This is a genomic window from Paenibacillus pasadenensis (assembly GCF_023715725.1).
Taxonomy (GTDB): domain Bacteria; phylum Bacillota; class Bacilli; order Paenibacillales; family Paenibacillaceae; genus Paenibacillus_O; species Paenibacillus_O pasadenensis_A.
This window is the reverse complement of record NZ_JAMBOT010000004.1, coordinates 1-57214: the sequence shown is the minus strand read 5'-3', so window position 1 is coordinate 57214 and position 57214 is coordinate 1. Positions and strand designations below refer to the sequence as shown.

The window sequence follows — 57214 nt, the reverse complement described above, 5'->3', positions numbered from 1 at the left end:
CGTCGCGGGCAAGACTGTGGATGACCAGTACGTCTATTACCCGGATTGTCAGCTCGCAGCTAGTCTGGACGGAAGTGTTTACGACGAACTGTATACGGATAACGCAGGACAGGCGAGAGTAAAGCGACAGTTTAATTCGCTGGATTTGACAGGGGAATTGGCTTGGGTACAGTCGGTAAGTGGAACAGGATATAAGGGAGTAACTACTTCAATTACAGGACCTGTAAATGATGCCGCTGTTGTGGCAAAGTTTGATGGGAAAATACTAGCTCGCTTTTTGAGCGGCACGAGCTTCAGTTTGGCGGATCAGCAGGTTTTATCCGGAGTATACAACAGTGTTGTATACAATACGATCAGCCTATCTGTAGCTAATGCCGACTCCGGTTGGGGCGACAATTACACTCCAACCGCCGATGAGATTAAAGCGTATTTTAATGGGTGGGTCATGTATGAAGGAGCCGGGGGAACCTACGCTCCTTACAATGGAACAGGAACAAAGTGGTGGGGATATCGTCTAATAACTTGGACTACATCCAACCGATCTGCACTTTCTGGCGGGACAAACACGCTACCCACTACCACTGCATGGTTCAACAATGCCTTTACTCCTTATCATCTCCAATATCAACTCGCCACCCCGACCGACGAGCCTATTTGTTCCGAGGGGGCGATCATGCTGACTGAGGGAATTAATACGCTGGAAGTTGGTTACGGGGCTGTCGTGCGGGAGCGGGTTATTGTATCTGATGGGTCAGGCCTTCCGAGGATAAACTATGATTTCGCATCTAAGTTGCAATTCAGGACTAATAAAGACGTTGATATTTATCGAAATGGGAAGCCTGATAAACTTTGGCGAAAATATTACAACTCAACTATAGGATATGGACTTTTTGTAGCCGATCTTGATGCTGTTTTATGGGATAATTCTGCCGTCTACGAAGTTACCTATCTTGCACTGGATACCTACCTAATTGGCATACCGCCCGCAGAGGTCAGCGCCGAGTATGCTACAAATCAGCGTTCCGTGACGGACGAGCTGACAAAGGCTGCAACATATCTAGTCGGGCGCATGACGGTGTTGGAAAATGGAGCGGCTCAGGCCAAGCAGCAACAATGGATTGCGCCGACTCTGTTGAATGGGACTCAGAATTTCTCTAGCCTATTCCATCAAGTAGCTTACATGAAGGACAGCATGGGATTTGTGCATATCAGAGGTTTTGTCACCAATCCATCGAACATGGTTATTTTCATTCTGCCTCCGGGGTATCGTCCGTCAAGGACCCTTGTCTATGCGTCTACGTCTGCGTCCACCACGAGTGGTGCGAATTGTTTACCCGCTACAATAAATATTCAAGGAAACGGTATTGTGCAGGCAGCTTTAAATGCACAAGTAGGTTTCATGACATTGGACGGGATAACATTCCAGGCTGAAATTTAAGGAGGCACTCAACTTAATGAAAGAAGCCATAATCACAGACCTTAACGGCCTGTTCGTCGATGTTGCTCTCGTGGACATCAGCGAAACGGGCTATTTGTCGTTGACTGCACCGGATGATCGATCCCAAGATGGACAGCAGCAAATTACTGGCTACCAGGTCGCACTATCAGTTCCGCCCGGCTTGTACAAACCGCGCTTTGACAGAGCGTCTTATGACGCGCATCAGGATGCAACCGACACATTCAATGCTGCACGAGCAGAATGGTTATCAAAATCTGAGGACGAGCGCGGCCAGGAGCCGGTTGCTCCAATCCCCCCTGCTTTCTGGGGCGAAGGATTAACACCAGAAGAAATTGCTGCGCTGCAGCCTGCTCCCCCGGAACCAACAGCAGAACAGCTTCGCATGGCGCAGCTCGAAACCGACAACGCCCTCCTCCTCCTCGACCTAGCAGGGACTCAAGCGCGCCAGCTGCAAGCGGAGCAGGATCACGCCGCGCTGCTATTGCAGCTCGCGGAAGGAGGTGTCCTCTAGCATGGATTGGTATGCAACGATTAAACGTTACTTCGGTCTTGGCTGTTATACGCAAGCTCAGGTGCAGCGTTTTGCCGCCCTCGGCAAAATTACGGAAAACCAGGCGAATGAAATTATCAGAGCAGGTAATGCCTCTTAACCCGACCAGCAGGGCGAAATTCCCTCTTAAAAACCAGGTGAAAATACTGCTGAACCAAAGGTCGAGCAGCAAAAAGCGCCATCGGACGGCCTTGACGCAGCAGAGAATTGTTTTACCTGGCTTTCATCGGGCTTATAAACGCATTCCGGCTCGAAAGGAGAATGGCATGAGCAGACCCGAGGTACAGCTTCAGGCGATCGCATCCCAAGTGGTTAAGCTCGAGACGCTGCAGGAAGTCAACACCAGGGCGCTCGGAGATTTGGCCGCCGGAATCACCCGTATGATCGAAAGACTGGAAAAATCCGATGAAACGGCAAGGGAAGCAGCTCAGCGGGCACGCGCCGCGCATCATCGGATCGACGAAATCAGAGCCAGCATCGACGGCATCAAACAAGGCCAACGATGGCTAATTACAACCTCATTTACACTCATTGGCCTGGCAGCTGCGCTGCTGGGCCTTATTGTTAAATTTTTTGAATAAGGAGTGGGGAATATGGACGCTTCCGTCATTCAAGGGCTTATCAAACCCGAGCTCGCGGCCGTAGTCGCCGTATGCTGGATTATCGGTTTTGGCCTCAAACATACGCCGAAGGTCGCGGATTGGATGCTAATTTATGGCGTAACAACCGTCGGCATCGTGTTCACCTGCTTTTCGCTTGGCTGGAACGTCGACAGCGTAATCCAGGGCATCCTGTGCGGAGCACTGGCTGTATACGGAAATCAGCTGTTTAAACAGACGGTTCAAGCGCTGAAAAAGGAGGATCGGGATGGTTAAAGCAGACTATACAATTGAGCGGCGTTATATCCGTATTCGCAGCAATACCAGGCCTGGCACCCGGCTTTCCGTCGGGAGCCCGGCTTTTTTTGTTGCCCATGATACAGGCAATCCGGGAGCCTCCGCTGAGGCTCATTTCCGTTATTTTGACCGCCAGCAGGAACGCAGCGCCTCGGCTCATGTATTTATCGATGACAGCGTTATTCTGGAAATTATACCAACAGGAACAGCCGAAGATCCTGCTGAAAAAGCCTACCACGTTGTGCGGAATACTCCGCTGGACAACGAGCTTTTCGGCTGTGACGCCAACGATGCCGCACTTGGAGTTGAGCTTTGTTATGGAGGGAACATCAACTTTGAGGCGGCTTATGACCGCTTTGTGTGGTATTTGACTTACAGCTGTTGGAAATGGGGGCGGCAGCCTTCGTCCAGAATTGTCAGCCACCGGCAGCTGGATCCCACGCGAAAAAGAGACTGCGAGCAATCGTTGGCTCTGGCAGGGAAAACAATGGGCAACCTAATCCGTGATGTGACGGAACGAATGGCCAACTCTCCCGAAAAAATAATTCCTGACGCCATTAAGCTTTCATCCGAAACTTGCGATCATGTCATCCGCTCGTATATCCAGCCAGCCTGGCATGAGCGAAAAACGAAAGGCGACATTGAATCAGCAGGCCATTATGCCAGGCTCGCTGACAACGTCCGCCAAGCCTCAGCCGGCAGCAAGCTTCCAAAAAGCAATGCGCAAGAAATTATCTATACGTGGCTATCTCCCGCTTGGCTGAAGGCGGAACGGGAAGGGCGGCAGTCAAGTCATTTTCACCGGATGGCAAATGAGTTGAGAGAAAGCTCCGGAATTCCAGTTGAAACTCAAGATTAGATTGAATGAATTTATTCTTCCGACCCTCCTCAATTCTATGGTAAAATTATCCTAATTATGGATAGAGGAGAATGGTATGGATAATAATTCGAACTTTTTAGGCGCAATATTACCTTTTGTTTTAATGTTCCTTGTTTTATATTTTTTTGTCATTAGGCCTCTGCTTAAAAATGCCCGCCATAAGCATAAGCAGCGCAGAGATTGGAACAGAATGCCGAATCATAACTATAATCGAAGCGCACAGCAAGGAGCAGTGAGACGGGGCGGCAGCAGCGGACATTCCAATCCCGGCGCCAATGCAGCGCACGGTATTCGCCGTATTTCGGATAATAACCAACGCGGGCGGAACGAGGTTATTCGCGACGAAGCCCAGCGCCAGGAGATGATTGCAGAAACGGTAGAGGAAATTAGCGGTTGGGCCAATCTCGGCGCACTGCCGTCAGCGCCGCTTGCGGCCACAACGGCTGCGATGGAACGTGCTCTGCCTAGCGAGTATATCGAACATGTGAAGCACAGATATTTGAAGGAGTATTCAAATGTGTCGGAGGCCCGATTTGAGCTGCGCATGTTTGAGCTCAAGCGGTATTTCATTCTCTGCTCTGTGTTCAAAAGCGTCCCGATGTTCAGCGATGCGGTTGATGGCGTATGGCATGAAATGATCATGTACACGCGGGATTACGAGCGGTTCGGACGAGATTTTCTGGGCGAAACGCTGCATCATGCTCCTGCAAGAGATTCCATTCCCGATCCTGATGGCCGGGCTTGGTTCGACCTGATTTATTCGCTGCTGTTCCGTATTCATAAAGGGACGCAATCCGAATGGGGGCGGTTTTTCCGCCATCCGCTTAGCCGCAATCGGATTAAGGAGCTGCTGTCTATATCGGATGAGGAGCTTCGCCGCAAATATTTCCGTAAGGAAGCGGATGAACAGCTGGTCAACTGGCTGTTGGAAAGCTTGAAAAAACAGTTTCGCGAAGCCTCCTCGCTGAAAGAGCGGGCAAGCCGGCGGAAGGGCGGGGACAGGCATGCCGCTGATGCGCAAGAGCTGGAGATGGAAAACTGGGAGAGCAATCATTACTCCTATGAGAACCCCAATTATGGGGCGATGCTTGCCGGATTCATGATTATGCACTCTGTATATAATCAGGATACTTATCTTCAAGAAATGGTAAATGAGCTGCCACCTGAAGAAAGGGAGGACTCCTCCCGAAGCAGCTGCATCGCTTCCGGCTGCTCTGGAGGAACGGAGTGTAGCGGAGGCGGTCAAAATGTTGATGGCGGCAGCGGCTCCTGCTCCGGCAGCAGCTGTTCTGGAGAAAGTTGCTCGGGTTCAAGTTGTTCCAGCTCCAGTTGCTCCAGCGGGGACAGCAGCTCAAGCTCCAATGATAGCGGAGGCTCCAGCGACAGCTCCGGCGGAAGCAGCTGCTCCAGCAGCAGCTGCGGTGGAGGCGGAGGAGATTAATCATAAAAAAGGCTGTTCCCCCGGCGGTGATTGCCGGAGGAACAGCCTTTTTTCGTTCGGCTCTACATATAAATCTGCGTAATCTCAAGCTCGCGGCTTTGCGAAAGATCGATAAATTCATCGCCGATTTGAACCAATGGACGGAAAAACTCGCTTGGGTGAGTCATAATGATCGTGCCGGATTGACCGTTTACCATCTCGACCCGTTTGCCGATAAAGTTCGGAATCATATGCCGGATAAACGTGTGAGTCGTTTGCGGGTCCAATTCGCGGAAGCTCATCCGGTACAGCTCGCGAAGCACATAGAGCAGATCACGCTTTTCCTGGTAGGCGCGGGTTGAGATCATAGCGCTGTATACATCCGATACGGCGACGATCCGGGCAATAGGGGAAATTTCCTCGCCGTCGATGCCGTGCGGATAACCCGTACCGTCCATGCGCTCATGATGCTGCAGAGCGGCAGTGGACAAAAATGTGTCGTCATACGTGCTTAGAATAATCTCTTCCCCGTATAGCGTATGGCGCTTTACCTCGCGGTACTCGTCAGCGGTAAGCTTTTCTGGCTTGTTCAAAATTTCGCTCGGAATGCGGCATTTGCCGATATCATGCAGAAAACCGGCTTTGCCAATCCGAGTCGCTTCTTCCTCATCGTATCCCATCCATGCGGCCAAATAATACGACAGCATGCCTACCTGCACGGAATGCTGGTACGTATAATCGTCCGTCGTATTGAGCAAAAGCAGCATCGATACAACGTCGCGCTCCATTTGGAAGCTGGTCAGCAAAGGTCCGAAGGAGCTGTCCACATCTTCCTCGGTCAATTTGCCGTCCTCAAAGGCTTTGCGAAACAGATTCTCGCAGCCTTCGATTGCGTTTTGATAGAGCGGCTGCATGGCAGGCAGCCATTTTGGAGGCAGGCCGGACTCGATTGTCCTATGCTCTGCAAGTGCAAGACTCTCCTCGGGCTGGCTCAGCTCCAGATCGACATAATCGATTCCATGCTGCACCAGCTTGGCGATTTCGTAGGATGTCAGGCGGGTTCCTTTGGCCATTACGTTCAACCCATAGTTGTTGAAAGCGTCGCTCGCCAGCTGATCGCCTTCTTTAAGAACGGAAATATGAACCCTCATGCTGCACCTCGGCAAGGTTATTCTGTTGCGTCTAAAGGACTATCTCCAATGTATCTGGATTAAACAAATATGGCAATAAAAGCATTGCCAAATGTTTCGATTACCCAAGTATATCGGCGTAAATCGCTTTTGCTTTAATAGCATCGCTAGTCCCTTGAATTAAAGCTCTCGCATCCGCAAAAAAGACCGCACTGATTCTTTCGTCCCGAATGTAGCGAAGCGAATAAGGCGTCAGGGAAAAGCTCCCTGATTCTAATGACGACAACCGGGCAGCCAGCGCTTTCAGATCAAGACTAAGGGGCCGATTTGGCCTGATCTGCACGGTATCTCTGCCGCAAAGCAGCGCTGTGTCATCGGGCGTAGGCTCCAAGAAGGGGAACTCTCCGGCAGCGCAGCAAGGACAGGCGGAACGTTTTGCACCCGCAAGATCAAGCGGCATCCAAGCATTCCGCCACAGATCAAGCTGCAGCAGTCCCGGACGAAGCTGGCTGCTGTTGCCGGTCAGCCATTTAATTGCCTCCATCGCCTGCAAGGAGCCGATTACATCAACCAGCGGGGAAAGCACGCCTGCCGTTTCGCAGGTGTCGGTCAGGCCGGCCGAAGGCGGCTCTGGAAACAAACAGCGGTAACAGGGAGTTTCGCCCGGAACGACCGTCATTGTCATTCCGCCAGCTCCTACGGCTCCGCCATAGATCCAGGGAATACCTGTCCGCACCGCATAATCGTTAAGCAAGTATCTGGTTTGAAAATTATCCGTGCCGTCCAGCACGAGATCGGCGCCTTCCAGCAGGCTAGCTGCATTGCCGGCGTGCAGATCGGCGGCGAACGCGCGAATGGCAATGCTGCTGTTGATCCGTTTAAGCTTGTTTGCCGCAGCTTCAGCCTTCGGCAGCGCCTGAACGGCGTCCTCCTCGTCGTATAACAGCTGCCGCTGCAGGTTGCTCCATTCTACAATGTCGCGGTCGATCAGCCGCAGCTCTCCGATCCCGCTGCGCGCAAGATGGGAGGCAATGACGCAGCCAAGCGCTCCTATTCCTACAACGGCAACCGTGCCTTTGCCCAAACGCTGCTGCCCCTCCTGGCCGACAGGTGCAAAACGAATCTGGCGGACGTAACGGCTGTCCGGTCCGCCGTTCACGAAACATCCGCTCCATCGGCGTCCGCTGCGGCATTAGCCGTAAGCGGACGCTCTGCCGCCGGCCAGCTTGGCTCGGCCAACGGATTCCAAGGGCCGAGCTGATGGCCCTTCCACTCTGAGCCATCCTCCCAAATCTCTTTTTTCCAGATTGGCACGATTTGCTTCAGCCGTTCAATAGCATACCGGCTTGCTTCGTAGGAGGCGGCCCGGTGTCCGCTGGAAACGGCGATGACAACGCTCGCTTCGCCAACGGCGACAACGCCGATCCGGTGATAGATGGCGCAGCGCGTTCCGGGCCAGCGCTCCTGAAGCTCTTGCCCAATCTGTTCCATCGTGCGCAGCGCCATGGGCTCGTACGCTTCATATTCAAGTCTGACTGTGCGCTGTCCGCCAGTCCACTCACGAGTCGTCCCGATGAAAACGAGCGCAGCGCCGTGGTTGTCATCCTCGACCAAAGCCGCGACCGCTGCGGCATCCAGCGGTTCATGCGCGATCCGATAGGCTGGCGGGGCGGCTGCCGCAGGTTCTCCTGCGCCGTCTCCGCCGGATACTGGCGGCAGCAGCGCTATCATGTCCCGGCAGCTAACCGTGTCCGCATCGGCTGCGTACGCCTCGTTGCGGGCTGCGAAGCAGATGCCCAGCAGCGCCGAATGCTCCGGATAAGCGGCAATTAAGGCCGCTTTAAGCTCTCCGACGGAAAGCGTCTCGTTGTCCAGCGTCAGCTCAATACGTGAAGTTCCGAGCCTTTCCGGCAGGCCGGCAAACAAAGCAATGCTCCAGTTGTAAGTCATGGCAGGTTACCTCACTTGTCCCGCTGGGATGTTTGGTTCCAGCATATCACAAGTGCGCCAAAAATGATAAACTGGTAGAAGACAAATTTAGAGGGTAAAACACAGCTAAAAAGCGTTTAAACAAGGGCCAAAGTGAAGATTGGACTTGAAATATGACATCCGTTTTCTATCACAATCGCGATACAAAAAACGATAGCTAAACGGATATTTTCAAACAAACGTATAGATGCTGCTATTAAGAGAGGAGTAAGCGCGATGTTGAGCGACCGTTTTGGCAGAATTCATGACTATCTCCGCATTTCGGTAACCGATCGCTGCAATTTGCGCTGCCTCTACTGCATGCCGGAAGAGGGAATGGAATTTGCCGATTCATCGGAGCTGCTTAGTTATGACGCAATCGTCGAGGTTGTGGAAGCGGCGGCTGAGCTCGGTTTCCGGCGGTTGCGCATTACAGGCGGCGAGCCGCTTGTTCGGCCTGATTTGGACGGTCTGATTCGCCGTCTCAAGGCGATTGAAGGCATTGAGGAGATTTCTCTAACGACCAATGGAATGCTGTTGGCCAAACAGGCTGCGGCTCTTCGGCAAGCCGGGTTAGACCGGGTGAACATAAGCCTGGATACGCTGGATGCCTCGCGCTTTCGCCTTATCGCGCGCAGAGGCGGCTTAGAACAGGTTATGGCTGGCATACGCGCGGCGGGGGAGGCGGGGCTTGGCCCAATCAAGCTCAACTGCGTGCTGCTTAAAGGCATTAATGAAGACGAGATCAAAAGCTTTCTGCGCTTATCTCTGGATCAGCCCTTACATGTAAGGTTTATTGAATATATGCCGATCGGCCACGCGGACGAGCAATGGCGGAAGACGTATTTGCCGCTGACGAGCGTCATGGAAGCTGCCCGGGAGCTTGGCTTGCCGATGAGTCCGTTGGAGCGGCTGGAGGGAAACGGTCCCTCCGAAAACTGGACGTTTGACGGAGCAGCCGGATCGTTCGGTCTGATTCATCCCGTAAGCGACCGGTTTTGCACCAGCTGCAACCGTCTCCGGCTGACGGCTGACGGCAATTTGCAGCCCTGCCTATACTGGGTGGATGAACTGAATGTAAAACCTGCGCTGGGCAGCCGCGAAGCCATTAAAGAGCTGTTTCTCCGGGCGGGGGCAATCAAGCCGGAAAATCATGAAATGGCTGCGAAGCTTCATGACGAGTCGATCAGCCACACGCCAACGGCTCGCCGCATGTCGCAAATCGGCGGCTAATAAGCCGGTACGGCTTTTTAACTTCAGGTTTACCGATAGAAAGATTGATGCGCCGAACTGGCTGTGAGGGGAGTAATTGGAACGAATGAACAACTGGGAGCCGCAGCTGGTACTGCTCCATAGCAATGATTTGCACAGCCGACTTGAGGAAGCCGCGCGGATCTCTTCCTGCGTTGCACATACTCGCCGCCAATATGGCGAAGATCATGTCCTGTACGTTGATATCGGCGATCATCTCGACCGGATGCGCCAAGAAACGGAGGGAACCGGCGGTATTGTGAACATGGCGCTTTTAAGCGATGCGGGCTGCGAGGCCGCTGTGCCCGGCAATAACGAAGGGCTGACGTTCACCAAGGACGAGCTGACCCGGCTTTACGGCAGCGAAGCCAGGTTTCCGGTGATTTGCTGCAACATGCTGGATTTGGAAACGGGAGAGCGCCCGGAATGGCTGCTGCCGAGCACGGTCATCGTCAAAAACGGCCTGCGGATCGCGCTTATCGGCGCAACCGCTTCCTATCCGGCTTTTTATGATCTGCTTGGCTGGAGCGTCCCCGATCCGGTGGAAGCGGTGCGGGAGCAGGTCGGGCTGCTGCGCGAAACAGCCGACGCCGTCGTTGTGCTTTCCCATCTCGGCCTGCCGACAGACCGCCGGCTGGCAAACGAAGTGCCAGGCATCGACATCATTTTGGGCGGGCATACGCATCATTTGCTGGAGGAGGCGGAGCTGGCGGGAAATACGCTGCTGTGCGGAGCAGGCAAGTACGGCGAGCGGCTCGGACGGGTTGAGCTTGCGCTTGAAGCGGGGACCGGCAGGCTGCTGAAAAGAGCTTTCCTGCTTCCCCTTGCCTCGTGGCCGCTTGAAGAGCGGGCGGAGGCGCTGCTTGCTGAATATGGCATGCTTGCGCGCCGCGAGCTGTCCCGGCCAGCCGCCGTGCTGGCGGAGTCGCTTCCGCTGGATGCGGCGCGGGAATCGCCGCTGGCCAATTTGCTGGCTGCCGGCGTCAGAGAATGGACGGGCGCGGACATCGGCATTGTGAACTCGGGCCAGCTGCTGGGAAGTCTGCCCGCTGGTGAGATCAGTGAAGGACTGCTGCATTCGCTTTGTCCGTCGCCTATTAATCCATGCCGGATGAAGCTGCGCGGCCGTTATATCCGCGAAGCGCTGGAGCAGTCGCTGCTGCCTGAATACACCGGCAAGGAGCTGCGGGGGTTCGGCTTCCGGGGCACGGTGCTTGGTTCGCTGGCCGTAGACGGACTATTCGTCGAATGGAACCCGGGACGCGAGCCGGGCAGCAAAATTACAGCGATCCGTCACCGCGGAACGGAGCTGGACGATGAGCGGGAGTATATCGTAGGCTCGCTGGATATGTTCACGTTTGGAGCAGGTTACTTGCCGCTGCGGGAAGGCAGCGAGGTGCAATATTATTTGCCTGAATTTATACGCCAAGTGCTGGCTGCCGAGCTGAACAAGCCGGAAGCGCTGGAGCGCTGCCGCAAATTGAGGTATCGGCTGATTGATTAATTTGTCGAATAAAGAAGAATTATAGCGAATCAAGTTAAGAATCTAACTTTTTTTCCTCGGAATGTCGATACATGATTAGATATAATTTGTACGCAGGGAGCGACTCGTCCATGATATTGATGCCCCTAAGCATGTGCCAGCCCGGAATGAAGCTGGCCAAAAAAGTCCTTTCGGGAGAGGGAATCGTTCTTCTCGGAGAAGATATAGAGCTGACGGCACGAATGATATCCCGGCTTAAGGAATGTCATATCAACTTTTTATATATTCAGGATGAGGCGACAGAGGATATAGAAGTTCGCGAGCTGATCAGCGAGGATACGATGCGGGTAGCGATGACGGAAATCCGCAGCAGCTTCAGGCAGATGATGGACAGTCCGCCGCGCAGGCGCGGTGCGGCTTATCCGTACGTGAGCTTCCAGCTGCGCGATGTGATGAGCAGGGTCATCGACGATCTGTCCGCTCACAAGGAATCCGTCGTCATGCTGATGAATATGGCTTCCGTCGACAATTACCTGTATCAGCACTCGCTTAACGTTTGCGTGTATACAACGATGCTTGGCATTAATTTCGGCTATAACCGTGACGAGCTGACCGCACTTGGCATGGGGGCTCTGCTGCATGATATCGGCAAAACCCGTATTCCCCAGGAGCTGCTTAAAAAGCCGGGGCAGCTGACTGCGGAAGAATATGAGCAGATGAAGCGGCATACGGAATACGGCTATGATATTTTGCGGCGGGAAGCGGGTGTGTCTACAACAACCGCGCTTTGCGCGCTTCAGCATCACGAACGGCTTGACGGCAGCGGTTATCCATTCGGGATAAAAGGAAACGAGATTCACGATTTCTCCAAATGGATTGGCATGGTTGATTCCTATGACGCGATGACGACTAACCGGATCTACAAGGAGCCGATGCTGCCGCATCAGGCGGTTGAAGCGCTGTATGCGGGAACGGGCACGCAGTACGAGCAGTCGATGGTGCAGCTGTTTCGGGACAAAGTGGCCATCTATCCGGTCGGCATGACCGTCCGGCTGCAGACCGGCGAGGTCGGAGTTGTTGTGGACGTGCGCTCGAACTGCCCGCACCGCCCGGTCATTCGGGTTCTTCAGGATGATGAAGGTGTGCGGCTGAGAGCTCCTTATGAGATTGATATGTCACTGCAGCTGACGAGCATGATTGCCAGCGTCAACGGCGACCAACCGGAGGAGCAGCAGGTCGAGGTTTTAATTTAATCGATTAACAGTCAGGAGCCGAGCGGCTCCTTATTTTAGTTTCAATCCGTTTCCCTGCATTCCCGTTTGATTACCGTTTAGTGGGGCAGTACAATGAGAGCAAGAGTTTTATCATCAAACAATAAGGTGCTGTATAGAATGAATTCCGAACTGACGCTTCATAAGCCGCTGCTGCCCCTCTCGCCGGATAATGATCCGTGGGACCCGCTAGGGAGCCTGCAGCGTTTTAACCGCCACGCTTTGACGAGTGTGGAATTTACCGTTACAAACCTATGCAATATGCGCTGCGAGCACTGTGCTGTCGGCGACACGCTGACGATGCGCGAAGCGGACAAGCTGCCGCTCGAGCTGCTGCTTTCCCGTCTGGACGAGGTGCAGAATCTGCAAACGATCAGCATTACCGGAGGCGAGCCGTCCTACTCCTTGAGCACCGTGAAGGAATACATCGTTCCGATTCTGCAGTACGCCCGCAGCCGAGGCATCCGCTCCCAGCTGAACTCCAACGTGACGCTGGACTACAGCCGGTATGAGCTGATTGCTCCTTATTTGGACGTCATGCACATTTCCTTCAACTATACGTCGGCGGACGACTTCCATCAGGTCGGCTTTGCCCGGTCGGGTCATTCCGTGCCCCATTCGGCTGCCGTCAAAATGTACGAGCGCATGATCGACAATGCGCGCCGTCTTAGCGAGGCCGGCGTTCTGGTGTCGGCGGAGTCTATGATTAATTTCCGCACGTTTAACCGCATGCCGGAAATTCACCGCCTGATTAAAGAAATGGGCTGTGCGCGCCACGAGGTTCATCCGATGTATCCGAGCGCGTGGGCTGGAGATTTGCCGGCAATCAGCAAGGAAGAGATGAGGCAGGCGGTGACGGAGCTTCTGGACACCCGCGATCAGGACATGTGGATGCTGTTCGGAACGCTCCCATTTTACTCCTGCAGCTCCGATGCGGAAGACCGCGAGCTGCTGGCCCGGCTGAAACGCGAGCGCAACGTGACGGTGCGCAACGATCCCGACGGCCGCAACCGGCTTAATGTGAACCTGTTTACCGGGGAAGTATTTGTGACGGACTTCAGCGATATTCCGGCGTTTGGCAACATTGAGGAGGAGCGTCTGGACGATGTGTTTGAACGCTGGCTTCAGCACCCGCTCAGCCGCAGCGTCAATTGTTACTGCCCGGCTGCCGCTTGCTGCGGTCCCAATCTGCTCGTCAAGCAGATGTACTATGAAGACGTTGACTTTATGAAACAGCAGGCGGTTCTTTAATGTGACGACGGAATTCATGCCAGGGCAGATCGCGCTGAATCTGCTGCTCGTCGTTGTGCTTGTGCTGCTGAACGGTTTTTTTGTTGCTGCTGAATTTGCGCTTGTCAAAGTGAGAACGACCCGTCTGACTCAGCTTGCCGCAGAGGGCAGCAAAAAAGCGGGTTATGCGCTTCGAATTTCACGACGCTTGGACGCCTATCTATCGGCAACACAGCTTGGCATTACGCTTGCGTCGCTCGGCCTCGGCTGGGTCGGCGAGCCGGCGATTTCCCATCTGATCGTTGAACCGCTGTTGTTCCGGATCGGAATTGCCGACGAAACCGTCGTTACGACCGCTTCCGTCGTAGTCGGCTTTTTGGCCATTACGTTTCTGCATATCGTTATCGGCGAGCTGGCTCCCAAATCGCTTGCGATTCAAAAGTCGGAGGGAGTATCACTCTGGCTGTCCGCGCCGCTGCTGTTTTTTTATACGATATTCAGCCCGGCGATACTGCTGCTGAACGGGGCGGCCAACGCGCTGCTGAAGCTGATCGGCATCCGGCCTGCCAGCGAGCATGATTCCGCTCATTCCGAGGAAGAACTGAGGCTGCTTGTGAGTCAGAGCGCAAAAAGCGGCATTATCGACGATAATGAGATGAAGCTTGTCGGCAACGTATTTGACTTTTCCGAGCTGCTGGCGCGCGAGGTGATGCTGCCGCGAACCGATATGGACTGTCTGTACACCGCACGTTCGTTTGAAGAAAATCGGGATACGATTTACCGCACGAAGCATACCCGGTATCCCGTCGCGGTGGAAGAGAAGGACCAGATTATCGGATTTGTTCACATTGCCGATCTGCTGACGTCGAACAGGGAAGGGACAGTAGGGGAAGGCGGTCAGCTCCGCAAGCTGCTTCGTCCTGTGCTAACCGTACCCGAAGCGATGGAAATCAGCCGCGTGCTGCAGCTGATGCAGGCCGAGCACAGTCAGCTGGCGATCGTAATGGACGAATACGGAGGCACGGCAGGCATGCTGACAACGGAGATGATCGTGGAGGAAATCGTGGGCAAAATCCATGATGAATTCGATGTCGCTGAGCCGGACGCTATTATCGTAGAAGACGGAGTGACAAAAGTCGGAGGACGGATGCTCATCGATGACTTGAACCGGCTGCTGCATCTGGATCTGAAGCATGACGATGTGGATACGATCGGAGGCTGGCTGTTCAGCCGGCTGGATGGAAACCCGGAACGAGGCAAGAAAATCGTCTACAGCGAATATACATTTGAAGTGGCGGAATGCCGGCGCCTTAGAGTGCTGCGCGTCCACATTTACCGTAATCCCGAAGCAGCTGCAGACCGGGACGAATCGGAAGCGGAGAGAGAATAACCGCCGCTTGGCTTGGCAGAGAGAGCCAGAGGATGGCGAGCCGGAACACCGGCCGCCGCATGGGGGATCTGCGGGGACTGCAGCCCCGGGGGAGAAATAGAAATGTCGGTTAAATCTCTTGTTTTTTTAGCAGTCGGGCTGCTGCTGCTGTACATGAGCTTTACGGTCGGAGCTCCATTTTTGCTGGCTTTGGTCGTAGCCATCTTCTTGGAGCCGCTGAATCAGCTGCTCATCAAACGGACCGGCTTGAACCGGCTCGTTGCCGCAATCATTAGCTGCACGCTGTTCACGATTGTGCTGCTGGCGCTGGCCGCCGGCATCGGCTTTAAGCTGACAGCGGAGCTGATTGCCTTTTGGAATCGGGCTCCCGCAATGGTGTCGGATGCCAATTTGTTTTTCAGCGATACGATCGATAACGCAAAAGAGCTTTATACCCATTTGCCGCCGGATGCCGCCGTTCAGCTGGAAAAGGCGCTTACGGGACTGGGCAGCTCCCTCACCGGCATGGTTACGGCATTGTCGCGGACTATCGTCGGTTTTGCTTCCGGATTGCCGGGCATGTTCATTTTCTCCATCGTGTTTATCGTAGCGGTTTATATGTTCAGCTTCAGTCTGAGCACGATGCGCGCCTCCTTTCTGTCGCTGTTTCATGAGGAGTCCAGAACTCAGGTCAGCGCCGTGCTCGACAATTTGAAACATTCAATTTTCGGCTTTTTGCGCTCGCAGCTTGTGCTTAGTCTGATTACATATGTAATCACGCTGGTCGGTCTGGTAAGCATGCGCGTCGATTATGCGATGGCAATTGCTCTGCTCGTTGTTGTGGTCGATATTTTGCCGATTCTCGGCACGGGCTCCGTACTCGTCCCTTGGGCGGCTTACATGCTTCTGACCGGCAACGCCGGAACGGCGATCGGCCTTGTGCTGCTGTTCATCGTCATCACGGTTGTAAGACGGATCATCGAGCCTAAAATTCTTGGAGACTCCGTCGGCATTGGCGCTATATCCGCGCTAATCAGCCTTTATGTAGGCTTTAAGCTTGTCGGCGTCATCGGCGTGTTTCTCGGGCCGCTTGTTGTCATCATCTACATGGCCGCGCGCAAAGCCGGTCTGTTCCAGATGAAGATTAAGTTTTAGCTGTAAGGCTCCAATTAAAAAACGCTTCCTGCTCCGCCCTCAGGGCGGCGCGGGGAGCGTTTTTTCAATTAATAGGGCTGGCGGGCGCGAATGGACGGTTTGGCGGCGCTGCTGCTGATAGCAAAAGGCAGATAGAGCGCCAGAAAAATAAGCAGAGCTGCCGCCTCCAGAGACAAAATGTACCAGGGGTAGGGCCCGAGAAAATCCAGTATGGATGCGCTGGGCGGCTTGCGGGACAGAAACATGTAATTGGCTCCCGTCATCAGATTGACCGTATAAACGATGACAGCGATGACGTTGACCGCCAGCCAGGCGGTGAATACGGAGCGCAGCGTAGGTCGGAAGCCTTCCACCCAGACCATATAGAGGGCGGAGAAAACGAGCAGTCCATGCGCCGCGAAAAACTCAAGAAACCGGAAATGAGGATAGGCATAACCGAGCACTGGAGTGGCTAGAGCCTGCAGCGCACCGCCGATTGCGGTGAAATAGACGATCTGAAATAAGAAGCGGCTGCGCAGCAGCAGCATGAACACCGACAAATACAGCGAGATGCTGCACAGCTCAAACGGCAGCGTGGAGGATGCCTTAAAAATACCGTTGCGGAAATACCAAACGTTGAGCAATATTTCACATACGGCAAGCAGTATAGCGAGCAGCAGCCGGCCAGCGGGCGGCTTACGTTTAGCAAGCGGACTTCGGAAAAAATAGAGCAGCAGAACAGCTGCTGCAATGAGTCCCAGGGTAAGAAGATGCGAAGGGCTGAATAAGACAAAACGGCTTGTTACCTCGGCTTGAAACATGCGGCCCCCTGCCTTTCTCTATATAAATTGCTGAAGGTTTACCAAGTAACTTCGCCATGCCGGATAAAAGTCCCTTTATTCGTTTATGCCAGTAACTAGGCCGTATATCCGGCAGCTTATCTCTTAAGCGGCCGGATTTTGCTTTACAGAGAGAGGAATCGTTTGATAGAATGACCGCATTCATATGTTAACTTGTTTTGTTTTGATATAGGTTAACATATTGGCGGGAGGCGGTCCTTTATGACGGCAAATTACGAAAGGCTTAGCGCCTTGAACAAAAATTATTTGTGGCATCCTTTTACGCAGATGAAAGATTACAATGCCTCCGATCCTTTTATTATTGAGCGCGGCGAAGGCGTGATGCTTTATGACGTGAACGGGCGGGCTTATTACGACGGTTTTTCCTCCGTATGGCTCAATGTGCATGGACATAATGTGCCGGAGCTGAACGAGGCGATTACGGATCAGCTTGGACGAGTGGCTCACTCTACTCTGCTCGGCATGGCTAATGTGCCGGCCATTGAGCTGGCGGAAAAGCTGGCGGAAATTTCGCCTCGCGGATTGAATAAGGTGTTTTACTCGGATTCCGGCGCGACGGGTGTGGAAATTGCGATCAAAATGGCGTTCCAGTATTGGCATAACAAAGGCATTCCCGGCAAAACGACATTTGTGACGATGAATCAAGCCTATCACGGCGATACGCTTGGCGCGGTGAGCGTTGGTGCGATTCCGCTCTATCATGATATTTTCCGGCCGATGCTGTTTCCTTCGCTTGCCGTTCCATATCCTTCTGCAAGTTTGATTGGCGAAGCTGAAGAGGCGGCTGGAGAAGCTACGCTGAATGCGCTCCGCGAGCTTTTTGAAACGCGCGGCAATGAGATCGCTGCGCTTATCGTAGAGCCGATCGTGCAGGGAGCGGGGGGCATCATCGTCATGCCGCCAGGTTGTCTGCGCCGCATGGCTGAGTTATGCAAGGAGCATGGCGTGCTGTTGATCGCAGATGAGGTGGCGACCGGGTTCGGGCGTACGGGTTCAATGTTTGCATGCGGCTTGGAGGCGGTTGAGCCGGACTTGATGGTCGTCGGAAAAGGTCTGACCGGCGGTTATTTGCCGGTAGCGGCGACGCTGGCAACTGACGAAGTTTACAGTGCGTTTTATGCCGATTATGAGGAGCAGAAAACGTTTTTCCACGGGCATTCCTTTACGGGCAATCCGCTCGGCTGTGCGGTCGCTTTGGCGAGCCTCAAGCTAATGGAGGAACGGCGTATCGTCGAGGGCGTGGACGGAAAATCACGTTTTGTCGGTGAAAAGCTTGCCGCGCTTGCAGATCGGCCGCATGTCGGTGAAATTCGCCGTCAAGGGCTAATGCTCGGCATCGAGCTCATGCGGGACAAGGCGATGGGCACAGCATACAACTGGGAGGACCGCATCGGTGTACGCACAAGCATGAGAGCGAGGGAGCTTGGCATGCTGACGAGGCCGCTTGGCAATGTTGTTGTGTTCATCCCGCCTTTAGCCAGCACGGAAGCCGAGCTGGATGCCATGACCGGGATTTTGATGCAGGCCGTCGTGGATGTAACGGAAGAGGGTTTTTAAATGAGCAGCCTTCATTCAGTGCGCGGCCTGTTCGTGACCGGAACGGATACCGGCGTTGGAAAAACGGTTGTCACAGCGGCAATTGCGGCGGCGCTGCGCTCGGAAGGAAAAAATATCGGCGTCTGGAAGCCGGTCCAGTCCGGGGCGGCGCTTGGGCAAGGAATTACGGATGCGGAGCGGCTGTTAAAAGGTTCGGGAATGTTGGAGCTGCCGGACGCGGTGAGTCCGTTTACCTTCGAAGCTCCGCTTGCGCCAATGCTTGCCGCCCGGCAGGCTGGAGTCGAGCTGACGATGGATGGGTTAATTGCGGCCGGAACTCCTCTTGCGGAGCGATACGATGCGCTGCTCGTTGAAGGTGCGGGCGGCGTTGCGGTTCCGCTAACGGAGGACGCGCTTGTGGCGGATTTTATGGCTGAGCTGGGCATGCCTGCGCTGATCGTGGCACGGGCAGGACTAGGAACAATTAATCACACGTTACTTACTGCTTCCTATCTCCGGAACCGCGGTATTCCGCTGCTCGGGGTGATTTTGAACGAGGGCGGCGCTGAGCCAGCCGTTTGCGATCTAAGTATAGAGTCCAATGCGGAGCAAATCGAGCGGTACGGCGGCATGAACGTTCTTGGCTGTTTTCCCCCTGTGAAGGACGACACGGATACGGAGACATTAATTCGCGCTGCTGCCGGGTCGTTATCGCTTGGGGCAATCCGCGAGGCTCTTTTTGGAGAGGGAAAACTGCGATGAATTGGTTCGATAATGAGCTGCGCCAGCTGCAGCAGGATTCGCGGGAAAGGACGATTCGCAGCTGCCGGACCCTGTCCGGCGCTGCAGGTTATATGGAACGAGAAGCGCGGACGCTGCTTAATCTATCCTCCAACGATTATTTGGGCCTTTCCGGTCATCCCGACATTATTGATGCGATGCGGGCGTCTCTGCTTGCCGACGGTGCGGGAGCAGGCGCATCCCGGCTCGTAACGGGCAGCCGACCCGTTTATGAGTTACTGGAGCAGGCGCTGGCGGAATGGCAGGGCTGCGAGGCGGCGCTTGTGTTTGCCAACGGGTATATGGCGAATGCAGGGACGATTGGGGCGCTGGCTGGACGCGACGGGGTTGTTTTCAGCGATAAGCTGAATCATGCCAGCATCACGGACGGCATCGTTTTTAGCCGGGCTGAGCATGCCAGGTACCGGCATAACGATATGGATCACCTGAGAACGCTGCTGACCAAATACCGCGACAAACAGCGCAAGCTTATTGTTACGGATGCGGTGTTTTCCATGGACGGCGATCAGGCGCGCCTGCATGAACTTGTTGAGCTGAAGCGGGAATTCGGAGCGATGCTCATGGTTGATGAGGCGCATAGCGGCGGAATTTACAGCTCCAAGGGCGAGGGGCTGTGCCGCCAGCTCGGCCTGCATGGCGAGGTCGATATTCATATGGGCACGTTCAGCAAAGCTTTTGGCGTATACGGGGCTTACATATGCGGCAGCCGCCAGCTGATCCGTTTGCTGGTCAACAAATCGCGGCCGCTCATCTATTCCACTGCGCTCCCGCCTTCCGTACCGGCGGGTATTATGAAGGCGCTCGGACTGGTTCAGTCTCAGCATTGGCGGAGAGAGAAGCTGCTGAAGGCAAGCCAATTCTTTCGGTCTGCGCTGCGGAACGACGGGTTTCAAATTGGCGGAGAGAATTCTCCGATTGTTCCGCTCGTTGTTGGCGACAACGGGACAGCTCTGCGTTTTAGCGCTGAGCTTGAAACGCAGGGCATTGGGGCAGTTGCGATTCGTCCTCCGACGGTGCCTGCCGGCACGGCTCGAATCCGCTTTTCGCTGTCGGCGGCACATTCGGAACAGGAGCTTGAGTCAGCTGCATTGACCATTCGTAAAATCGGATTTCGGCTGGGAGTGATCAGCGAATGAGGGCGAGTTTCATTCGATCCGCTCCTAATAAGGGAACGGTGCTTTGGCTCGGCGGCTGGAGCATGCCCGACGCTGTTTTTGAATCGCTGCGTGCCGCTTTGCCGGAATATAGGCATCTGTCTGTTGACCTTGGCAGGGCCAATTCAGCGGCGGAGATGCTGTTGTTAGCTGAACAAGCTGCACGGTCGGCTTGGGACGGATTCCGGAAGAACAGCCCTCTCCTCGTTGCAGGCTGGTCGCTCGGAGGATTGCTGGCGCTCAGGCTAGCAGAGCTCGGTCTTGCCGACGGGCTTGTGCTGCTGGCTGCAACGGCTCGGTTTACTCGCCCCAAACAGGAGAGCGAGCTAGGCTGGCGAGATATTTACATACGCCGAATGCGGGACGGCCTGGTCCGCGACCGAGAAACCGTTGAAGCGAACTTTCGAGAGTTATTGTTTTCAGAACAGGAAAAGCAGGCGTTGCCAGGCAAGCGCGAACATCTGCCTCCCGCCGGAAGCTGGTCAAATAAGGCGCTTGCTGCGGGTCTAGAATTGCTGCAACTAGAAAATTGCCTTCCCCGGCTGGGCGATATTCGTCTTCCTGCTCTGCTCGTGCATGGCACTGCGGATCGGATATGTCCGTATGGCGCGGCGTTAGAGCTTAATGCGGGGTTGCCTTTTGCCAAGCTGATTACGATTGATGGAGGCGGCCATGCTCCGTTTTTAGGGAGCGAGACTCAGCTTGCGGACGAGATAAGGAGGTGGCGGCATGAATGGCAGCATCAATAAAAAGTCGATCAGCATACAGCGCCAGTTCCATCGCAGCGCAGCCTCTTATGACGCTCACGCCGCGATACAGCGGATGATGTCGGAGCAGCTGGAGCAGACGATTGCTCAATGGAAATCTAGCCGCCAGTTAGAAGAGTTTTCAATTCTTGAAGTCGGCTGCGGCACGGGTGCTCTGACCGAGAGGCTGGCGTCGCAATACCCGTCCGCCCGGCTAGCTGCGCTTGATCTTGCCCCGGCAATGCTGAGCATAGCGGAGCAGCGGATTTTACAAGCAGAGTCCAAGGCCGCTGCCAACGGAAGCCGCCTACTTACCAGTCGGATCTGTTTTGTGCAGGCTGATATTGAAGCTTGGGCAGCCGAAGCTCCTCCCGCCGCTTATGATTTAATCGTATCCAATGCTTGTTTCCAATGGTTAAACGATGCTCCCGCAACGCTGCGCCATTTGCGGCGGATGCTGCGAAGCGGCGGTTTGCTCGTTTTTTCCACGTTCGGTCCCGCCACATTCCGTGAATTGCATCAAGCGTTTGATGAGGCGTATCAATCGATAGGCGCCGAGCCGAGACGGCATGGACTTTCGTTCCGCTCTGCTGCCGAATGGTCGAGACTGCTTCATACAGCCGAATTTGCGGGTGTACAGGAGCAGCAGTTTTTGCATACCGAACTCTATGATTCACCAAGGGCGTTTCTGCATGAGGTCAAAGCGATGGGAGCAAGCGCCTCAGAGGCAAAGGAAGGTTCCGTCCCGGGTTTACGCCGCCTGTTTACAGCTATGGAGCAAACATATGAACGCAGATTTCGTTTGTCCGGAGGGATCCAGGCGAGTTACGAGTTTGTGTGGCTGCAGGCTCATGCGGAATAATAGACGATCCATAAGGCCGGAATCGCATCTCTGCATGCGGTCCCGGTTTTATTTTGTTCGCTGAACCAACAAAACGGCGTAAGGCAGCTCTCCGTTGCGCTAAAGCTCCTCCTCGTTACTGAAATATTCGGCTCCTGTCTCAGCAAGCCCGCCAAGAGCCTTCTAAAAGATTCAGGCAAGTTGGATAAGCTGTCCTCATACCCTTAACCGAGCGGCAAAGCATAGCGGCTGCCCTTCCGCTGCTTAACTTAAGGACAGAGGAAGGGCGGCCCAGGCGAGGAGGCAACAAGATGAGCAATCAGCCGACTTGGGGAGCTTACGGACCGCCGGGGGGACAGCCATATACCGGACAGATGAACGGTGTTGGCGCCCAGCAGCCAGGCGGAGGCATGTACGGTGCGCCTTCTTACGGGGGAGCGTATCCCGGATACGGTCAGCCGTCGGCGGGCCAGATGAACGGCGGATATCCAGCTGGATACCGCAACGATGCGGAGCTCGCCGCTGCGGCGGCTTACGGCGCGGGAGGCATGGGGTATTCCGCGCAGGCGGGAGCGCAGGGAGAGATTCCCCCGCCGGGCGTGCCTGGAGCGGGCTATCGGGAATGGTATCCGTATCACGGAACATGCGACCCGTGCCCGCCGATCGGAGTGAAAAAGTACGTCATTCCGCCGAACCAGTATATAATGTACCAGCCGACAGGACTGCCGCAGTATCCGCTTGAGGAAGCGCTTCGGCTCGGTACGCTTTGGCCCGCGTTGTACAGCCCGTACGAGCCAGGATGCGGAAGGAGCTGACAGCCCATGAGCGATGAACAGCAGCAAGATCAGCAGCAGCAAGCGCAATACCAGCAGCAAGAACAACAGCAGCAAGAATTTGACCGGGATGCCTATCGAGCCGCGCTTAAGGAGCTTCAGGTGCTTGATTTTGCGCTGGTGGAGCTGAACCTTTATTTGAACACCCATCCCGGGGATTTGCAGGCGATTCAACAATACAACCAGCTGGCGCAGAAAAGAAAAGGCGTCGCTCAGCAGTTTGAAATGCAGTATGGGCCGCTCGTCAACTTCGGAAACAGCTACTCGCGTTATCCATGGCAGTGGAACGAAACGCCGTGGCCGTGGCAGGTTTAAAATGTGTAAGGAAATGGAAGAGAAGGCTCCGGCAATTGGATCGGATCCGGAACGAATCCGCAGCGGCGGCTGCCGTGGAGCCTGCGGGCGTCCGTGCGCCGCTGCTATTGCTGCGGTGCGGCCGGAAATAACGAGGGAAGCTCCTTTAACGCATGCTAGCCGGGAGGCGGAAAAGGAGCCTGGCGACTGAATGCGTTCATGAAAGGTTAGTCTGTTGCGCTCATTTAAATTTCAGCGCTGCGTTCTGAATCGCTGCAGAAGCTCTGAGTACGAACAGGAGCCCGTTTACTAGGCTCGGCAAGCTTTCGGATAACGTCTGGCCTCACGGACTTTTATACGAAGGGGGGATGCACACATGTGGCTATACGAAAAAAAGCTGCAGTACCCGGTTAAAGTGAGCAAATGCGACCCGATGATGGCGAAGTTTCTGACCGAGCAGTACGGCGGCGCGGATGGAGAGCTGGCGGCTGCGCTGCGGTACCTGAACCAGAGGTATACGATCCCGGATAAGGTCATCGGCGTTCTTAACGACATCGGCACGGAGGAGTTCGCTCACCTGGAGATGATTGCCACGATGATTTACAAGCTGACGAAGGATGCAACGCCGGAGCAGCTGCGGGCGGCGGGGCTCGGCGAGGACTTTGTCAATCATGGGGGCGACCTTTTTTACAGCAACGCTAGAGGCGTACCGTGGACAGCTTCCTATATTGCGGCAAAAGGCGATCCGCTAGCGAATCTTTATGAGGATATTGCGGCGGAGGAAAAGGCGCGGGCGACCTATCAATGGCTGATCGACTACACGGACGACGTGGATTTGCAGGACAGCCTGAAATTTCTGCGGGAGCGGGAAATCGTCCATGCGATGCGCTTCAAGGAGGCGGTGGAAATTATTAAGGCCGATATGGGGCAAAAGAAAGTGTACTGACAGACAGATGATTGAGCCGACATAACAGCTTTGAACGAACATACGCAGCAAGGCCGGGGACAAATTCTCCGGCTTTTTGGCATGGATGCCGCTTTGATGGAACCGGCAAGCTTCAAATTAAATTCCCATAGAATGAAAAAGAGCTTGCCTTAGCGCTCGCCTCCCGATACATTTTGATCAAGCTGCTTTGGACATGCCACTATCGGAAGCGGGAGGCTCATGATGACCGGGAGCGCTTCGCCAGAAAGGCGCGGGAGCTTGGGCTCGACCGGCAAGAAGCGATTATAGAGCGTAAAGTTTCACCGATTAGCGCCGGGATTAGGTATTAAAGGAGAGAAAACAATGAATGTGGGCTTTGAAAAGCCGGATCCGTTATTTAGGCCGGAAGCGGTTATATTTGATATGGACGGCACGCTGCTGCAAACCGAGACGCTGCTGCTAACGGCCCATGGGCGCATCTTCCAAACGCTGCGCGAGGAAGGACTATATCTGGAGCCTGAACCGCCTGTAGAGGCGCTGCTCGGCTGTTTGGGCATGCTGCTGGAAGATATTTGGCTTAAGCTGATGCCTGAAGCTTCGGAGGAGGCGCGCAGCCGGGCCAACGAGCTGCTGCTGCGTTTTGAGCTGGAAGGTCTGGCCGCAGGAGAAGGGCTGCTGTATGAAGGAGTTCTGGAGACGCTGGAGGCGCTGCATGGACAGGGAATCCGTCTTTTTGTAGCGAGCAACGGCCTTCAAGACTATGTCGAGGCGATCGTGCGGCACAAAGGGCTGGAGCCGCTGTTCAGCGGCTTGTACACGGCCGGCGGACGGGAGACGGCGACCAAGGCCGAGCTGGTCCGCATGCTGCTGGATGAAAACGGCGTTGCCTCGGCTTGGATGGTAGGCGACCGTTCCTCCGATGTGGATGCAGGCAAGCGCAACGGGCTCGCCGTAGTCGGCTGCGCCTATGCGGACTTTGGTTCTTCCTCCGAGCTGGACGGATCTGACGTCAAGATCGTCCGTTTCCGCGAGCTGCTTGATCTGCTGCCGTAGCAATGATCGCATAAAAATCGCCCGCCATGACCTGAGCCATCAGGTTTTACGGCGGGCGATTTTTATAATAGAACTAGGACTTCACAGACTCTGCAGCTTTCAAGTTCACGGATGGATCGATTTTTTCGGCAGCTGCCTGTTTCCCGCGTTGAATGAAAAACGATAGCAGCAGCGCGATGGCGGCGAATCCGATAATGACGACGTAAGAGTCGTTGATGCCTTGAATCATGGCTTCAACCTTCAACTGCTTCTCTGTCATTCCGGCCGCTCCGCTTGCCATCATTTCTGTAGCATGGAACTTGGACCGGTCCGTCATGATCGTGACGAGCAGGGATGTGCCGACGGCGCCGGCCACCTGCCGGATCGTATTGGAGATTGCGGTGCCGTGGGGGTTCAGCTTTTGCGGCAGCTGATTGAGACCGGCGGTCTGAACAGGCATGAGCAGCAAGGCCATCCCGATCCGGCGTCCCGTTGACATCAGCAGGAGATACGTATAACTTGTCGAGTCCGACAGGTCAATAAAACCGATTGTGGTCACGATTGTAATCAGCATGCCGATTACGGCTAGCCATTTTGCGCCAAACCGGTCAAACAGCTTCCCGGCAACCGGCATTAAAAAGCCCATTACAACTGCGCCAGGCAGCATCAGCAAGCCGGATTCAAGGGCTGTGTAGCCGCGCGCGTTTTGCAGGTACAGCGGGAGGAGCATCATATCCGCATACATAACCATCGTAATGGCAATGTTGATGACGGTCGTGAGCGAGAACATGCTGTACTTGAACACCCGCAGATCCAGCAGAGGGTTACTCGATACCAACTGCCGCCAGGTGAACAGAGCTAGCGACACAACGCCCGCTGTTATAGTCGCAATGACTTCTCCGCTCGACCAGCCCAGGCTGCCGGCACGGCTGAAGCCGTACAGCAGAGCGCCGAAACCGACGGTGGAGAAAATAACGCTGAGCATATCGATTTTGCTGATGACCGTTTCCGAGACGTTTTTCAAATAGATGAAGCCGCACAAGATGACGATGACGGCAAACGGAATCATGCCGTAAAACATCGTTTCCCAGGTGTAGGTTTGCAGGATGTAACCGGCAAGAACAGGGCCGATTGCGGGCGCGAAAATGATGGCGAGTCCGACCATGCCCATCGCTGCGCCGCGTTTCTCAGGCGGGAATATCGTTAAGATGACATTCATTAACAGCGGCATGATGATTCCGGCGCCAGCAGCCTGGATCAAACGTCCGGTCAGCAGGGACGGAAAATCTACGGCAAGCGCAGAGACAATGGTGCCAGCAAGAAAAATCCACATCGACGCCTGAAACAGCTGGCGGGTGGAAAACCGCTGCATCAGATAGGCGGTAATCGGAATGAGCACGCCGTTGACGAGCATGTAACCCGTCGTCAGCCACTGGGCCGTAGCCGCAGCAATATTAAATTCTTTAATTAATTCCGGAATAGCGACGGTCATTACCGTCTGGTTCAGCGTTGCCAGAAAGGCGCCTAAAATCATAACAAACAGGATAGGGCCTTTCTTAAAATTAGTGTGGTCTGTCGCAGCTGCAGAGCTCAACGGATAATCATCCTTTCAACTTCTTATTTATTTAATTTACAAACTGTCGTATAGTTTACAAGTCATTAATTAGATTATAAAGAGAATTGTTCGAAGCACAAGCGACAGATTAGCGGATAGTGTCAATAAGACACGTTTGGTTTCGCTTTCAGTCGTTTAAGCCGGTAATATAAGACACATTAATCAAAACTGTCGTTTATGTAGAAGGGATGAGGCCGTATCGAAGAAAGCATGAACCGCGTAGATCCCCGCATTCTGCGGACACGGCAGCTGCTTAAGGACGCTTTTGTAGAGCTGCTGGGGGAGATGGATGTGGAGAAAATAACGGTTAATCGGCTTGCGGAGCGGGCCACGATTAACCGTGTAACCTTTTATCTTCACTATCGGGATATTCCGGATTTAATGGACAAGATGTCGGAAGAAATGCTGGAGGATATCAAAAGGATTCTGCCGGAGGTGTTATCCGCAAGATGGACCGTCCGAGACGAGGAGGCTCCGCTGGTGAGCCTGCTGGAGCATATTGAAGGGAACGCGAAGTTTTACAAGGCTGTGCTGGCGGACCGGCGGATTCCTATTTTTACAGAGCGGCTGCTCAAGCTGATTACAGAGCTATTGTCCGAGCATGTTGAAAGAAAGCGGATCGAGGCCGGAGCCGCGAATCATCAGGTTCAGAAGGATATTGCCGTATGGTATGGTTCTTCCGCCCTGATCGGCGTTATTGTCAGCTGGCTTCGCAACGACATGCCCTATACGCCGCATTATCTGGCGAAGCAGTTTGTCATCCTGACATCAAGGTATTAACTATGCTCAAAGCGGCAGAAGCAGTCCTTAAAGCCAATGGCTTTCGGGACAGCTCCTGCCGCTTTTTTTAAAACCAAAAATCAAAAGGGCTGCGGCGCCGGGGCGGGCGGAGCTCCCAATTGTTGTCCGATGGGGCGAACGGCTTCTGCGCGTTTCCGCTCTTGGGGCGTTTGGCGCTGCTTTTGCGGCGTTTCCCCGCATTTAATCCCGATGTCTGCATGCCTGCTGAGGCATTGCCGGAGGACTGGTTATCCGAATCGGCGGTTTTAAGCTCCGACCTGCTTCGTTTTCCGCGATTAGCGTACACATGCATCGCATATTCCAGCGGCTTAACGATTGCCCGCTCGTACGTATCGTTATCGCCGCATTGGCGGAACACTTCCCGGGCTGGCTTCGGATTGACCTCAAGCAGCCAGATGCCGCCTTTGCGGTCGATGGCGATGTCAAGCGCCAGCTCGCATAACTCGTCGTACTGCTTCTCCAGATAGGCGGCCACCTCGACGCCGAACCTCTCCGTTTCGCGCCGGACTTCCCGCGCGCGCTTCTCGTCGCCGATCCACGTGGAGAGAATATCCTCCATCATCACCGCTTTGCCTCCGCCATGGAGATTGGAGGTAATGCTGCCGGCCGCGCCGATTCTGCCTGCGCAGCCGGTCGGCTCCCATTCGCCGCGCCCATTCTTCTGCACAAGCAGACGATAGTCGTGCACACGCCCGCCAGGAAGCCTAATCATGATCCCTTGCTGCACGATATATTGTCCGTTGCCCAGATTCCACGAAGAAAGCCGTTCCTGAAGCGCCGCTGCTCCGACCTTTTGCGGCTGGATAATATTGCGTTCCTGGTCCCGGCCTTGAATGCCGAAGTTTCCGTCTTTATGCCGCTCGATGCGAAGTATTCCCCGTCCGCCGGTGCCGTTGATCGGCTTAAGAAAAACAAGCGGGAACTTGCGCAGCATATCCGTTAAATCCTTGTGGCTCGTATAAAGCGTTGTGAGCGGCTGTTTATCCTGGAACTTGGACTTATTGGATAACGTTTTGTAGACGGTCCACTTATTGCGGAGCGGCCGGTTCAAAAAATTGAGATGGCTGTAACGCGAGCGAAATTTTCTCAGCTGCTCAAACCGGTGGCTTTTCTGGATACGGCAGCGGTCAAAAATCATATGCGGAAAAGAAGTCCATTTGCGCGACCACGTTTTTTCGGCGGGATTGTAGAACAGGGCATTAATGCGGCCTTCATCATGATTCACATCCGCCGGAGTGAATACGAAAACCTCCATGCCCATATTTTTGCCCGCTGCAATCATGCGCTGGTAAATCTGGCGTTCCTCCAGCGTTTTATTATCATCGAGGTATAAGGTTAAAATGCCGAGTATGGGCTTCGCCACTATCATCACTCCTTGATGCGGCATTTCGCCGCTGGGCTCCGTGTTCCCGCAGGAGCGCCGCAGGCGGAGACGGCAGGCTTGCCGGAGCTTCCGGTACGCTGCCTTTGGCTTTTGCCAATGACGGCGGTCCCTTAAAAGCTCCGCTTTCCGGCGCGGCGGCACATTCCGCAATTGCGGTTAACCGTTCTTGATCGGCTTGCCGGGCAGCTGCGGGGCTATTGTCGCCGGTTTGGAACAGCAGGGTCGGCTTGCCGGTCGGGCCTTCGGACATGCCGACTGCGATCATGCCGGCATTAAAGCACATCCGCATGCTTGCTGCATTATCGGCAGCGACGCGGCAGGCGAGCGAGTCCCACTGCTTCTGCAGCTCAAGCAGCAGCAGCGTACCGGCGCCTCGGCCGCGCGCTGCCGGCGAGACGGCGACAAGGCAGGCCTCGCGGCCTGCCCTGCGTGCGAAGGCTGCGCCGGCAAGGCGCCCGTTCTGCAGGACAACTGCGACAGCGGCGATCGGTTCTCCGCCGCCGCTCCCGCTTGCGCTTGAACCGGGAGCAAGCTCTTCCGGCTGAAGCCGCCGCAAAGCGGCCAAACCGACTGTCGACAGACGGCCGCCTCCCCAGGAGCTCATTCGCTGAATGAGCTCCTTCCGGCTGCGCATCCACTGCTTTGGGGTCAGGAGCACTACCTTCATGTTATGCGCCTCCTGCGGTTTCCGCCTTTCCCGACTTCATTAAATAGGCGGAGTAGTGAAAAATCCGCTCCAGCGATTTTTTGCGGATATGCGGCTCGTCGAATTTCATCGGCTTGGCGTTGGCTTCAAAAAACCATAACGAGCCATCCGCATCCACGCCGATATCCATCGACATCTCGCCGTAGCTGGCACCGCTTGCGGTTTCAATCTGCCCGGCAAGCTGCACGCAGGCGAGACGGGTTTTGGCGAGCAGCAGCCGGGCCTGATCTGCTCCAAAGGCCTGCACCAGAAGTTTTTCAGGGTCCTCGATGCTGCCGCCGCGCGGCACATGCGTCGTAATGCTCCGGCTGCCGGCAACGCGGGCACCAATACCGGTTACGGACCATTTGCCGATGGTGTTTTTTTGCACAAGAGCCCGCAGGTCGAATTGGCGGTCCTCGTAAGAGGCGAGCTGGATGCCCTGCTGCGCGATATACATCTCGCCGCCGCTCTCTTTAAGAATACGCGCCCACAGCTTGCTTACTGTTGAACAATTATAGGTGCTGCTCTTTTTCTTTTCTTGGATGCGCAGCCGGTAAGGGAGAGGTTTCCCTTCCATGACGCGGATGGTCATAATGCCTTTGCCCGCTTTGCCGCTGACCGGCTTCAGATACAGGTAAGGATGTTTTGTCATCATCCGGTTGAGGCTGGCGGCGGAAGCCATTTTGCGGGTGGCCGGAATATATTTTTTCGTCGATTCCGAGTTATTGAGCCACTCGAACAGCTCCCATTTATCAAAAAAGGCAGGATTGAATATGCCTTTAATCGTCGGCGTGGCCAGCAGCAGCCTTAGCTTGCGTTGAACCCGCGGCCGAAGCTCATCCTCCCGGCGGGGAATCCGGTTGTAGACCAGGTCAGGAAAAGGGAAGAACCCCCTTTCCCATTCCCCGCTTGTTTCGTTCAGAGAAAAGCCGCTGAGCAGCGGTTTCGTGAATTTCAAGCTGCGGATCGTCAGCACGTACACGGTAAAGCCCATTCCCCTGCCGGTGCGGATCAGATCCGCGAAGTTAGCCCGGTTCCCTCGAAAGCCGAACTTGTTCGTTCCGGTTACGGTCAAAATGGCCAGTACCGGCCGTTTGGCGGCCAGCTCCGCCGTTGCGGAGATATTGTGCTCGTGCTCGAATTCCATCAGCTATCCCTCCCCCGGAAACGGCTCAGGTAAAGGCAGTGGTCCAGGATATACTCCAGCGAATCACGGCCCTCTGATTTGAGCGCAGGGTGTTTAAAAATGGAACGTCCAGGCTTGGCGTTCGCCTCGAACATCCAGATGTCCCCGTCCTTGTCGATGCCCAGGTCAAGTCCCAGCTCGCCAAGCCGGTGCGGATAGTTGCGCTCGATCGCTTCGGACATCTTTACCGCGACCCGCTTCGCTTTTTCCAGAACCTCGCCGGCTTCGCTGCCGAACGTGCGGGAAAGCGCGTTGCCCGGAGTCATAAGCGATCCGCCGTTTTTAATATGCGTCGTCACGCTGCCCTTGCCCGCTTTTTTGGCTCCAACGCCTGCTGTGACCCATTCGTTTTTGCCGTTTTTGTGCATGTGGAAGCGGAAGTCGAGCGGGCAGCCGTCAATTTCAACAAGCCGGATGCCCTGCTGCACGACATAACTTTTAAAGGAAGCGCCGACTCTCGCATGCATGATTCGCATCAGCTCTTGGAAGCTTCCAAAGCGCAGCAGCACGTTTTTGCCGCCGCTGCGGTAACGGGCGAAATAGCCTTTTTTCGGGTGATAGGTCAGCCGGAAGATACCGTCGCCCAAGCTCCCGGCGGTAGGTTTGAAGTAGACGAAATGATGCTTCTCCAGCAGCTCCCGAATCTGCTCGTCAGTGGGGCTGGAGACCGATTCCGGGAGATGGCGCAGCGCTTCGACGTCTTTATCAAGCAAATTGTAGACATCGGACTTATTGAAAAAGCTCCAGTTGAAAAAAGGAATGCTTTTGCGCACGAAGCGGTCCCGCAGCGAGCTGATATAGGAGCCGGTTTCGGCTTTGCGGCTCGGCAGACGGTTGTAAACGACGTCGGGCAGCGGCACGGTTTTACGGTACCAGGATCCGTTCTCGTCAAGGAAGTAGCCGTATACGGTTTCCTCCACCCAATTGATGTCACGGGGAGAAAAGGCGAAAAAGTAGGCTTTTTTGTCTCCGGTACGGATCAGCTCTTTGATAAAGCCGGTTCTGGAGCCGAAAGGAAGCGAGTTGTTCACATAACCGTCGCTTAGAATACCGATCAGAGGTCCGAGCTGGACTTCGTCTTCCGCGGATTGAATCATGTAGACATTGCCCGATTTCGGGACGCGGATTTGCTGCCGCAGCGAGGCGCTCAAATAGACGTGGTTGCCTTCGCGTTGAACGGCCTTGACCGGCGCCGAGACCGTTTCGCGGCCCAGCTTAATTTGCAGCTTGTCAATCCCCGACAGTTTTAGTGATCGGTACAGAGACCCGGACATATATACGGTTCGATCGTTTTTATCCGAGAAATGCACGTTGCACAAAGTAAGACTCATGAGGAACCTCCTGAACGTTCTGTCGCTTGGTTGATCGATCTATAGGAATGGGGCCGTTTATGTCAATGGGTCATTTAGGATCTGATCGCCTCGGTTAGCCGCTGGCTTAACAGCCGAGCATAGAGCAAAGGCCGCTCGACGGCTGTACGGGCAATATCTCCGGGAAAAGCAGCGAACGATTCGCGGCCCGGCCGAGAGTTCATCTCCAGCAGCCAGAGCCTGCCGTCCGGGGCGACGCCGAAGTCGAGGCCCAGCTCAGCCAACCGGCCGAAGGAGCCTTCTGCGGCATCCGCCGCCAGCACAGCCAGCCGGTCAATTTCGTCCGCGCAGCGTACGGCGGCATCGCGCCCGAGCAGCAGCTCCAGGCCGTCGCGGGCGGGAAGCGCCTCTCCGCCGCCGTAAAGATTGGAGGCGATGCCGCCGGGCTTGCCGCGCCGCATCGCCGTGCCGGTTAAACGCCAGCGTCCGCGCGCGTCTTTCTGCACGAGCGCTCTTATATCGAAGGGGCGGCCGTGGCGATCGCTCAGCGGCAGCTGCGGCTGCACGATGTAACGGCTGCCGCCGACAAGCTTCACAATTTGTTCGGCTGCGGAATCCAGATCGGGCAGTACGCTGCCCAGCATGCGTCCGTTCCTGTCGCGTCCGCGCACTATCCAGCCGCCGTTATCGGGGGCGGCGGCAATGACGCCGCAGCCCTTCATGCCGCTGTCCGGCTTGAGAAAAACAGCGCCCCAGCGGCCAGCCGCTTCCTTGACGGTATCCGGTCCGCGAAGCTGCAGCGTTGGCGGAACGAGCTGGGCAAGGCAGCTTCGCCGCAACGCTTTAAATTGAGCGGTTTTGCCCGGCATCCAGCCGTTCAGCAGCACATGAGACTGGAGCGTGCGGAGGCGGTGGAGCAGCTCGGAGCGGCTGCGGCGTCCGGCTTCGCCCAGCTGCGGACCGCAGCGGTCGTAAACGACGCTGGGCAGAGGAACGGGCTGTTTGCGCCAGCCGCAGCCATGTCTGACATAGCCGGTAAGAATTCCGGAGGACGGGTTGAAGTCTTCCGGCCCAAAGGCATACAAAGGAAGCTGAAGCTCCTTTGCCCGCTGGGCCAGCGCGGCCAGAAATCCTTCCTCGGGCAGCTTCAGCCGTCCTTCCGATTCCGCAGAACCGCCAATTAATACGCCGATGCAGCCCGTCGAGTCCTTCATGCCGCCGCCTCCTTTATTCGTTGTGCCGCAACGAGCGGAATTACTGGAATCCCGCGAGGAAGCGGGAGTACAGGATCATATTCCGCACAGAAGGGCGGATTTTGTTGTCATTCAGCGGTGTATTATCGTTTTTGGACGGCTTGGAGTTGACCTCCAGCAGCCACACTTTTCCGCTAATATCCATCGCTAGATCAATTCCCAGCTCCCCGAAATGGGCAGGAATACGCTCTTCGATTCCTTTGGCAATGTCCAGCGAAGCTTTTTCCAGCTTGGCGTTTGCGCCCGCCTTGGAAAGAAGATTGCTGCGGGCTACCGCCTCATTCACCCGGCTGAGCGTGCCTCCCCGGGCCAGGTTGGATACAAAATGGTTGCTGCCAGCCGTGCGGGCTACGATTGAGGTGACGGTCCATTCGCCGGACCCGTTCCGCTGTACAAGCGCACGGAAGTCCACCGGCCGTTTGTCGATTTCGATCAGCGTCAGCCCCTGCTGGATTTGATAGCGGACCGTTTTCATTTTTGCGCCGAGTGAGGAATAGAATTTCTCCAGGCTGGGATACACCTGCCGCCGGACGCCGGTTGTTGCCGTATAGGTCGCGACGATGCCTTCGCTCTCCAGCCGGCTGGCCTTAATGATGCCTTTGCCAAGGCTGCCGCGAACCGGCTTCAGAAACACCGTGACGTGGCGGATAGCCAGAGCCTTTAAGTCGGCATAACTACGAAGCAGGCGCGACTCCGGCAAATACTTGATCAGCGAGCCGTCCTTGGAAAGAGCGTCGAATACTTCATGTTTATCGAGAAATTTCTCATTAAACACTTTTGTTCCGTACCGGGACCCAGATTCTTTAAAAAGCTGCTGAACCGAGGGCTGATTTTCCTGCTTCCGCGCTGTCAGACGATTGTTCACGACATCGGGAATCGGCATGCTAGCCTTGCGCCAGGCCCCTTCATCTTTAATCCAGCCGTCTATTCTGGGACCGGCGCCAGCCTCATTGGGCGTGAAAAAATACACATGCGCTCCCTGGATGGCACAAGCGTCGACCAGCTCCTGGCAAAACATCGTAATGGAGCCAAACGGCCGTTCCGGCTGCAGCGGATAGTCCCGGCTGACCAGCACCCCGACAAGCGGCCCGAGCGAGAGCGTCTGGGAGCTGCTGCTGTAGCGGATACGGAGCGTCGCGCTCGCTGGTATGCCTAAGCTGCGGGCCAGTTCCGGGCTGATGCGCATCGAGTCTATTTTCCCGCCGGAAACGATCTGGACCGAGCTGCGGTAGGAGCCAAACTTCAACGTAACGCTAGAGCCGGCTGGAATTTTGTGATGCTTGATGTGAGCATTTCCCAGTACAATCGCGTCGTCGGCTACACTGTTTCCTTGGATAACCTGGACGGCGATTTTGGATTTCAGCATGGCAGAATCTCCTTCCAGAGCGAAGGGTAAAGCAAGGCGGGATGGGTGAATGTAACGAATTAGTTCATCATATGAGGACATCTACCCGTAGGTTCTGGGCGCTTCGCAAGAAGGACGGGACGTTTTTTTGCTCCGCGGCCGGACGGATGATATGATGGGCACAGTAGAATAAGGGAGATGAAGCCATGAACGTATATGACAAAGCTTACGAATTGGCCAAAGCTCTGGAGGAAAGCCACGAGGCAAAGGCGGTCCAGGCGGCAAGAGCAGCAGCGGATGCCGATCCCGACGCCCGCCGGATGTTGTTTGATTTCCAGAAACGGCAGGTGGATTTGCAGCAGCGGATGATGTCCGGCGATGAGCCGTCAGCCGAGGAGCTTGAAAATCTCAATCGGCTGTATGAGCTGCTCAGCATGAATCCGTTAGTGCAGCGTTATTTCGAAGCGGAGAAACGGCTGTCCGTCGTCGTTGAGGACGTCAACCGCATCATCGGCAATTCTTTGTCTGCGCTGCTTCTCTCCTAACGCTCCTTCCCCGGCATGTTTGTCCCATTCTCCGCATAGGATGAAGGAGACAAGCAAGCCTGCCATCCGGCAAGGGGAGGAATGGGAACGATATGAAACGCGGAAAGTGGAAGCATGGCTTGTATTTGCTCGCTGCGCTCGGAATGCTTGCTTATGCGCTGCCGAGGCTGGAGCTGAGCAGCGCCTGGACGGCTGCGACCGTATTCGGCGTACTGTGGTCGGCGCTGGCGCTGCTCGTCATTGCCGCGAATCTGCGCGTGCTGTTAACGGACAGAGAGCGGGAGCGCAGGCGGATCTCCGCTATTCGCAGGCAGCAGGTTTACCAATCCGCCAAACGGACGGAGCGCCGCCAAACGGGGCGGTTAAGGTAGCAGAGCACAGGCAGGAAAAAGGATCATCCGCAGAGGCCGCAGGTGCAGGCTTCCAAGGGATGATCCTTTTTGCATTCGTCCGGGCTTAAAGTTAAGCAGGGTAAATAGATAATTTTGCTATATAGTCCGGGTATCTTGCTTGCTGAGAAGCTGTCCTTATAGGAGCCGACGTGGATACATACATAAAGTACGCTCCATCCATAACGCTGGAGCAAAATAACGTGCAGCTGAGTTTACCGACATATTCAAGGGCGTCGTTTGAATCGCCGGACCTATACACGTTATAGCTGACATCCGCACTGGTGGAAGAGAAGGCTTTTGATACAACGTTGAACGTTGAAGCGGCTCCAGGCGAGACGGGAGCGGTTGAATAGGACGCGTTTCCTGTTACTGTAACATCCTGCAGCGTCAGATTGGCGGTCTGATTAAACAATCGAAAGGCTCTTGTGCCCAAAATAGCGGAGGAATCGTTACCCTGATTTGGACATGATTTAAATAGATTGAAAGAATTGGAGGTCAGCTTCTCGACTGAAACCAGTAAAATGAACAGCACCAAAATAATGGCCCCCGTACGCTTTCCTGAGCTGTTTTCCGCTTCATAATTCATGGGAATTGATTCTCCTTCTCTCATTAAAAATAGCGCTCTCTATGACTATCGTATGAAGGAGCAATAGAATCCGATACGGCTGTTTGTCCCGCCGGAAAGACTTTGCATTCCGGATTGGATATAATTAGAGGAATAGAGCGCGAGGGCGCTGGAAAGGCGGGAATCCCGACAGCTATGCCACAAGACCCCAAACCACCGGCGTCGTTCGAAACGATGACCAAGCATGAACAGCTGATCCGGCATATTGAAGCGCTGGAGCCGGGCACACGCATTTCCGTACGCGGCATCGCCCGCGAACAGGACGTAAGCGAAGGAACCGCCTACAAGGCGATTAAGGAAGCCGAGGAGCTCGGAATTGTCGCCACCAAAAAAAGAATAGGCACGGTGCGCGTGCACCGCTCGCGGCGCGTTTCCATGGAAGGGCTCACGTTCGGCGATGTCGCCGACATCGTTGAGGGCCAGCTGCTTGGCGGAGCCGACGGGCTGCGGCGCACGCTGCATAAATTTGTCATTGGAGCGATGGAGCTTGACGCCATGCTTCGCTATATTAATGAAGACAATTTGCTGATTGTCGGCAACCGGCAGGCGGCGCACCGCATTGCCCTGGAGCATGGCGCAGGCGTGCTTATTACCGGGGGCTTTGATACGAGCGAACAAGCGAAGCAGCTTGCGGACGCGCGGGGGCTGCCAATCATCGTATCCCGTCATGATACGTTTACGGTAGCGTCGATGATTAACCGTGCCATGTACGACCGGCTGATCAAACAGAAAATTGTATTAATTGAAGATATTATGACCTTCGGCCGTCCGGCCGACGTGCTCAAGCCAGGCGACACAGCAGCCGACTTTCACCGTCTGGCCGGTCTTACGGGCAGCTTCCGTTTTCCGGTGCTGGACGAGCGGGGACGGGTAAGCGGCATGATGACCGCCAAGGATGCTGCCGGCTCCGTGCCGGATACGCCGGTGGAGCGGCTGATGACGCGCCATCCGATTACGGCCGCGCCCAATATTACGGTTACGGCTGCGGCTCACACGATGGCTGCGGAGGGCATCGACCTGCTTCCGGTTGTTGACCGCCACCGCCGCTTGCTTGGCGTCATTACGCGCCAAGAGGTGCTGGAGGCGATGCGGATTACAGGCCGCCAGGGTGAATCCGGCGAGACGTTCGACGAGCTGATCGGCGCAGGCTTCAAGCTCGCGGGCCGCGAGAACGGCGGATTTCGTTATATCGGCGTTGCCGCGGCGCAAATGTCCGGCACGCCGGGCACGGTGTCCGAGGGGGTGCTGACGACGCTCATGCTGCAGGCCGCGCGGCGTATGGTACGCGACAGCGGGCGCAGCGACCATATGGTCGAGAGCATGACGACCTATTTCATGCGGCCGGTGCCAATCGATGCGGAGCTGGTGCTGGAGCCGATCGTGCTGGAGCTGAGCCGCAAAACGGCCAAGCTGGAAATCCAGCTGTCGGATGCGTCCGGCGTGTCAGCTAAAGCCATTTTGTCCATGCAGCTGATGGACGGCTGAGAGCGGAGATTTCAGCGAATCGACACAGGACATAGCCCTAAAGAGTCATGTCCCTTGCTTGCAATTGGGGGAGAATAGGACCGAGCGGCCCGGGTAATATGATCGTTTACAATGACTGTCCGGATTTGACGAAGCGTAGGGTCAGCCGGACGAATGGGAAGGGAGGGAGCGAGTATTTTTTTCGGCAAGTTGAATATAATTGCCTGCGCTCCGGCCTGGAAGCGGCGCTGCGGAGCGCTTCTGCTTGCCGCTGCAGCCGCACTGGCAGCGGCTCCGCCGGGGCATGCAGCCGGAGCTGAGGCAGAAACGGCAGCCGGCTCTGTGCAGAAGCTGATTGATGCGGCGCCTCCCGGCTCCACCGTCAAGCTGCCGCCGGGAACGTATGCGGAGTCCGTCGTTGTAGCCAAGCCGCTGCGGATCGAAGCGCAGGGCGCGAAGCTGACCGGCAGCGGCAAGGACGTTCCGGTTGTTGACGTCAAGGCCAACGGCGCGGAGCTGATCGGTTTGTCGGTGGAAAAGGCAGTACAGGGCGAAGAGGCGGCCGTTCGGGTTACGGCGGACAATGTGCTGCTGGAGGGGCTTCAGGTTGTATCCCGCTCTTACGGCATCAAGCTGCAGCAATCCGACGGGACGATTATCCGCGATACTTCCGTCGAGCCGCCGGCCGCCATGCTCGGCCGCACTGCCAGAGCATCCGAGCGCCGCAACGGCATTGACCTGTACCGCTCACATCATAACCGGATCGAGAACAATCGGGTGAGCAGCATGTTTGACGGGATTTATTTGGAGGGCAGCAACGGGAATAAGGTGACAAGCAATCAGATCGACCATTCCCGGTACGGCATTCACATCATGTACACGAAGAATTCCGTCCTTGCGGACAATACCGGCTCCTACAACGTAACGGGCATAATGGCCATGATGGCCTCCGGCGCGGAAGTGACCGGCAATGCATTTGCGCTGCAAAAGGGAAACGTCAACTCGCAAGGCATGCTCTTTTATCAGGTGGAAAGCTCGAAGGTGGAGGACAACAAGCTTGTCGGCAACCGCGTCGGCTTGTATATCGAAAGATCCAAGGGCAATGTATGGAGCCGCAACGATGTTTCCTATAATTTTGTTGGCATTCAGCTGCTGGATTCCGAGGACAACCGGCTGGAAAATAACCGGTTTATCTCAAACGTCATTGAGACACAGGCGGACGGCAGCCGAAATAACGAGCTGCTGCGCAATTATTGGGACGCCTTTGAGGGACTTGATCCAAACGGCGACGGGATGAGCGATCTGCCATATTTAATGAACCCGCTGTTTCAGCGGCTGACAAAGGACAATACCGCTTACCAGCTTTTCTTCCAGTCGCCGGGAATGAAATTCCTTGAAAGCCTATTGGCATCAGGACAGCAGCAGTGGGCGCGGGATAGCGCTCCGCTCATGGAGCCGCCCGCCGATATGGTAAGCGTCCGCCCGGAAGAGAAAACGGCCGCCGGAACTGCGGCCGCTGGCGCAGCGCTGCTCGCAGCGTCTTTGATTATTATGTATACGGGGGTTAGAAGAAGATGAAAAAAAGAATGACAGCAATAATGATGCTTGCGCTAACAGCGCTGCTAATTGTAGCCGGCTGCGGTAAAACGGCTCATGAGCCGGCTGCGGTTGACGAGTCGGTTGATAAATGCGCGATTTGCAACATGGCGGTTAAAGACGATGCGTTTGCCGTCCAGCTGACGACGAAGGAAGGCAAAACGTTTAAATTCGACGATATTGGCTGCATGAACGAATGGATGGGCAAAAACACGGATGCAATCATCAGCGCGCAATATGTGCGGGATTACAATGACAAGGCCTGGATTGCCTATAAGGACGCTTATTACGTATACGATGCGGATTTCAAATCGCCGATGGCTTATGGGGTGTACAGCTTCAAGGATAAAGCAGGCGCGGAGGCGTTTGCAGGCGAACAGGGCAAGGGCCAGCTGATGACAGCGGAGCAGCTCGCTTCCCACAGCTGGGCGCAAAATAAAGAGCAAATGCATATGGGCGGCAACGCTAATGAAGAAGGGCACGCGACTACAGAGCATGACATGGACATGGGGACGAACGACGGCGCGGACATGAATATGAATGCAGCCAACGCCGATAATTCCGGTGCTCACTAACCGATGAATCTAATCCACATTGCGCGCAGAGAAATTAAGCTCGGCTTCCGCAACCCGTGGTCGTATTCTTTTCTTGCGCTGTTTACCGTATTTACGCTGCTGCTGTTGTTAATTGGAGCCCAGAGCTCGGGATCGGGCTACACGAGCACGACGGGCTCCATGCTGAATTTGATTTTATATTTGCTTCCGCTCATGACGCTGCTCATCGGCAGCTTCTCGCTGACAGCGGAGAAGGAGGAGGGGAGCTGGCAGCTGATTTCGACGTACCCGCTGCGCACGCTTTCCTTCATCTCCGGCAAATACATCGGGCTGACGCTAGTGCTGGCAGCAATCGTTTGTTTTGCTTACGGTGTTAGCGGAGTAGCGGGAGCAGCGGTCGGAAACGGGTTTGATTTGAAAACACTGGGGCTGTTTGTTGTGTTTTCGCTGCTGCTGGTGCTGCTCTATCTGGCGGTTGCGCTGCTCATTGGCACGGCTGCGTCGAACCGCTGGCAGGCGCTCACTTATGCGGTTGCGTTCTGGTTTTTCACGGTAATCGGCTGGCCGACGCTGCTGATCGCCATTCTGGGCTTTCTGCCTTATTTATGGATCAAACCGGCGTTAGTAGCGCTGACGTTCCTAAACCCGGCGGAGCTCGTGCGGCTGTTCGTCGTTGTGAAGCTGGGCGGCGGATCCATTCTTGGACCGGAGTACTACCAATGGGTAGAGGTGATGCAGAAGCCGTTTGGATCGCTGCTGTTTGCGGGCGTCTGCCTGCTCTGGATCGCCGCGGCTGGCGGAATCGCCGCATGGGCCTGGGAAAGGGGGAGATACCGTGGATAAACCGGTTCTGCTCGTTGAAGGCGTGGGCAAAAGCATTAAGGGGCAGCATCTTGTGCGGGATATCTCCTTGACGATGAATTCCGGCAGCGTGCTCGCGCTTTGCGGCGGCAACGGGGCAGGCAAAAGCACGCTGCTGCGCATCGTGATGGGCATCCTGCAGCCGACCTCCGGAACCGTTCAGGTGGACGGTTTGAGCTGGAAGCAAAACCGTAAAGCCTATGCAGACAAGCTTGGGTATATGCCGGACGACTATTCCTTCGCCAAAGGACTCACCGCTTGGGAAACGCTGCATTTCTGGGCGTCGCTGCGCGGGCTGCCCCGCAGCCGCACGGAGGAGGCGCTGGAAGAGGTTGGCCTGGCCGATGTGCGGGACAAAAAGGTGACAGCCTTTTCCAAGGGGATGCGGCAGCGGCTGCTGTTCGCTCAGGCGATGCTGGCCCGTCCACCGCTGCTCGTGCTGGATGAGCCGACAAACGGACTTGACCCTTATTGGATGGACGAGTTTGTTGTGCTGGTGAACAAGCTTCGCCGCGACGGGCATTCCGTCATCTATTCCACACATCAGCTTCCGGTGGCGGAGGCGTCCGCCGACTATGTCGTCTTCATGCAGCAGGGAGCGGCGGCCAGACAGGGGACGGTTGCCGAGCTGCTGGAGCGGTACGGTCCGGGCGGGCTGCATGCGGCGTTTGCCGAAAGCAGGCCCGGCGCGACGACGGAAGGCGCTTCGCGATGAGCGAGGCGCTGAGCCCGAAGCGCCAGCGCGTGCGGCGTGCGGCAAGCCTGCTGCTGTTGCTGGCGGCCCTTGCCGGCGGCGCGCTGCTGGTGAAACAGCAGCTTGGCAGCGGTGCGCCGGACCGCATCGCGGAGGGAGTCCGCGCACCCGAAATATCGGTGACCATTCCCGGCTCTGACGGACCCGTGCAGCTGTCTGATTACAAGGGCCGCACCGTACTTGTGCATTTTTGGGCGACCTGGTGCGAGCCATGCAAGCGCGAGCTGCCGGTAATCGATGAGGCTGCCAAGCTGCTAGCGGCTGAAGGCGGGGGCCGAAGCTCCTCAGGAGCTGCTGGGTCCATCGGAGCTGATGCAGCTGCTGCGGTTGGCAGTGGCAGTAAGGGCGGCGGAACCGGCGGCACGGGCGCTGTGCTGGCGATCAACGTTGGCGACAGCCGGGGGACAATGAACGAGTTTCTTTCTGCGGTAGGAATCAAGATGCCGATTGCTTCCGACGTAACGGGCGAAGCTGCGGCAGCTTTTCGGGTTAACGCGCTGCCGGTGTCTTTTGTCGTATCGCCCGACGGGCGGATTTTGCGCATTGTGCAAGGCGAATTCAAGAGCGTTGAAGAAATTCTCGACATCATGGACAAGGCTGGATGAGGATGGAAATGGCGGTTTAATTGGCTCACGGACCTTGAGGTCCGTGAGTTTTTTATTTGGGGGCTTAAATAAAAGGCGCCATAAATGGGGGAAAGAACTATCAATCCCGTCAGGATACGTGCGCACATTCTCCAATTCCTTATAGCAATGAACGGCGTGCGTCAGTCAGAGCGGAGTGCATGTTCGAGTGCGGCGTAAAAGTCTCGCGCTAGAGCGGTGAGTTCTGGTCCGGCCTCATCAGGCGTCCCGGCTCCGAGCGGTGGCTGCGGAACGTATTCCGCTCCAAGTTCGAGGAACCGGGCGTACTCTTCGCCCCGGAGTCGTGCCACCAGACGCAGGGCTAGGTCCATGCCCGCTGTAACCCCGGCGGCCGTCATGAGGTTCCCATCGATGACGACGCGCTCATCCACAGCCTCTGCTCCATAACCTGCCAGCAGGTGATGCATCGACCAGTGAGTAGTCGCGCCGCCCCTTGAGCAGTCCGGCAGCCCCGAGAGCAAAAGCGCCGGTGCATACGCTCGTCACAATGTCCGCCCCGTCAGCGATGCGGCGGATTGCCGCCATGGCCGCATTATCGGCGAGAAGGACGGGTGTATCCCCGCCTGGCACAAGCAGCACGGTCGGGAATGCCGGGGCATCCTCCAATGTGGTCGTGGGAATCAGCGGCAGCCCTCCGGCGCTGGTCACCAGCTCGCCCGGGGCGCCGGTCGTTGCCAGATGCACCTTCGCTCCCAGCATGGAGGCGAGGAAGTAGTGCGGGCCGATCACGTCAAGAGTGTCGAATCCCGGGTGCAGAACGATGACGACATCTTCGTTCGCGGTGAGCGTTACCCCGGGCAGTGCCGCAAGCGCGTCATGCGCCGCCACGGAGCGCTCCCATGCCGCTAGCGCCGCCGGATCGTTGGGACGTCCCGCCAGATCATGACGGGGCTCGGCATTCTGAGCGGGTCTGGTGTTCTCCGCTGCGGTCAAAGATTCTTCATTTTCTGAGCGTAGACGGCCGTCAGAAGGGTTAATAATTTGTTTTTTAGTCAAGCAAATTCATCTCCGTTTCGTGGGCGCAGGCAAGCTGCAGGCGCCCGGTGAGTGGGTTGGTAATGGCTTGAGCGCGGATCCCGAATACCTTGCGCAGCAGCTCAGGAGTAAGGACGTCTTCGGGTGTTCCCGAGGCGACCACCTTGCCTGCTGAAAGGACGACGAGGCGGTCACAGTACGCCGCGGCCAGATTAAGGTCGTGGAGTGTCACCAGGGTTGTCACTCCCAGCGCGTTGACGAGCGCCATTAGCTGGAGCTGATGGCGGATGTCCAGGTGGTTCGTCGGTTCGTCGAGCACAAGGATGCGTGGCTCCTGCGCGAGGGCGCGCGCCAGCTGGACTCTCTGCCGCTCTCCGCCTGACAGCGTACTCATGTCACGATCGGCAAGATCGCTGACACCGGCCCTCCTCATGGCTCGCTCGATCGCGAGAATATCCTCCGGTCTGTCGGACCCGAGGAGGCGGCCGTGCGCGATACGCCCTGTGGCGACGCACTCCGCTGCGGTCAGCTCCAGATCGTTCGGCCCGTCCTGAACGACTGCCGCCGTCACACGGGCCGCTTCCCGCGGGCGGGACTCCCAGACGTTGCGGTCCGCCGCCGTCACGCGCCCGGAGGTGGGGCGAAGCATTCGGTAGACGGAGCGGAGCACGGTCGATTTTCCGCTGCCATTGGGGCCGATGAGTCCGACGATGTCTCCGTCGGCGGACAGCGAGATTCCCTCGACGATCGTGCGTCCGGCGATTTCAATTGTGACATCGTCGACATAGAGAGCTGCGGCATTCATGCCGCCGGGGGTGTTCATGCCTCTCCTTTGCTGGAGCGCCTCAGCATCCAGAGGAAAAACGGAGCGCCGATGGCGGCGGTGAGCAGCCCGACCGGCAGTTCGGAGGGAGCGATAATCAGACGCGCGACGATATCGACTACGACGAGCAACAGCCCACCGGCTAGAGCCGATATGGGCAAAACCCATCTGTGATCTGAGCCGACAAACATCCGTACGGCGTGCGGAACTACGAGCCCGACAAAGCCGATCGCGCCGCTTACTGCGACGACAACTCCGACGAGGAGCGACGTGATTACGAACATCACTAAGCGGAAACGCCCGACATCGACGCCGAGACTCGCAGCGGTCTCATCTCCGATGAGGAGCGCGTTGAGGATCCGGGCCAACAGGACAAGCACCACAATGGCGACGACGAGTACGACAGCAGGGATGCCCAGGTCACCCCAATCCGCAGCGGCGAGGCTGCCGGAAAGCCAGGAGAGTACCTGGCTCACGCCTTGGCCGGGCGCGCTTGCACGCAGGACAAGGTAACTGGTAACGGAGCTGAGCAGGTATGACATCGCCATTCCTGCGAGAATCAACCGTCCCGGCGTGACACGGCCTCGCCGTTGCGCGAGCGCGAACACGATCAGGGTGGTTGCTAGGGCGCCAACGAAGGCTGCCACTGGGACAGAGACGAGAATCAGGGCGCCCAGACCCAGCGTAAGAGTCGCGACGGCCGCGACGGACGCGCCGGAGGAGATCCCGAACACGAAAGGATCAGCGAGCGCATTGCGCACCACCGCCTGAAGCACCGCGCCAGCGACGGCGAGAGAGGCCCCGACGACAAGCCCGAGCAGAGCGCGCGGCAGCCGGAACTCCCAGATGATGCGCGCCTCCACATCCGTCGCCGCGGTGGAGACGCTAGGCGGAAGGATGTGGTCGGCAATCACCGACATGACCCGGTATGGTGCGATCGGGACCGATCCGACGGATACGGAGAGCACCACGGCGGCGACACATGCAATCATAAGGGTGACGATGATGGTCCTCTGGCGACCGGTGCGGCTCGTAGGGGAGATCATGGTCCACTCGGCGGTCATGACTCAGGTACCGCGAGATTCAGGTCTGGATGGATGCCGTTCGCGATCTCCGTCAGGCCTCTCATCACGGAGATGGATGCGTCCGTGTCCGCGACGGGGATTTCAACGAGTCGGCCGTCCTTCACAGCAGGCAACTCGGGAAAGTTCGTCGTAATGTAGTCTCTGAGGGTTGCGAAGTTCTGACCCTCAAACGTGCCGATGAGGATTACGTTGGCGTTGGATGCCGCAAAATCCTCTTTGCTCATGTAAACCGAGTCCGCCGGGAACACGTTCTGTCCGCCTGCCGTTGCAATTGCATCGTCGTAGATGCCGCCTGCGAGCACAATCAGCGGTCCTTCGCCTCCGTTGTAAAACGCGACCCGTTGCGTAGGCAGACCCTTCACGGCGTCAACGACCGCCTGCTTCTCCGCGGCCATCTTTGCGATGAGCTCCTCCGCCCGGTCCGAGACGCCGAAAATCGTTCCGAAGTCTCGCAGGGTGCGGTATGGCGTCTCGATCGTCATAGTGGTAGCATCCGAGGTGCACATGTTCGCCCCAAGTACCTTGGCGCCACCCTCTTCGATTTGTTTCACCGAGGCATAGCCCTGCGAGGTGTCGAAGGCGTAGCCCTCCAGGGACTGGCCGACCACGAGGTCGGGGGCTTCGCTTAATAGAACCTCCTTCGAGGGCCAGCTCATCGAGGTGCCGAGCAGGGGGAGTGCCTTGGCGGATTCGGCAAGGCTGTCAGGGAAGGCGGCGTAGTTACCTGCGACAGCAGCAATGCGATCCTTGAGTCCGAGGGCAAGCATCATCTCGGTCGGCGCTTGCCATAGGCTCACCACACGCTCCGGCGCCGAATTGAACGTCAGCGTGCGTCCGCAATTTTCAACCGACACTGGATACGCGGACATCGCCGACGCAGGGGATGCGGTCGAATCAGGAACGCTTGTCTCCGGAGCGGAGCCACTGCCGCATCCGGATAAAGAGATGACGGCGATGAAAGCCAGCATAAGCTGGTTGGACTTGAATCTAATCATGAAAGAAAACCTCCAATATTCTGTTCGTACTGAAAAAAGCCGTAACTGCTCTGGTTCAGCAGATTGGTCTACAGCTAAACTAGAATAAAGCTCTATTCTTCTTTCTGCATGACTATTAATAGCTATGGTTGTAGCGAAATTTCGAATTTTATGGAAAAAAAGTTGAGGAATAGACAATAGCCCGCCGGCCTTCAAAGGCCAGCAGGCTTGTTTGCAAACAGATGAAGACCGCGATAGCAGAGATGTCAGGACGGGAGGAAGCCGAGGTTAGCTTTCTCCCGTTGTTGATTTAATGATGATGTCCAGCAGGAGCGGCGGCAGGAGCTGCGTCCTTCTGCTTTTCCAGCTCAGCAAGATGCTCGATAGCCTTTGATCCAATCGCAAAGCGTTTGGCTGGCATAATTTCATACTCTGTGGAGATGCCACTGAATTTGATCCGGTATACGCCTTCCTTCTCAAGCGGTTGCTTTATTGTGTATATGCCTGGAGCAGATTGAACCGCTTCTGCAGAAACTGCATGGGAGGAGCCATCCTCCGGCCAAATCATAAAGCTTGATTTGTAAAAGCCGTTATAAGGCTTTCCGTTTTCCTCTACGACGACGGAAAAGCTGTTTTCTTTGCCGATTTGCAGCTTTTCCGGGATTTGCAGATCGACTGTCAAGTGAGCGCCAAATCCTTTTTCGTCCGTTCCCGATGTGTTGGCCTGACAGCCGCCTAGCAGAAGCGCGGTCGCTGTCAGCAGCGGCGCGGCCGCTCGGGCCAGCTTTTTCATCATGATTAAATTCCTCCTAAAAAACCGATATGCGAATGCCGGGTTCGGCTTTTCCTTAAGCGGAAAACCAGCTGCTAAGCGCCGGAACGCGGCGGATAATGAGCAAATCGACTACTAACACGATCAGAATGGATAGGCCGACAAGCGGCATCAGGACGCCAAGCACGCCCATAATGACAAGCAGACCAATGCTGACCTTGCGGTCTCGCGGTTTGCCCGGAGCGCCAAGCTTGCGGGCTGGAGCGCGCTTTCGCCACATGACGTAAGAGCCTGCGGAAATCAGAATGAGTCCCAGGCAGGCGAGCAGTCCTAGCAGCTGATTGGCCAGGCCGAACAGCTTGCCTTCGTGGAAGGCAATTCCAATAGTAATCAGTTTGGCCAAAATGCCGTAATCGGCAAAACGCACATCGGTCAGCACCGCTCCGCTGTATTGGTCGATATGCAAAGTAGCGTTGTAGGTTGGATTGTCCTTATCCGAGGACAGGGTAAATACGCCTTTGTCACTTTGGGGCAGCGTGATGGTGTAAGGGCGACTTACGCCTTGGCGATCGGCAATACCGGCAACCTCATTCAGCGAAATTTGCATATAGCCGCCGGCTGCAGACGCGGGAACGGGAAGGTTCTCAGTTGCCCAAGGCAAATTGTCCGCCACATCCTTCGCTCGGGTAATGGACTCCGGCGCCCCCGTAAAGGTGTAGGCATAAGGAGGAGTGTTTGTATTCGTCGAATTGGCAAGCTTGTCGATTTGCGGGCCAACGACTCCCGACCAAGGCAAGCCGCCCATAATGATTGCGATGAGCAGCAGCGAAATCCAGAATGCCGGCACAGCATGCAGATCGCGCCAGAACTGGCGGCTGCCGCGTTTGCCGAGGCGGGGTAGTATAGTTCCCCATATAGTGAATTTACCGCGCGGCCACCAGAGATAAAGGCCGGTTATCGTCAGTACCAGTCCCCAGCAGGCGGCGAGTTCGACGATCCGGTTCGGCAGCGTGCCGCTGAGAAGCAGCTGACTGTGCAGCTTTTTGAACAGCTCGGTAAATGTCTTTTCGGTATCGATCGTTCCGGTAATACGGCCGGTATAAGGATCGGCGTACATTGTTGTAGGCACACCGTCCTGGGATACGCTCATCTTAACGGTTGAACGCGGATTGTCCGGCATAGTAATCGAACCGATGGCAAGACCGGGACTTTCCTTGCGAACTGCCGCAGCCAGCTCGTCGGGAGAGAGCTTCTCTGCTCCAACCTCGCGAACGGTAAGCATATCTTTGTAAAGCTGGCCTTCAATTTGTGGCTTGAACAAATAAACCGAGCCGCTAAGCGCCAAAATGATCAGGAAAGGCGCAAAAATAATACCCGCATAAAAATGCCATCTCCAAACGCTTTGGTAAAGCGCGGACATGACTGAGCGCCCCTTCGATCTGTTCGTTCCGGGCGTAGAACGTTCTAATTCCAACCCCATTCGCTATAAACCCTCTTTTCCAGGATGATTAATTTAACTTTTCTAGTATAGAAGGAGGGGCACAGCCGGGCATGACTCTTTATGGCTATACGCGAAAATAAGAACAACGGTGAATAGGCGAGCCTTCGTTAACGATGGCGGCTCGCCTTGTTTTAGTGCTATTCGTTTACTTTAATGAAGAAAGCCACGTCGCCATCGTAATCATTTCATCTTCCGTCAGGCGATCTTTAAAGGCAGGCATACCGCCGCGGCCTTCGGATATCGTTTTATACAGCTGTTCCTTTGTCAGAGATGAACCGATTTTTGTTAAGTCCGGTCCGATACCGCCCTTCAGATCGGTGCCGTGACAGGATATGCACATGTTTTTGGAAATGAGCTGCGCCGCTGCAGCATCGACCTCCCGCTCAGGAACGCTGAAGGCAGCCCCGCCTTCCGAAACCTCTTCTTTTTCCGGCATTTGGGTGAGCAAAATAAAAACGGCAAACAAAGCGGCTGCACTCATCAAGCCCGCCATAATCCACTTATACATACTTGTCCTCCTTTTGAGTTTTCCAATTAAACGGTTTCGGCGGCAGGATTAATGAAACAATACCCCAATCCTCTTACGGTGTGGATCAGACCCACCAATTCCGGGTTAATCTGCCGCAGCTTCCCCCGAATACGCCGAATATTGACATCAACGGTTCGGTTATAGCCGACTTGGTTTGATTTCCAAACGCCCTCCAGCAATTCTTTTCTGGTGACGGTTTGGTTGCAGTGTTCGCTCAAATAACGCATCAGTTTATATTCACAAAAGGAAAGGCGAATCGAATAGCGATCCACTCGGATAAAAGGAGAATGCGGGGCGAGCTCCACGGTTTTATGCAGCAGTTTATTTGGAAAAGGGGTGTTCTCGGCAGCGTTTGGGCGGCTGATCCGGTTAAGGATCCCGCGGATGCGGTATAAAAGCTCTCTTGAACTGAATGGTTTACTGATGCTGTCATCGGCGCCGGCTTGAAAGGCCTTTAATCTATCATCTGCGTTTCCTTCTGACGTAATGATGATAACCGGAGTGTTCCGGGCTTTCCGTATAACGGCTGCGCATTGGAGAAAGCCCCCCGCACTTAACTGGGACGCATCGATCAATAGTAGAGAATAATTACAGTATTTATGGCGGTACTGTTTGTCCAGCAGCGATGCTTCTTCCACGCTCCAGCCAGCCTCTTTGCCGAAAAAGCCGATCGTTGTTCCTAAACTTGCCGTACAATCCAGCATTAATATTCGCCTTGCGCCTTCGGGCATGATGGAACCTCCCTTGTGTCATTTTTTGCATTTTAGCATGACTTTAATAAGGGTTCTATAACTCGATAGTGCTACTTATTTCGTGATGACTCTTTATTACTAGCGCTTTATAGCTATATTTAATTAAATAAACGAATATATTTTATATTTAGGAAGTATAATTCAAGGAATGGTCAAAAATTATACAATAAATCAACATATTATCCTGAGAACTAACTCTTTTGAGTTATATGGATAATATTTCTCTCCTTTTATGCTGAGAACAAACGGAACGAGGAGGGGGATTGGCTTGAATTTTCCAACGATTGATTTCGGCTGGCTGGGAAATGGCAATTTGATAGGAATGATGGCTGTACTGCACGTCATGATCAATCACGCAGTAGCTATTGGCGGTTGTGTTCTAGCCGTGTCCATTGAGTATCGTGGACGCAAGGACAATAATCCGGCGCTGGACGCATATGCCAAACAGCTGACAAAGTGGATTCTTATTATTACAACAACCGTTGGCGCCATGACTGGCGTAGGAATCTGGTTTACAACGACGGTTATTTTGCCCGAAGCTATCGGCGCGCTGCTGCGCATTTTTCATTGGGCATGGTTTGTGGAATGGCTCGTCTTTGTAACCGAGGTCGTGCTGCTTCTCACGTATTATTACACTTGGGATCAGTGGAAGGGAGAAAAAAAGCAGCGGCATTTCCGCGTAGGCGTGGCATTGTGCATCATGTCGTGGTTTACGCTGGTCATTATTACCGGCATATTAGCGGCGCAAATCAATCCGGGCAATTGGGTGGAGACATTGTCGTTCTGGGACGCCTTTTTAAATCCGACCTGGGTTCCGTCAACTATATTCCGAACATTCGCCGCTATTACACTTGGCGTGGCTGTGCTGAATATTTTCATCCGGTGGAACTTGAAGGAAATGCGGGATCGTATCGTGGTTCAGCGCATATTTGGTAAATGGCTCGTTGTGTCCGTGCCGATTATGCTGCTGAGCGGTTTCTGGTACTTGCGCAGTCTGCCGGATCAGGCCAAAACGCTGGTCAAGTGGGCATCAGGAATGAGCGAAACGGCGTTTATTTTGCTTAATGTCGGCGGGCTTTTTTTAATTTTTGTACTCGCGCTGCTGCTAATGGACGGAAAGCCTAAAATGCCTGCCGTCCTGACCATCTTCACCGCTGCATTCTCATTGCTGCTCATAACGGAATTTGAGATTGTTCGCGAAAATATCCGCAAGCCATATGTGATCTACAATTACATGTATGCTAACGGCATACTGAAGGCAGACGCTGAAAGGCTGACGAAGGAAGGCGTATTAAGCAACGCAACATTTACGACGGTAAAAAAAATTACGGCAAGCAACAAGCTTGAAGCGGGGGAGCAGCTTTTTCGTATGCAGTGCATCTCTTGCCATAGCATTGACGGTGTCAGACGCAGCAGAGCGATGACGGAACGTATTGACGGATGGAGCAAGGACGCGCTGATGGGATTTATTCCTAATATGCATCAGGTTCATGCCGTAATGCCTCCATTCATAGGCACAAAGGAAGAACTGGAAGCACTGTCGGAATATCTGGCAACGATTGTATCCAAACGCAACGGTGAAACAGCGCAGGGAGGGAAGTAACTTACATATGATACCTCTATTAAAATCTCCAGTCCCGAACGATCTTGGCTTATCCATTCCTGGAAATTTGCCTTGGTTCGAGGTTCTGATTGTAATTGGATTTATTTTACATCTCATTTACGTCAATATTGTCGTGGCCGGGTCGGTGAACGCGGTGCTGTTTGAAATCAGAGGCATTCTTAAGAAGGACGGAGTTGCGGACAAGCTCGCCTATCATCTTGCAGCGCTGGTATCGATTCATAAAAGCATAGCGGTTGTACTCGGCGTTGCGCCGCTTCTCATCATAAGCACGATCTACACTCAGTTTTTCTATCCATCCACAATTCTGATCGGGAAATGGTGGCTTATGCTGATTCCGCTGCTTATCATTTCGTTTCTATTACTCTACGTGTATAAATACACATGGGAGAGGTGGCGTGAGCGAAAAAGCCTGCATCTGTCCTTCGGCATTGCCGGCGCGGCCATCTTGCTGTTCGTTCCGCTGATTTTCATTACAAATGTGGCTTCCATGCTGCATCCAGAGATGTGGGCGGGCTCCAAAGGCTTTCTGGACTCGCTGTTTCGCTATCCGACGATTTGGCAGCGTTATTTTCATTTTATGTCCGCAAGTTTTGCTATCATCGGCATGTACATGTATTGGTGGGGGAGAAGACGAAGCCGGAAGAGCGGCGAAGCCGAATTTCTGCTTGCTCAGAAGTTCGGTAAAGGCACCGCCTTTTTATTCACGCTTCTGCAGCTTATTGCAGGACCGTTCCTGCTGCTGAGCATGAGCAAGGAGGTTCGGGATCATTTTCTCGGAGGTTCTATATTTCATACCGTGCTGTTAGGTATTGCAGTCATTCTGGCGATTGCACTAATTATACTGTTATATAAATTATATCGAGCCGATTCCAGAAAGCTCTTCATCGCTTCGGTTACGCTGCTTCTAGTCATTATGGGATTAATGAGCTGGATTCGGCACGAGGTCCGCGAGTTGTATCTCGCTCCGTATATGGAAGAGTCTCCGAGAAATGTGCAGGATGGAGCAGGTAAGGTCGACCCTTAATGCTCATACGGTATGACTGACGGAAACGCTGCTTAAGGGCAGCGTTTTTGTTTTACCTGGAATGGGTGCATATTGGTGTTTTGTATGATTTTTCACACAAAGTGAATTAGGGCGATGTAGAATTTTCATAATTTATATGATTTATCATACAAATTATCTTGGCTGGCACCGGGAAAGTGGAGTTTTGTATGATTTATCGCACAAAGTGTTAAAATACGGCGGCTCCAAATCGAATTTTGTATGATAAATCATACAAAAAGTAGAGCTGGCCTATAAAAGGAAAAGCGAAAGAGGGCGCGCCCGGAACGGCATCTGCCGCTCTAAGCGCGCCCTTGTAAGGACTGAAAGGGTTAACGTTGTTTGCCGGCCGCATTCCGTTCCATAACGGTGCGGATAACGCTGCGGTTGCGGATGCCGGCGAAAATGTTGAACAGGCCGAGCAGCATGAATACCGCTCCGACAATGACGCGCAGCGTCGAGCCGGTGTACACGAACATTTGAATGAAGGCAATCAGGATAAGCATGACGCCCATGCTGATGTTCATTTTGGCCGCGTAAAGCGCTCTCTGGTTGGCATCTTTGGAGCGGCGCGAGCGGAAGCTGTTGATGACGGAAAACACGGAGCTGGCAATTATGCCTGCGATGAGAATCCATTGCAGCCAAACGACGGGATCGTTCATGGAATCCGGTATGTCTCCTTTGGCGGGCTGGAGCCCGTCCGGTATTTTTCGCCATTGTACCATAATCGGCAGGGCTGCTGCGAGTTGGAGGCCAGTTATGGGCCGTCGTATTAGCGCGCCTGGCGCAGGCGCGGTATCGGGGATAGGCGGAAAAAGCAGACTGCGCCCGCGGGCTATGCAAATCGCTTAGCCGCGAGCGGCTACGGCGAGCCTCCGCTCAGCTCCGGCCCGAGCGTGCGGACGCTGACCCATACCTGCAGCCGGTTATCCACGACAAGCACGGTTTTGATATCGAGCGCAAACCGTTTGTCCCGGTCGCGGTACACTTTGCCGGCCAGCAGCTCGCGGGCCAGACGCGATTCACGGTCGATTTCGTACATGCTTCTCCCCACCAGCACGATCAAGTCGTCATGCAGCTGAGCTTTCAGGCGGGACTTGGCCGGCTCATCCATACCTGCCGCCCCGGGGCTGTCCTCGAAGCGGATCTGCACCGTTTTGATGACGGAGTGCTGTTTTTTGAATTTGCTCAGCTGCTCTAGCTCGTAGTCGCGTTCGTTGAGCTGATCCTCCAGCTCGCCCTTCAAGTTAATGACACGGTCGAACTGCGCCTGAAAAAGCGAATGATAGAGAGCAGCGCCGATGATCATGCCGCATAGAACAAGCCCGGCCGCTTGGCTGAATCGTACGAAGCGGGCAAAAGGGGGAACTCGCATCGTTCGTGCTCACCCCGTTCCCCGGCATATCATGCGGATAAGCTCCGTTCCGGCATGAGCGCCGACAAAGGCGCACAGAATGAACAGCACCTGCTGGGCGACCGGCGACAGATGTCCCTCCATCATATTGCTTTCAATGACGCGCATCGGGTCGATTGTGCCGCCGACGGCGGCGACGAGCGCCCATATTTTCAAGCGGGAGGCTGTATCAACCATCATGGAGGACGGAGGGGACATCGCCAGCACGGACCCGATTCCCGCCAGCAGCGCGCCTCCGACCACAACGCCAAAAGCGATAAAACAATCGATCAGTGCTTTGCTCAAAATCAAGTTCATGCGCCGCATCCGCCTCACCTTTCAGGGATAAATTGGGGCCTGTACGCCCCTTCTTCATTCTATGGGCCTGTACCGGTCTTTTATGATAAGATAGAGGGAAAGAGCGAACAAATGTACGGCGGGAGGAGAAGTTGTGATGAGCGCGGACGAACGATTTGTGCACCTGCATGTGCACAGCGAATACAGCTTGCTGGACGGGGCCGCGCGCATTCGCGATCTGACGGCGAGGGCGGCTGAACTGGGCATGGGCTCGCTGGCGCTGACGGATCATGGCGTCATGTATGGAGCGGTGCCATTTTACAAGGCGTGCATCAAACACGGCATCAAGCCGATTATCGGCTGCGAAATGTATTTGGCCGGAGGCTCGAGGCTGGACAAAGGCACGCGCAAGGACAATCCGATTTACCATCTCATTTTGCTTGCCCAAAACGAGACCGGCTACCGCAACCTGATGAAGCTGAGCAGCATCGCTCATCTGGAGGGCTTCCATTACAAGCCGCGCATCGACCACGAGGTGTTGCGGGAGCATGCGGAGGGACTTGTCTGCCTAAGCGCCTGTCTGGCTGGCGAGGTTGCCCAGCATCTGCTGCATGACCGTCCCGAAGAGGCGAAGCGCGCGGCGCTGAAATACCGGGAGACGTTCGGGGAGAACTTTTATCTGGAGATTCAGGACCACGGCATGACGGAGCAAAAAAAGGTGACGGCGGGCATGATTACCCTGTCCAAGGAGACGGGAATCCCGCTGGCGGCGACCAACGACGTGCATTACCTGCATCGCGAGGATGCGGCTGTCCAGGATGTGCTGATCTGCATCGGCACCGGCAAATCCGTCAGCGATCCCGACCGCCTGCATATGCACGGGGACGGAATGTATCTTAGAAGCGCGGAGGAGATGGAGGCGCTGTTCCGCCATGTGCCGGAAGCGCTGGCCAATACGGTGCGCATCGCGGAGAGCTGCCGCCTTGAGCTGAAGTTCGGAGAGCATGCGCTGCCGGAGTACCGGCCGCTGCCGGACGGCTTGAGCTCCGCCGCTTATTTGGAGCAGCTTTGTTTGAAAGGTATGCAAGAGCGGTATGCGGGGGCTGGGCAGACTGCAGTGCTTTTGGAGGAAGCGGAGCGCAGGCTGCGCTACGAGCTCAGCGTTATCGAGCGAATGGGCTTCAGCGACTATTTTCTCATCGTATGGGATTTTATCCGGTATGCGCATGAGCAGGGCATCCGCACCGGCCCGGGGCGGGGCTCGTCGGCGGGAAGCCTCGTCGCCTATTGTTTGCGGATTACCGACGTTGATCCGCTGAAGCACCGGCTGCTGTTTGAGCGTTTCCTTAACCCGGAGCGGATCAGCATGCCGGATATCGATATCGACTTCAACGACGAACGGCGCGATGAAGTTATCGCATATGTAAGCCGCAAATACGGAGCCGACCATGTGGCGCAAATTATTACGTTTGGCACGCTGGCGGCAAAAGCGGCCGTCCGCGACGTCGGGCGGGCGCTGGATGTGCCGATCGGGGATGTGGACCGGGTCGCCAAGCTCATCCCGGGACAGCCGGGCACAACGCTGGAATCTGCGCTTGCTTCCGTTCCGCAGCTGCGGGAATACGCGGAGCGGGACGGCACGCGGGAGCTGATTGCGACCGCTTTGAAGGTCGAAGGCATGCCGCGCCACGCGTCCACCCATGCGGCGGGCGTGGTCATTGCCGGACGTCCGCTCACGGATTATGTGCCGCTGCAGGCGGGCTCCGAGGCTGCGCCGCTTACGCAATATTCCATGGAAAACGTCGAGGCGGTCGGCCTGCTCAAAATGGACTTTCTGGGCCTGCGCACGCTATCCATTCTGGAGCGTACGCTGAAGTGGATCGCCGGCGAAACGGGCGAGGAGATTGATTTCCGGACGGTTCCGGATGACGATCCCGCTACTTACGAAATGCTGGGGCGCGGCGACACAACGGGCATATTCCAGCTGGAGTCAGCCGGAATGCGGCGTGTGCTCAAGGATCTCAAGCCAGGCTCGTTTGAGGATATCGTATCGGTTCTGGCGCTGTATCGTCCCGGTCCGATGGAATTCATTCCGCGTTTTATCGGCGGCAAACACGGGCTGGAGCGGGTGGATTACCCGCATCCGTCGCTGGAGCCGATTTTGAAGGATACGTACGGCATTATTGTGTACCAGGAACAGATTATGCAAATCGCGTCCCAGATGGCCGGCTTCAGCCTTGGCGAAGCGGATTTGCTGCGGCGCGCCGTGTCCAAGAAAAAACGTGAAATTCTGGATGAACAGCGGGCTGCGTTTCTGCAGGGCAGCCGGGGACAGGGCTTTACGGATGAGGATGCGAATCGCGTCTATGATATGATTTTGCGGTTTGCGGATTACGGTTTCCCGCGTGCGCATGCGGCCGCTTACGGCGTGCTCGCTTTTCAGACAGCCTGGCTGAAGAGGCATTACCCCGTCGCTTTTATGGCGTCCATGCTGGCTTCCGTCACGGGCAATCAGCGCAAAACGGGCGAATATATCGACGAGTGCAAACGGATGGGCATGGAGGTGCTGCCGCCGGACGTGAACTACAGCTCGGTTACGTTCAGCCCGGAAGGCGGAGCGGTACGTTTTGGTCTTGCCAGCATTAAAAACGTCGGCATGCAGGCGATTGACTCCATTTTGCGGGAGCGGCAAAACCGCCCCTTTGGCAGTCTGATCGACTTCTGCCGCCGCGTCGATCTTCGAGTCGTCAACAAACGTGTGCTGGAGAGCCTGATCGGCGCAGGAGCGCTGGAGTCGCTGCCGGGGCATCGGGCGCAGCAGCTGGCGGCGCTCGACGAGTCGGTTGAGGCAGCCCAGAAGTGGCGGAAGGAGCGGGCGGAGCTGCAGATCGAGCTGTTCGGCTTTGAGGAGGTGCAGAACTGGGATGTAGAGCTGCCGCAGGTTCAGCCCTACACCGGAACTCAGCTGCTTGAGCTGGAGCGTGAGCTGCTTGGGCTGTATCTGTCGGGGCATCCGCTCGACGAAGCGGAGGAGCAGCTGCGGGAGCTCGAGCTTGACCGGCTCCCGGAGCTGGCGGATGCGCCGGACGGCACGCGCTGCGTGACGGCGGTGCGCATCATTTCGGTGAAGCAGCTGCGGACGCGCAAAGGGCAGCAGATGGCTTTCGCCGAGGTGGAGGACCGCATTATGCGCGCCGAGGCGGTTGTGTTTCCGGCCGCGTGGGCGAAGCTCGCGGACCGCATCGTTGCCGGCGGCCTGGCGGTATTGCAGGCCGCCGTGCAGCAGGGTGACGAGGACATCAAGCTCATCGTAGATGACCTCGTCACCCTGGACGACCCCGAGCTGCGCGCCGGGGTCGTCCAGGGT

At 55.5% G+C, this 57214-nt stretch carries 57 protein-coding genes and 1 pseudogene (1 of these 58 cut by a window edge); 35 read left to right on the top strand and 23 right to left on the bottom strand.

All coding sequences use genetic code 11. The features are described from left to right. The 7 genes from M3223_RS11670 to M3223_RS11640 all read left to right on the top strand — a co-directional run. Positions 1-1438: the 3' portion of a hypothetical protein gene (locus tag M3223_RS11670; RefSeq protein ID WP_251561532.1), read on the top strand. The gene continues 902 nt to the left of window position 1, outside the view; the window shows 1438 of its 2340 coding nt (coding positions 903-2340); its start codon lies off the left edge, out of view; the stop codon is at positions 1436-1438. Positions 1439-1454: 16 nt separating this feature from the next. Then, positions 1455-1970, top strand: a complete 516-nt coding sequence (locus M3223_RS11665; protein WP_251561530.1) for a hypothetical protein — start codon at positions 1455-1457, stop codon at positions 1968-1970. 1 nt (position 1971) lies between these two features. Further along, positions 1972-2109 carry an XkdX family protein gene (locus M3223_RS11660; RefSeq protein ID WP_251561528.1) on the top strand — a complete coding sequence of 46 codons (138 nt, stop codon included), beginning with the start codon at positions 1972-1974 and terminating at the stop codon, positions 2107-2109. Between the two features lie 166 nt (positions 2110-2275). Continuing rightward, positions 2276-2590 carry a hypothetical protein gene (locus M3223_RS11655; protein ID WP_251561526.1) on the top strand — a complete coding sequence of 105 codons (315 nt, stop codon included), beginning with the start codon at positions 2276-2278 and terminating at the stop codon, positions 2588-2590. Positions 2591-2602: 12 nt separating this feature from the next. Then, positions 2603-2884, top strand: coding sequence for a phage holin family protein (locus M3223_RS11650; RefSeq protein WP_251561524.1), 282 nt, complete (start codon positions 2603-2605; stop codon positions 2882-2884). Further along, the gene (locus tag M3223_RS11645) at positions 2877-3764 is read left to right on the top strand and encodes a peptidoglycan recognition protein family protein (RefSeq protein ID WP_251561522.1); all 888 of its coding nucleotides are present in this window, start codon (positions 2877-2879) and stop codon (positions 3762-3764) included. Before M3223_RS11650 ends, M3223_RS11645 begins: the two co-directional genes overlap by 8 nt. Before the next feature lie 211 nt (positions 3765-3975). Further along, entirely contained in the window at positions 3976-5226 is a 1251-nt protein-coding gene (locus M3223_RS11640; RefSeq protein ID WP_251561521.1) for a hypothetical protein, read from the top strand. Positions 5227-5288: 62 nt separating this feature from the next. On the opposite strand, the gene M3223_RS11635 is transcribed toward M3223_RS11640, so the two are convergent. The 3 genes from M3223_RS11635 to M3223_RS11625 all read right to left on the bottom strand — a co-directional run bounded on the left by M3223_RS11635 (position 5289) and on the right by M3223_RS11625 (position 8285). Then, on the bottom strand, positions 5289-6356 hold the full coding sequence (locus M3223_RS11635) for an HD-GYP domain-containing protein (RefSeq protein ID WP_251561519.1): 1068 nt from the start codon (positions 6354-6356) through the stop codon (positions 5289-5291). Between the two features lie 100 nt (positions 6357-6456). Next, positions 6457-7494, bottom strand: coding sequence for a ThiF family adenylyltransferase (locus M3223_RS11630; RefSeq protein ID WP_251561517.1), 1038 nt, complete (start codon positions 7492-7494; stop codon positions 6457-6459). Further along, positions 7491-8285: a molybdenum cofactor biosynthesis protein gene (locus M3223_RS11625; RefSeq protein WP_251561515.1), complete on the bottom strand. Its 795-nt coding sequence runs from the start codon at positions 8283-8285 to the stop codon at positions 7491-7493. The genes M3223_RS11630 and M3223_RS11625 overlap by 4 nt, the downstream gene beginning before the upstream one ends. A 255-nt stretch (positions 8286-8540) precedes the next feature. On the opposite strand from M3223_RS11625, the gene moaA reads away from it, so the two are divergent. The 6 genes from moaA (at position 8541) to ytvI (ending at position 16062) form a co-directional block, all read left to right on the top strand. Beyond that, a complete protein-coding gene (moaA, locus tag M3223_RS11620; RefSeq protein ID WP_251561513.1) occupies positions 8541-9536 on the top strand; it encodes a GTP 3',8-cyclase MoaA in 996 nt (331 codons plus the stop codon). Positions 9537-9621: 85 nt separating this feature from the next. After that, complete coding sequence (locus M3223_RS11615; RefSeq protein ID WP_251561510.1) at positions 9622-11058, top strand: bifunctional metallophosphatase/5'-nucleotidase; 1437 nt, start codon at positions 9622-9624, stop codon at positions 11056-11058. 110 nt (positions 11059-11168) lie between these two features. Beyond that, positions 11169-12290 (top strand): HD-GYP domain-containing protein, encoded by a 1122-nt coding sequence (locus M3223_RS11610; protein ID WP_251561508.1) that lies wholly within the window; start codon positions 11169-11171, stop codon positions 12288-12290. Positions 12291-12428: 138 nt separating this feature from the next. Continuing rightward, positions 12429-13559, top strand: a complete 1131-nt coding sequence (gene yfkAB / locus M3223_RS11605; protein ID WP_251561506.1) for a radical SAM/CxCxxxxC motif protein YfkAB — start codon at positions 12429-12431, stop codon at positions 13557-13559. 16 nt (positions 13560-13575) lie between these two features. Next, entirely contained in the window at positions 13576-14928 is a 1353-nt protein-coding gene (locus M3223_RS11600; protein WP_251562279.1) for a hemolysin family protein, read from the top strand. A 102-nt stretch (positions 14929-15030) separates the two neighbouring features. After that, positions 15031-16062: a sporulation integral membrane protein YtvI gene (ytvI, locus tag M3223_RS11595; RefSeq protein WP_251561503.1), complete on the top strand. Its 1032-nt coding sequence runs from the start codon at positions 15031-15033 to the stop codon at positions 16060-16062. Between the two features lie 68 nt (positions 16063-16130). Here ytvI and M3223_RS11590 read toward each other — a convergent pair whose 3' ends face one another. Further along, entirely contained in the window at positions 16131-16862 is a 732-nt protein-coding gene (locus M3223_RS11590) for a YwaF family protein (protein WP_251561501.1), read from the bottom strand. Positions 16863-17102: 240 nt separating this feature from the next. Between M3223_RS11590 and bioA the strand changes: the two genes are divergently transcribed. From bioA to M3223_RS11540, 10 genes are all read left to right on the top strand, one after another. After that, positions 17103-18458 (top strand): adenosylmethionine--8-amino-7-oxononanoate transaminase, encoded by a 1356-nt coding sequence (bioA, locus tag M3223_RS11585; RefSeq protein ID WP_251561499.1) that lies wholly within the window; start codon positions 17103-17105, stop codon positions 18456-18458. Beyond that, positions 18459-19199, top strand: a complete 741-nt coding sequence (gene bioD, locus M3223_RS11580) for a dethiobiotin synthase (protein ID WP_251561497.1) — start codon at positions 18459-18461, stop codon at positions 19197-19199. Beyond that, entirely contained in the window at positions 19196-20374 is a 1179-nt protein-coding gene (bioF, locus tag M3223_RS11575; RefSeq protein ID WP_251561495.1) for an 8-amino-7-oxononanoate synthase, read from the top strand. Before bioD ends, bioF begins: the two co-directional genes overlap by 4 nt. Further along, positions 20371-21141, top strand: coding sequence for an alpha/beta hydrolase (locus M3223_RS11570; RefSeq protein ID WP_251561493.1), 771 nt, complete (start codon positions 20371-20373; stop codon positions 21139-21141). Before bioF ends, M3223_RS11570 begins: the two co-directional genes overlap by 4 nt. Then, positions 21122-22000 (top strand): malonyl-ACP O-methyltransferase BioC, encoded by an 879-nt coding sequence (gene bioC / locus M3223_RS11565; RefSeq protein ID WP_251561491.1) that lies wholly within the window; start codon positions 21122-21124, stop codon positions 21998-22000. The genes M3223_RS11570 and bioC overlap by 20 nt, the downstream gene beginning before the upstream one ends. A gap of 578 nt (positions 22001-22578) precedes the next feature. Then, the gene (locus M3223_RS11560) at positions 22579-22794 is read left to right on the top strand and encodes a spore coat associated protein CotJA (RefSeq protein WP_251562276.1); all 216 of its coding nucleotides are present in this window, start codon (positions 22579-22581) and stop codon (positions 22792-22794) included. A 6-nt stretch (positions 22795-22800) separates the two neighbouring features. Then, complete coding sequence (locus M3223_RS11555) at positions 22801-23127, top strand: spore coat protein CotJB (protein WP_251561489.1); 327 nt, start codon at positions 22801-22803, stop codon at positions 23125-23127. Between the two features lies 1 nt (position 23128). Further along, complete coding sequence (locus M3223_RS11550; protein WP_251561488.1) at positions 23129-23317, top strand: hypothetical protein; 189 nt, start codon at positions 23129-23131, stop codon at positions 23315-23317. Positions 23318-23482: 165 nt separating this feature from the next. Further along, positions 23483-24052 (top strand): manganese catalase family protein, encoded by a 570-nt coding sequence (locus M3223_RS11545; RefSeq protein ID WP_251561486.1) that lies wholly within the window; start codon positions 23483-23485, stop codon positions 24050-24052. Positions 24053-24394: 342 nt separating this feature from the next. Further along, complete coding sequence (locus tag M3223_RS11540) at positions 24395-25084, top strand: HAD family hydrolase (RefSeq protein ID WP_251561484.1); 690 nt, start codon at positions 24395-24397, stop codon at positions 25082-25084. A 73-nt stretch (positions 25085-25157) separates the two neighbouring features. Here M3223_RS11540 and M3223_RS11535 read toward each other — a convergent pair whose 3' ends face one another. Further along, a complete protein-coding gene (locus M3223_RS11535; protein WP_435368011.1) occupies positions 25158-26657 on the bottom strand; it encodes a DHA2 family efflux MFS transporter permease subunit in 1500 nt (499 codons plus the stop codon). A 231-nt stretch (positions 26658-26888) separates the two neighbouring features. Between M3223_RS11535 and M3223_RS11530 the strand changes: the two genes are divergently transcribed. Further along, positions 26889-27458 carry a TetR/AcrR family transcriptional regulator gene (locus tag M3223_RS11530; protein ID WP_251561482.1) on the top strand — a complete coding sequence of 190 codons (570 nt, stop codon included), beginning with the start codon at positions 26889-26891 and terminating at the stop codon, positions 27456-27458. A gap of 67 nt (positions 27459-27525) precedes the next feature. On the opposite strand, the gene M3223_RS11525 is transcribed toward M3223_RS11530, so the two are convergent. From M3223_RS11525 to M3223_RS11500, 6 genes are all read right to left on the bottom strand, one after another. Beyond that, positions 27526-28842: a YheC/YheD family protein gene (locus M3223_RS11525; protein WP_251561480.1), complete on the bottom strand. Its 1317-nt coding sequence runs from the start codon at positions 28840-28842 to the stop codon at positions 27526-27528. Further along, a complete protein-coding gene (locus tag M3223_RS11520) occupies positions 28799-29530 on the bottom strand; it encodes a GNAT family N-acetyltransferase (protein WP_251561479.1) in 732 nt (243 codons plus the stop codon). Before M3223_RS11520 ends, M3223_RS11525 begins: the two co-directional genes overlap by 44 nt. 1 nt (position 29531) lies before the next feature. Continuing rightward, complete coding sequence (locus tag M3223_RS11515; RefSeq protein ID WP_251561476.1) at positions 29532-30698, bottom strand: YheC/YheD family protein; 1167 nt, start codon at positions 30696-30698, stop codon at positions 29532-29534. Then, the gene (locus tag M3223_RS11510) at positions 30698-32068 is read right to left on the bottom strand and encodes a YheC/YheD family protein (protein ID WP_251561474.1); all 1371 of its coding nucleotides are present in this window, start codon (positions 32066-32068) and stop codon (positions 30698-30700) included. Before M3223_RS11510 ends, M3223_RS11515 begins: the two co-directional genes overlap by 1 nt. Positions 32069-32142: 74 nt before the next feature. Further along, entirely contained in the window at positions 32143-33261 is a 1119-nt protein-coding gene (locus M3223_RS11505; RefSeq protein ID WP_251561473.1) for a YheC/YheD family protein, read from the bottom strand. A gap of 40 nt (positions 33262-33301) precedes the next feature. Continuing rightward, positions 33302-34666, bottom strand: coding sequence for a YheC/YheD family protein (locus M3223_RS11500; RefSeq protein ID WP_251561471.1), 1365 nt, complete (start codon positions 34664-34666; stop codon positions 33302-33304). A 185-nt stretch (positions 34667-34851) separates the two neighbouring features. On the opposite strand from M3223_RS11500, the gene M3223_RS11495 reads away from it, so the two are divergent. Continuing rightward, positions 34852-35190 (top strand): YlbF family regulator, encoded by a 339-nt coding sequence (locus M3223_RS11495; RefSeq protein WP_251561468.1) that lies wholly within the window; start codon positions 34852-34854, stop codon positions 35188-35190. Between the two features lie 92 nt (positions 35191-35282). After that, a complete protein-coding gene (locus M3223_RS11490; RefSeq protein ID WP_251561466.1) occupies positions 35283-35561 on the top strand; it encodes a hypothetical protein in 279 nt (92 codons plus the stop codon). A 91-nt stretch (positions 35562-35652) separates the two neighbouring features. Here the strand turns inward: M3223_RS11490 and M3223_RS11485 are convergent, their stop codons facing one another. Then, positions 35653-36168 (bottom strand): hypothetical protein, encoded by a 516-nt coding sequence (locus M3223_RS11485; RefSeq protein WP_251561464.1) that lies wholly within the window; start codon positions 36166-36168, stop codon positions 35653-35655. Between the two features lie 213 nt (positions 36169-36381). On the opposite strand from M3223_RS11485, the gene M3223_RS11480 reads away from it, so the two are divergent. The 6 genes from M3223_RS11480 (at position 36382) to M3223_RS11455 (ending at position 42041) form a co-directional block, all read left to right on the top strand. Further along, the gene (locus M3223_RS11480) at positions 36382-37692 is read left to right on the top strand and encodes a DRTGG domain-containing protein (RefSeq protein WP_251561462.1); all 1311 of its coding nucleotides are present in this window, start codon (positions 36382-36384) and stop codon (positions 37690-37692) included. Positions 37693-37845: 153 nt separating this feature from the next. Continuing rightward, a complete protein-coding gene (locus M3223_RS11475) occupies positions 37846-39249 on the top strand; it encodes a right-handed parallel beta-helix repeat-containing protein (RefSeq protein ID WP_251561460.1) in 1404 nt (467 codons plus the stop codon). Then, positions 39246-39842, top strand: a complete 597-nt coding sequence (locus M3223_RS11470) for a nitrous oxide reductase accessory protein NosL (RefSeq protein WP_251561457.1) — start codon at positions 39246-39248, stop codon at positions 39840-39842. The genes M3223_RS11475 and M3223_RS11470 overlap by 4 nt, the downstream gene beginning before the upstream one ends. A gap of 3 nt (positions 39843-39845) precedes the next feature. Further along, positions 39846-40664 carry an ABC transporter permease gene (locus tag M3223_RS11465; RefSeq protein WP_251561455.1) on the top strand — a complete coding sequence of 273 codons (819 nt, stop codon included), beginning with the start codon at positions 39846-39848 and terminating at the stop codon, positions 40662-40664. Then, on the top strand, positions 40657-41397 hold the full coding sequence (gene ccmA, locus M3223_RS11460; RefSeq protein ID WP_251561453.1) for a heme ABC exporter ATP-binding protein CcmA: 741 nt from the start codon (positions 40657-40659) through the stop codon (positions 41395-41397). The genes M3223_RS11465 and ccmA overlap by 8 nt, the downstream gene beginning before the upstream one ends. After that, positions 41394-42041, top strand: coding sequence for a TlpA family protein disulfide reductase (locus M3223_RS11455; protein WP_251561451.1), 648 nt, complete (start codon positions 41394-41396; stop codon positions 42039-42041). Before ccmA ends, M3223_RS11455 begins: the two co-directional genes overlap by 4 nt. Before the next feature lie 161 nt (positions 42042-42202). Here M3223_RS11455 and M3223_RS24485 read toward each other — a convergent pair. From M3223_RS24485 to M3223_RS11415, 8 genes and pseudogenes are all read right to left on the bottom strand, one after another. After that, positions 42203-42809 (bottom strand): annotated as a pseudogene (locus tag M3223_RS24485) (DJ-1/PfpI family protein). Between the two features lie 259 nt (positions 42810-43068). Continuing rightward, positions 43069-43878 (bottom strand): ABC transporter ATP-binding protein, encoded by an 810-nt coding sequence (locus M3223_RS11445; RefSeq protein WP_251561448.1) that lies wholly within the window; start codon positions 43876-43878, stop codon positions 43069-43071. After that, entirely contained in the window at positions 43875-44942 is a 1068-nt protein-coding gene (locus M3223_RS11440) for a FecCD family ABC transporter permease (protein WP_251561446.1), read from the bottom strand. The genes M3223_RS11445 and M3223_RS11440 overlap by 4 nt, the downstream gene beginning before the upstream one ends. Beyond that, positions 44939-45958: an ABC transporter substrate-binding protein gene (locus tag M3223_RS11435; protein WP_251561444.1), complete on the bottom strand. Its 1020-nt coding sequence runs from the start codon at positions 45956-45958 to the stop codon at positions 44939-44941. Before M3223_RS11435 ends, M3223_RS11440 begins: the two co-directional genes overlap by 4 nt. A 289-nt stretch (positions 45959-46247) precedes the next feature. Further along, entirely contained in the window at positions 46248-46733 is a 486-nt protein-coding gene (locus tag M3223_RS11430) for a FixH family protein (protein WP_251561442.1), read from the bottom strand. A gap of 52 nt (positions 46734-46785) precedes the next feature. After that, entirely contained in the window at positions 46786-48129 is a 1344-nt protein-coding gene (locus M3223_RS11425) for a PepSY-associated TM helix domain-containing protein (RefSeq protein ID WP_251561440.1), read from the bottom strand. 226 nt (positions 48130-48355) lie between these two features. Continuing rightward, positions 48356-48718: a c-type cytochrome gene (locus M3223_RS11420; protein ID WP_251561438.1), complete on the bottom strand. Its 363-nt coding sequence runs from the start codon at positions 48716-48718 to the stop codon at positions 48356-48358. A gap of 26 nt (positions 48719-48744) precedes the next feature. Then, positions 48745-49470 carry a response regulator transcription factor gene (locus M3223_RS11415; protein WP_251561437.1) on the bottom strand — a complete coding sequence of 242 codons (726 nt, stop codon included), beginning with the start codon at positions 49468-49470 and terminating at the stop codon, positions 48745-48747. A 289-nt stretch (positions 49471-49759) separates the two neighbouring features. Between M3223_RS11415 and M3223_RS11410 the strand changes: the two genes are divergently transcribed. Further along, a complete protein-coding gene (locus M3223_RS11410; RefSeq protein WP_251561436.1) occupies positions 49760-51094 on the top strand; it encodes a c-type cytochrome in 1335 nt (444 codons plus the stop codon). Positions 51095-51101: 7 nt separating this feature from the next. After that, positions 51102-52139 carry a cytochrome c class I gene (locus tag M3223_RS11405; protein ID WP_251561435.1) on the top strand — a complete coding sequence of 346 codons (1038 nt, stop codon included), beginning with the start codon at positions 51102-51104 and terminating at the stop codon, positions 52137-52139. Positions 52140-52489: 350 nt separating this feature from the next. Here M3223_RS11405 and M3223_RS11400 read toward each other — a convergent pair whose 3' ends face one another. The 3 genes from M3223_RS11400 to M3223_RS11390 form a co-directional block, all read right to left on the bottom strand. Continuing rightward, positions 52490-52882 (bottom strand): YtpI family protein, encoded by a 393-nt coding sequence (locus M3223_RS11400; protein ID WP_353057690.1) that lies wholly within the window; start codon positions 52880-52882, stop codon positions 52490-52492. Between the two features lie 137 nt (positions 52883-53019). Continuing rightward, positions 53020-53532, bottom strand: coding sequence for a hypothetical protein (locus M3223_RS11395; protein ID WP_251561434.1), 513 nt, complete (start codon positions 53530-53532; stop codon positions 53020-53022). 9 nt (positions 53533-53541) lie between these two features. Next, a complete protein-coding gene (locus tag M3223_RS11390) occupies positions 53542-53868 on the bottom strand; it encodes a YtrH family sporulation protein (RefSeq protein WP_251561433.1) in 327 nt (108 codons plus the stop codon). A 136-nt stretch (positions 53869-54004) separates the two neighbouring features. On the opposite strand from M3223_RS11390, the gene M3223_RS11385 reads away from it, so the two are divergent. Beyond that, positions 54005-57214, top strand: a 3210-nt coding sequence (locus tag M3223_RS11385) for a DNA polymerase III subunit alpha (RefSeq protein WP_251561432.1), incomplete at its 3' end; no start/stop codon positions are given.

Excerpts from the sequence above, each read along its gene's own strand:
- bioF (WP_251561495.1), top strand. The coding sequence starts at position 19,196 with ATGAATTGGTTCGATAATGAGCTGCGCCAGCTGCAGCAGGATTCGCGG.
- M3223_RS11445 (WP_251561448.1), bottom strand. The coding sequence starts at position 43,878 with ATGAACACCCCCGGCGGCATGAATGCCGCAGCTCTCTATGTCGACGAT.
- M3223_RS11405 (WP_251561435.1), top strand. The coding sequence starts at position 51,102 with ATGATACCTCTATTAAAATCTCCAGTCCCGAACGATCTTGGCTTATCC.
- M3223_RS11470 (WP_251561457.1), top strand. The coding sequence starts at position 39,246 with ATGAAAAAAAGAATGACAGCAATAATGATGCTTGCGCTAACAGCGCTG.
- M3223_RS11625 (WP_251561515.1), bottom strand. The coding sequence starts at position 8,285 with ATGACTTACAACTGGAGCATTGCTTTGTTTGCCGGCCTGCCGGAAAGG.
- M3223_RS11570 (WP_251561493.1), top strand. The coding sequence starts at position 20,371 with ATGAGGGCGAGTTTCATTCGATCCGCTCCTAATAAGGGAACGGTGCTT.
- M3223_RS11440 (WP_251561446.1), bottom strand. The coding sequence starts at position 44,942 with ATGACCGCCGAGTGGACCATGATCTCCCCTACGAGCCGCACCGGTCGC.
- M3223_RS11435 (WP_251561444.1), bottom strand. The coding sequence starts at position 45,958 with ATGATTAGATTCAAGTCCAACCAGCTTATGCTGGCTTTCATCGCCGTC.
- M3223_RS11635 (WP_251561519.1), bottom strand. The coding sequence starts at position 6,356 with ATGAGGGTTCATATTTCCGTTCTTAAAGAAGGCGATCAGCTGGCGAGC.
- bioA (WP_251561499.1), top strand. The coding sequence starts at position 17,103 with ATGACGGCAAATTACGAAAGGCTTAGCGCCTTGAACAAAAATTATTTG.
- M3223_RS11465 (WP_251561455.1), top strand. The coding sequence starts at position 39,846 with ATGAATCTAATCCACATTGCGCGCAGAGAAATTAAGCTCGGCTTCCGC.
- M3223_RS11495 (WP_251561468.1), top strand. The coding sequence starts at position 34,852 with ATGAACGTATATGACAAAGCTTACGAATTGGCCAAAGCTCTGGAGGAA.
- M3223_RS11415 (WP_251561437.1), bottom strand. The coding sequence starts at position 49,470 with ATGCCCGAAGGCGCAAGGCGAATATTAATGCTGGATTGTACGGCAAGT.
- M3223_RS11425 (WP_251561440.1), bottom strand. The coding sequence starts at position 48,129 with ATGTCCGCGCTTTACCAAAGCGTTTGGAGATGGCATTTTTATGCGGGT.
- M3223_RS11500 (WP_251561471.1), bottom strand. The coding sequence starts at position 34,666 with ATGCTGAAATCCAAAATCGCCGTCCAGGTTATCCAAGGAAACAGTGTA.
- bioD (WP_251561497.1), top strand. The coding sequence starts at position 18,459 with ATGAGCAGCCTTCATTCAGTGCGCGGCCTGTTCGTGACCGGAACGGAT.
- bioC (WP_251561491.1), top strand. The coding sequence starts at position 21,122 with ATGAATGGCAGCATCAATAAAAAGTCGATCAGCATACAGCGCCAGTTC.
- M3223_RS11505 (WP_251561473.1), bottom strand. The coding sequence starts at position 33,261 with ATGAAGGACTCGACGGGCTGCATCGGCGTATTAATTGGCGGTTCTGCG.
- M3223_RS11655 (WP_251561526.1), top strand. The coding sequence starts at position 2,276 with ATGAGCAGACCCGAGGTACAGCTTCAGGCGATCGCATCCCAAGTGGTT.
- M3223_RS11665 (WP_251561530.1), top strand. The coding sequence starts at position 1,455 with ATGAAAGAAGCCATAATCACAGACCTTAACGGCCTGTTCGTCGATGTT.
- M3223_RS11615 (WP_251561510.1), top strand. The coding sequence starts at position 9,622 with ATGAACAACTGGGAGCCGCAGCTGGTACTGCTCCATAGCAATGATTTG.
- M3223_RS11490 (WP_251561466.1), top strand. The coding sequence starts at position 35,283 with ATGAAACGCGGAAAGTGGAAGCATGGCTTGTATTTGCTCGCTGCGCTC.
- M3223_RS11610 (WP_251561508.1), top strand. The coding sequence starts at position 11,169 with ATGATATTGATGCCCCTAAGCATGTGCCAGCCCGGAATGAAGCTGGCC.
- M3223_RS11515 (WP_251561476.1), bottom strand. The coding sequence starts at position 30,698 with ATGGAATTCGAGCACGAGCACAATATCTCCGCAACGGCGGAGCTGGCC.
- M3223_RS11485 (WP_251561464.1), bottom strand. The coding sequence starts at position 36,168 with ATGAATTATGAAGCGGAAAACAGCTCAGGAAAGCGTACGGGGGCCATT.
- M3223_RS11430 (WP_251561442.1), bottom strand. The coding sequence starts at position 46,733 with ATGATGAAAAAGCTGGCCCGAGCGGCCGCGCCGCTGCTGACAGCGACC.
- M3223_RS11480 (WP_251561462.1), top strand. The coding sequence starts at position 36,382 with ATGACCAAGCATGAACAGCTGATCCGGCATATTGAAGCGCTGGAGCCG.
- M3223_RS11550 (WP_251561488.1), top strand. The coding sequence starts at position 23,129 with ATGTGTAAGGAAATGGAAGAGAAGGCTCCGGCAATTGGATCGGATCCG.
- M3223_RS11590 (WP_251561501.1), bottom strand. The coding sequence starts at position 16,862 with ATGTTTCAAGCCGAGGTAACAAGCCGTTTTGTCTTATTCAGCCCTTCG.
- M3223_RS11455 (WP_251561451.1), top strand. The coding sequence starts at position 41,394 with ATGAGCGAGGCGCTGAGCCCGAAGCGCCAGCGCGTGCGGCGTGCGGCA.
- M3223_RS11555 (WP_251561489.1), top strand. The coding sequence starts at position 22,801 with ATGAGCGATGAACAGCAGCAAGATCAGCAGCAGCAAGCGCAATACCAG.
- M3223_RS11660 (WP_251561528.1), top strand. The coding sequence starts at position 1,972 with ATGGATTGGTATGCAACGATTAAACGTTACTTCGGTCTTGGCTGTTAT.
- M3223_RS11400 (WP_353057690.1), bottom strand. The coding sequence starts at position 52,882 with ATGGTACAATGGCGAAAAATACCGGACGGGCTCCAGCCCGCCAAAGGA.
- yfkAB (WP_251561506.1), top strand. The coding sequence starts at position 12,429 with ATGAATTCCGAACTGACGCTTCATAAGCCGCTGCTGCCCCTCTCGCCG.
- M3223_RS11520 (WP_251561479.1), bottom strand. The coding sequence starts at position 29,530 with ATGAAGGTAGTGCTCCTGACCCCAAAGCAGTGGATGCGCAGCCGGAAG.
- M3223_RS11420 (WP_251561438.1), bottom strand. The coding sequence starts at position 48,718 with ATGTATAAGTGGATTATGGCGGGCTTGATGAGTGCAGCCGCTTTGTTT.
- M3223_RS11600 (WP_251562279.1), top strand. The coding sequence starts at position 13,576 with ATGCCAGGGCAGATCGCGCTGAATCTGCTGCTCGTCGTTGTGCTTGTG.
- ytvI (WP_251561503.1), top strand. The coding sequence starts at position 15,031 with ATGTCGGTTAAATCTCTTGTTTTTTTAGCAGTCGGGCTGCTGCTGCTG.
- M3223_RS11650 (WP_251561524.1), top strand. The coding sequence starts at position 2,603 with ATGGACGCTTCCGTCATTCAAGGGCTTATCAAACCCGAGCTCGCGGCC.
- M3223_RS11540 (WP_251561484.1), top strand. The coding sequence starts at position 24,395 with ATGAATGTGGGCTTTGAAAAGCCGGATCCGTTATTTAGGCCGGAAGCG.
- M3223_RS11395 (WP_251561434.1), bottom strand. The coding sequence starts at position 53,532 with ATGCGAGTTCCCCCTTTTGCCCGCTTCGTACGATTCAGCCAAGCGGCC.
- M3223_RS11390 (WP_251561433.1), bottom strand. The coding sequence starts at position 53,868 with ATGAACTTGATTTTGAGCAAAGCACTGATCGATTGTTTTATCGCTTTT.
- M3223_RS11530 (WP_251561482.1), top strand. The coding sequence starts at position 26,889 with ATGAACCGCGTAGATCCCCGCATTCTGCGGACACGGCAGCTGCTTAAG.
- M3223_RS11645 (WP_251561522.1), top strand. The coding sequence starts at position 2,877 with ATGGTTAAAGCAGACTATACAATTGAGCGGCGTTATATCCGTATTCGC.
- moaA (WP_251561513.1), top strand. The coding sequence starts at position 8,541 with ATGTTGAGCGACCGTTTTGGCAGAATTCATGACTATCTCCGCATTTCG.
- M3223_RS11475 (WP_251561460.1), top strand. The coding sequence starts at position 37,846 with ATGGGAAGGGAGGGAGCGAGTATTTTTTTCGGCAAGTTGAATATAATT.
- M3223_RS11640 (WP_251561521.1), top strand. The coding sequence starts at position 3,976 with ATGCCGAATCATAACTATAATCGAAGCGCACAGCAAGGAGCAGTGAGA.
- M3223_RS11510 (WP_251561474.1), bottom strand. The coding sequence starts at position 32,068 with ATGAGTCTTACTTTGTGCAACGTGCATTTCTCGGATAAAAACGATCGA.
- M3223_RS11545 (WP_251561486.1), top strand. The coding sequence starts at position 23,483 with ATGTGGCTATACGAAAAAAAGCTGCAGTACCCGGTTAAAGTGAGCAAA.